Genomic DNA, 57671 nt, shown 5'->3' with positions numbered 1-57671 from the left:
CACTTTATAATTCTGGTATAAACGTTAGAAAGTGGCTTTATGGGTTTGATTCAGCTGAAGAATCAGTAGTAGATTGCGTCAATCTCATAAAAAATCATCCGTTAGTACCAAAAGATGTATCTGTGCATGGACTACTTATGTCTCCTGAAACTGGAAAATTAGATTTAATAGTAAATGGATACGAAAACTAAATTTATAGAAGACAGACTAAAAATATCTAAAAGAGATAGTTTTAGTCTGTTTTTATTTATTAGCCAACTAACTAAAAAACGTTTTCAAATGCTATATTTACTTTATAAAAATTATTTTTTTTAAAAAAAAATTAAATTAATATAGAAATATTGACTATTTGATTTAGATAAAGTATAATATCTGTTAGTCGTCTAACTAATATTTAAAAGGAGGGTAGTTATGGAGTACGAATCAAGTGATAGTGTTAATTTTATTTTCCACAAACTTATTAGAGCTCACTTTATTAGATCACATAATGAGCTTGAAAAGTTAGGTTTGTATCCAGGTCAACCTCAAATATTGTTTTCATTATCTAAAAATGATGGGCAAAGTCAAAGGGAATTGGCAGAAAAAAGAAGCGTAAAAGCCTCTACAAATACTGTGATGTTAAACCGAATGGAGAAGGCTGGATTAATAGAGAAAAGAAAGGACAGTGAAGATCAACGGATTACAAGGATATACTTAACGTCTAAAGGTTCTAAAGTTTGCAACAGGCTTAAGTCGTTATATTCTGAATTAGAGATAGAAGCATTCAAAGGCTTCAGTGAAGAAGAAAAAATTATTTTAAAGCGTCTTCTTTTACAGATCATTGATAATATAAAAGGTGATAATTTAAACGTGGATTGTGAAGATCTACATAAGTAATAAAAATAGTAAGTTAAAAAAATAAAATTGCAAATATGAAAAATAAAGATATAAAAAGTTAAAGTTTGAGAGGAAATCGAGTATGTTTAAATTAATCAAATATTTAAAGAAATCTTTTTTATCTATTATACTAATTGTAATATTGCTTGTAGTTCAAGCCATGTGCGATCTTTCGTTACCATCGTATACATCTGACATAGTAAATGTAGGTATACAACAGGGAGGAGTAAAAAATGCTGTTCCTGATGTAATAAGAAAGAATGAACTAGATAAAATATTACTTTTTGTAGATTCTAAAGACAAAGATAAGATATTGGACAGTTACAAAATTATAGATAAGAGAGATATGTCAGAATCAGAGTATAAAGATGTACAAGAAAAGTATCCTAAATTAAAAGCCGAGAAACTATATAAATTAAATACAGAGAATAAAGATACTATTGAAAATCTTAACGATATTTTTGGAAAATCAATGCTTGTTGTATCTACATTTGAAAGCAACAGCAAAGAGACTAAGAAAATAAAAGAAGAAATTCAAAAAAATATGGAAAAGCAAATGCAAGAGCAGATGAAGAAACAGCAAATGCAAGGGCAAGTTCCAAATGGTAAACAAAATATTCCAAGTGGGCAGGCAAGTGTTCCCACTACTCAAGCTAAAGATTCTAAAGATATAGATCTGTTTGAAGTTTTTTCACAGATGCCTGAAGAAAATCTAAAAGAAGTAAATGAAGAAATTTATAAAAAAATAGATGATATGCCTGATACTATAGTTACACAAAGCGCTGTTAAATTTGTAAAGGCAGAGTACGAAAAAATAGGTATTGATACAGAGAAAATTCAAAATAGCTATATCCTGATGACAGGTGCAAAGATGATAGGAATAGCACTTGTGAGTGTTATAGCCACAGTTTCTGTAGGATTTTTAGCTGCTAAAGTAGCTGCAGGAGTTGGAAGAAGACTTAGAGGAGAGGTATTCGATAAAGTAATGCACTTCTCAAATACTGAAATCAATAAATTCTCAACAGCTTCACTTATCACTCGTAGTACAAATGATATTCAGCAGATACAACTACTTATGGTAATGCTTCTTAGAATAGTGTTCTATGCTCCTATAATGGGAGTTGGGGGTGTAATTAAAGTACTAAATACAAATACTTCGATGGCATGGATAATTGCAGTTGCAGTTGTAGCTATGTTGTCTTTAGTTATAGTTTTATTTGCATTGGTTATGCCTAAATTTAAATTAGTTCAGAAGTTAGTTGATAGATTAAACTTAGTAACTCGTGAAATAGTCACAGGTATACCAGTTATTAGAGCGTTTAGCAACGAAAGATATGAAGAGAAAAGATTTGATAAAGCAAATAGAGATCTTACTAAGACAAATCTTTTTGTAAATAGAATGATGGTTTGCATGATGCCATCAATGATGCTAATTATGAATTTGATTACAATATTAATAGTATGGAAAGGTGCTTATGGAATAGATTCTGGTGCTATGCAAGTAGGGGATATGATGGCATTTATACAATATACAATGCAGATAATAATGTCATTTTTAATGATATCAATGGTATCAGTTATGTTGCCAAGGGCGTCAGTTTCAGCTAATCGTATAGATGAAGTACTTACGACTGAAGCAACAATACACAATCCGGAAGTTGCTAAAGATTTTGATAATAGTAAAAAAGGTTATGTTGAATTTAAAAACGTATCATTTAAATTTTCTGATTCTGAAGAATCTATACTTGAAAATATAACATTTACCGCAAAACCAGGTGAAACTACTGCATTTATTGGAAGTACTGGTAGTGGTAAGACGACTCTTGTAAACTTAATACCTCGTTTTTATGATGTAACAGAAGGGGAAATATTAGTAGATGGAGTTGATGTAAGAGATGTATCTCAACATGATTTAAGAGCGAAGCTTGGATATGTACCTCAAAAAGGAGTTTTATTCTCTGGTACGATAGAGTCTAATCTTAAATACGGTAAAGAAGATGCGACTGAAGAAGAGATAGATGAAGCGGCTTCTATAGCACAAGCAACTGAGTTTATTGAGAATAAACCTGACAAGTACGCTACCGAAATATCACAAGGCGGTACAAATGTATCAGGTGGTCAGAAGCAACGACTTTCAATTGCTAGAGCAATAGCAAAAAATCCAGAAATATATATATTTGACGATAGTTTTTCTGCTCTTGACTTAAAAACTGATGCTAAACTCAGAAGAGCTTTAAAGAGTAAGGTTAAGAATAGTACAATGCTTATAGTAGCTCAAAGAATTAGTACTATACTACAGGCAGAGCAAATAATTGTTTTAGATGAAGGAAAAATTGTTGGAAAAGGTACACATAAAGAGCTTCTAAATAATTGTGAGGTTTATAAGCAGATTGCTTTATCTCAACTTTCAAAGGAGGAGCTGGAACATGAGTAAAAACAATAGACCAAGAAGAGATTCTATGGGACGAGGAATGAGTGCTGCAGGAGAAAAAGCATCAGATTTTAAAGGTACAATGAAAAAATTACTTTCATATATGTCTAAGTACAAAGCATCCATAATATTTGTAATATTATTTGCTATAGGTAGTGCAGCCTTCTCAATAGTTGGTCCTAAAATTTTAGGTAAAGCTACTACAAAGATATTTGAGGGCTTGATGAATAAAATATCAGGGATTGATGGAGCTGGTATAGACTTTGCAGCTATAGAAAAAATACTACTTACTTTAGTCTGTCTTTACATTATTAGCTCAATATTCTCATTTGTTCAAGGGTTTATAATGAGTGGAATATCTCAGAAAATTACTTATAATTTGAGAAAAGAATTATCTGAAAAGATGAATAGACTTCCTATGAAGTATTTTGATTCAAAAACTCATGGTGAGGTTTTATCTAGAGTTACTAATGATATAGATACACTAAATCAAAGTTTGAATCAAAGTATGACACAACTTATAACATCGGTAACAACAATGGTAGGGGTATTAATTATGATGTTATCTATAAGTTGGATTATGACAGCTGCAGTTTTATTTATAGTACCAATTTCAATGCTATTAATATCTGTGATAGTTAAAAGGTCACAAAAATACTTCAGGTCTCAACAAGAGTATTTAGGCAATGTAAATGGTCATGTTGAAGAAGCTTACAGTGGTCAAAATATAGTAAAGGTATTTAATGGAGAAGAATCTAGCATAGATGAGTTTAACAAATTAAATGATGAACTATATAATTCAGCTTGGAAGTCACAGTTTTTATCTGGTATAATGCAGCCTCTTATGGCATTTATCGGAAACTTAGGTTATGTTGTAGTATCTATACTAGGTGGTTGGTTAGCTATTAAGAAGACAATAGAAGTTGGGGATATACAATCATTTATACAGTATGTAAGAAACTTTACACAACCTATGACTCAAATTGCACAAGTTGCGAATTTACTTCAATCAACAGCCGCAGCATCCGAAAGAGTGTTTGAATTCTTAGAGGAAGAGGAAGAACAACAAATAGTAAACAATCCAGTTTCTATAGAAAATATAGAAGGTGAAATTGAATTTAAACATGTGAATTTCGGTTACAATAAAGACAAAACTATTATAAATGACTTTAGTGCTAGTGTAAAACCTGGACAAAAAATTGCGATAGTTGGACCTACCGGAGCTGGTAAAACTACAATTGTAAAATTACTAATGAGATTTTATGATTTGAAAAGTGGCGAAATTTTGATAGATGGTAACAATATTAAAGATTTTAACAGAGGAGAACTTAGAGAATTATTCGGAATGGTGTTACAAGATACCTGGTTGTTTAATGGTTCTGTTATGGAAAATATAAGATATGGTAGACTTGATGCATCTGACGAAGAAGTAATAAGTGCAGCTAAATCAGCTTACGCTCATAGATTTATCAAGACCCAACCTGATGGTTACAATATGGAATTAACAGAAGATGCGGACAATGTTTCTCAAGGACAAAAGCAACTCCTGACTATAGCACGTGCAATATTAGCTGATCCTAAGATTTTAATACTTGATGAAGCTACAAGTTCTGTAGATACTAGAACAGAGATACTTATTCAGAAGGCTATGGATAATCTTATGGAGGGTAGAACAAGTTTTGTAATTGCACATAGGTTGTCTACAATTAGAGATGCTGATATGATACTCGTTATGAACAACGGAGATATTATTGAACAAGGAAGTCATGAAGAGCTTCTAGAGGCTGGTGGGTTCTATAAAGATCTTTATAATTCACAGTTTGAAAATAACGAAGAAGTTAGTTAAAATAAAATAAAACTACATTAAATAAGGTCTCAAGGAAGAGAATATTCTCTCCTTTGAGATCTTATTTTTTATTAGTATTTGTATATTAGTTCTGCTATATTAATTTATATAGGGCCATGTAAATAGTAGTGAGTTTCTTAACGTATCAGAAAAGTTGATGGAAACAAGATAGTTTTTTAATTGTAAGTATATTGATTTAATAGGATAAATACTCGCATTATTGTGCACAAAATGTGAGGAATGCTTTCATTAGCTATAGTAAAATTTATGTATAAGGAGATGTTACGATGGAATGGTTAAAAAATTTGAACGAAGCACTAGATTATATTGAGGATAATTTAAAAGGAGAGATAAAGTACAATAAAGCAGCTAAAATTGCATGTTGCTCGACTTATCATTTTCAAAGAATGTTCTCTTATATTTCTGGAACACCTCTTTCTGAATATATAAGACGTAGAAGACTTACAATGGCAGCTTTCGACCTTCAGAGTGGAGATAAAGTCATCAATGTTGCTATGAGATATGGATATGAGTCCCCAACTTCATTTAATAGAGCATTTCAAAATATACATGGTATCTCTCCATCGGCAGCTCAGAAGGAGGGTGTGTGTTTGAAAGCTTTTCCTCGTATTACCTTTAAAATATCTATAAAAGGAGTTGCAGAAATGGATTATAAGATAATAAAAAAAGATGCGTTTAGAATTATTGGGGTAAAGGAAAAGCTTAAGAATGATATTGAATCAAATTTTGAAACGGTACCTAAAATGTGGCGAGAAGTTGCTAAAAGTGGTACGCTTGCAGAGCTAGTTCCTCTAATGAATAAAGAACCATTGGGCGTTCTAGGTGTTAGTGCTTGTATTGGTGATGAGGTAGATTGGGAATATTACATAGCTGTATCAAGTGATAAGCAAACACCAGAGGGAATGTGTGAGTACGAAGTACCTGGATGTACTTGGGCTGTATTTACAGGTGAGGGGCCTATGCCAACTGCTATACAAGATATAGAAAAAAGAGCTATCACTGAATGGCTTCCAACATCAGGTTATGAGTATGGAGATGCTCCAGACATAGAAGTTTACTTAAATGAAGATCCGCAAAACTCTAAATTTGAGGTTTGGGTGCCTATTGTAAAAAAATAAATATATATGGAAATATTAAAAAAGTGGTCTTAAGCCACTTTTTTTGTTTTATATTACTGTAAATCAATATTTATATGTTATATTCGCCATTTTGTTATAAAAAAGTAAAATTTATGTTAAAATCTAAATAGACTATAATGAGGAGGAAAATATGAAAATAAATTGGAATAAAAAATACACTACAATAGCGATATACTTATTCTTAGTTGTTGTTGGAAGTACTGTATTTTATTTAATAGCGTCTCAAATGGATTTATTCAACAAAAAAATAGGCAATGCTCTATCTACATTACAACCATTTATAGTAGGATTTGCACTCGCTTATATTCTTAATTTTATTCTGAAATTTTATGAAGAAAAAGTACTTTGCGTTGATGGATTAAAAAGTATGAAGCCTAAGCTAAAAAGGGCAATAGGAATGATACTTACATATCTAACAGCGGCACTTTTAATGTACCTATTTATCCATTTCGTTTTGCCACAACTTATTGATAGTTTAATAGGTCTTGCGAATGATATACCTAAATATGTAACTCAGACTACTAAATGGATTGATGATATTATGACGAATCTAAATCTTACTGGTGAGTATCTTACGTTTGCGACTCAGAAGTGGAATGATTTTGTAGTGTACGTGATAAACTTTGCTACAGATTTGATACCTTTATTGGGCGTAATGTTAAGAGATATTCTTTCAAGTATATGGAATATAGTCTTAGGTTTAATAATATCTGTATACTTACTTATAGATAAGGAAAGATTCTATGCACTTAGTAAAAAAGTACTATTTGCACTATTCTCAAAAGAAGTTGCAAATAAGATTGTTGAGCTTACGCATAGAAGTAATGATACTTTTGGTAAATTCTTAAGTGGAAAAATATTAGATTCATTTATAATTGGTATACTAACATTTGTTATTCTAACGATAGTAAAAATGCCATATACTCTACTTATCTCAGTAATAATTGGTGTAACAAATATAATTCCATTCTTTGGACCTTTTTTTGGAGCAATACCTTCAATTATTATTGTAATGTTTGTATCTCCTATTAAGGCGCTTTGGCTTATGCTTATAATACTTGTCATACAGCAAATTGACGGTAATATTATAGGACCTAAGATACTAGGGGATTCTATAGGTATTTCGGCGTTTTGGATTCTTTTCTCTCTCTTAGTAACTGGAAAGCTTCTAGGTTTTGTTGGAATGGTTATAGGAGTTCCGCTATTTGCAGTGATTTACTCAATAATTAAAGAAGTAGTTGAATATAAATTAGATAAACGAGGGCTTCCTAAGGAAACTGAGGATTATATGTAACATATAATAATATAAAAGCAGCAACTAAATATAGTTGCTGCTTTATTTTTTTGAAATCATAGCATCGATTTTTGTAAGTATAGTTTTTTATATTAAAAAATAATATTAAATATATGACTATAATGTGAATTTTAATTGAAATTTACCCTAAATGTAAACTTCTTGTAACGTTTCTATTGTACAATTGAGAATATCGACAATAGGGAGGACATAATTATGAGAGTAAAAAGGTTCATTATTATAATTTTAGTTATATTAATGGCTGTTACACTAGTTAATAAACTAAATTTTAAAGAGATAAATAAAAGCGATATAGATATAAATCAATTTATAGAGAGTACTGATGTAGCTAGTGGAAATAATGCACAGATTAACTGGAAGGAAGTAGCAGCATTATTAGCAGTATCTAATAAGAACAATATGAAAAATATAAATGATAAGCAGATACAAGAAATATCAAATTTATTTCTAAAGAAAGAGGATAATAGCAGTGAAGGCAAAAAATTATATTCTATAACTGAAGCTATGGAGATTTTGGGATTTGAAGATAAAGAGAAAAAATTGACATATAAATACCTAGATGATTTAAATGGTTTTGGAATAAAACCAGATAGATTAGATCCAAATAGTAAATATATGAAATTTATTGAAGATATAAAGGAAGACTCAATTAAAAATTATAAAGAATACGATGTACTACCATCAATAACTATAGCCCAGGCAATATTAGAATCAAATTGGGGTGAATCAAGTTTATCTAAAAATTATAATAATTTATTTGGAATAAAAGCAGATGAAAACTGGAAAGGCCAATATGTAACTTTAGAAACAATGGAGCATAAAGATACGATGGTAAACAGTAAGTTTAGAATATACAATGATAAAAGTGAATCTATAAAGGATCATGCAGAGTTTTTATTTAAAAACAAGAGGTACAGAGAAAATGGAGTTTTTGATTCAAATACATACATCTATCAAGCTAAAGCTCTTGAAAAAGCTGGCTACAGTACTGCAATAGATGAAAATGGTAATAAAGTTTACGCTGAAAGACTAATAAATTTGATAAGGCAGTACGATTTACAGTTAATTGACAGTGAAGCTCAAAATACGAAGTAATAATTATAGGGCAGATTAGTAAGTAACTAAGTAACTAAGTAACTTAGTTACTAATCCTCCCTATTTCATTTCATACTAGTTGTAGCCAGAATCAAAGTTATCTTGATTTGAATTTATAACAAAGACATATTATCTCTCTGAGGTTGTAACATTCATGTAATAGATAGAGGCTATTATGTGTTTGGAGGTGTAAATATGAAAAAAATAGTATCTATTTTGACGGTTTATTGGTTATTATCAGCCTAGTTTCAGGGTGTAGTAAAAAAAATCCAATACTCAAAAATACAGTTTCTTATAAAAAGGTTGAAAATATGGACTTTGATTTTAATGTAAAGCCAGAGACATTTGAAGTGATTTTAGATGCGCAGTAGACAAGCAGAAGATAACAGAAACAGAATTTAAGGAAATAACTAGCGAGGACTATACGAAGTAGTCTTTTTAGTATAAAAACGAAAAATAATAGCATACTATTATTGTACTGATTTAATCAATACCTTCGTCATCAGTAAAATTGTTTTTTAAATTATACAAAACACCCTGGTTATATTGCTATCTGACTCTGAACCAGTGGTGTTTTTGTATTTAAGATTAGAATGCACAACATATGGTTACAGTTTATATATTATTAGTAGTACTAAAATCCATTACACTTCTTGTTTAGGGATAAAATAAATTATTATATTTACTGATTTTAACATCAACTTAAAAAAGACATTTAAAATAGGTATTTTTAGCATAATATTAATGGGAGTTTAATATATTGTAATAGCACTGACTGACTTTTATTCTTTCGGTGTTTTGACTTTTAATTTCCTATTTACCATGAACACCTTTAAATATCTGAAGGTGTTTTTGGTATTAAAATAAAATAACTTTAAGGAGACATTTTGTAGTTAAATGGTTGGAAGGTAGAAAATTAATGTAGATAGTAAAAGGGTAGCTTAATTGCTACCCTATTTTATTGTTTGCTCTATATTTGAAAATTTTGTAAGTAAAGAATTATATATACCAATATGATTTAGCTCATCAGATATGATACTTGATATCATATCTCTATCATAAGATGATGGTAAATCGTTCATTATGAGTCTATATTTTTTAGTGGATTCTAAGTTTTCCATTAAAGCGTTTTCTAATCCGGCTATAAGATTTTTTGGTGGATAAAAAACTTCTTCAAATAGTGGTGGATATAATCCTGTAAGTCTATAATATATATTTTGCAGCAAGTATAAATGTTTTAGTTCCTCATCTCTTACATATTCTAAAAGTGTTATTACTTGTTTAGCTTCTGCTAGAGAAAGAGATGGTATAGGAGACAGTTCCGATATCATAACATGATCAATCAACCACTGAAAAAATTGCAAGTGTCTTTCTTTAGATATTATGGTTTCGCCAATCATATTTATAGTATCCTGCTCTATAGGATCTCGGTAAATTTCTTCATACATAATAAACCTCCTAAGTGTTTACTATAGATATATGTTTTAAATAATATTTGGATACATTCATGGAAATGATGCTTAAAATAACCATCACTTAACCATACTATCCCTAAGAGGTGATAGTATGGATATATTCGATAAAAAAGGAATTAAACCCTGTAGAATTTTTAGTATGTAGGTTAGATAAATCTTTAAAGTATTTCAAATAGGAAAATAAGTTTTATGTTTAATCGAAACACTTTTATTTCTTAATTCAATAGTTATCCTTCTAAATTTCAAACTATATTTAGCCATAAAAATACACCTCCAAAAGTTAATCTGAATTGTCTAACTTTTGGGGTGCACTTAAAATTACTACCCTATTTTGCTTTATAAATTTACATTATCATATTTAGTCTCTGCAAGAAGTGAAACATCTTTTTTATTATAATAAATTAAATCGTTTTATATACTAGAATTATATTATGTTACTTTTTTTTAACTTGGTCCTCTAAAAAACATATTTGCTTTTTAAGTATTTCTAATTGAGCGTTTATTTCATCATCTTGGTTGTTATTATTAGCCAAAAGTGATTCTTGTGCTGCTGACGTTGTAATATTCTGGCCAATATTTACAATAAAGTTGCCGAGTGAATTCTGTTGGTCTGTATTAAGATTGTCTATTAGTAAGAGACCTATTATTGATGATAGGAGCGAAAATTGTTTAGCAGGTATATTAAAAAAACAAGATTTTTTAAAAATTTTATCATCACAGTTTCCCATAACATCACCTTCCTTATAGTTAAGGTATGGAGAATATCAGTTGAAAGTGAACGAATATAGTATGAAATTAAATTAATATAGATTGATCGTTTGGTTTCTAGATAATAGTAAATAGTAGTATTAAATAAACCCCCTTTTTTTCTTATGTTTGTGTGTTTGTATATATATAGTTATATAAATTCGCATGTCTTAATTCGTCGGTTAATATATTAAAAACTATATCTCTATGGTATAGAGAAGGTAGCCCAGACATTATAAGTCTATATTTTTTAACAGCTTCTAATTCTCCCATTAGAGCATCTGTTATCCCAGCTTCAAAACTCTCTGGTGGAATAAATTCTTCATCAACTGGTGTTACTGTGTTGCCAGTCAGTTGATGATACATATTTTGAAACATTTTATTATGATTTAGTTCATCATTTCTTATAGATTCTATTATAGATTTTATTTGTTGCACTTGATATGAACTAAGGCCTGAGGTTGGAATATTATCAATAAGCCATTGATAAAATTGGGCATCTTTTTTTTCAGACTCTATAGAGTCACCTATCATATTTATTGAATTTTGTAATTGAATAGGATTTGGGTAATTATTTTGATACATAATGAACCTCCTAAATGTTTTACTATAGATATATGTGTTGAATAATATTTTGGATACTTTTTAGAAATGAAGCTTAAAATCACCTTCCATTGACTATACTATCCTTAAGAGGTGAGAGTATGGATATATTCGATGAAAATGGAATCAAACCAATGTTAATCGAAGAGATGTACCAAGGTTACTAATTAATATATCAAATAATAGGGTGGCTTAGTTGCTATCCCATTTTTAATTTTAAAAATACTTTTCGACATATTTTTAAAGTTATAGTTCAAGATAAATATATGGTAAAAATTTAAGAGTTATTGCTAATTTCTCTGGAAAAGAATATAAAAAGGATGGTGAAGTAATTATCCCTAAATCTTTGATGATTTATGATGGAGTTGATAAAATGGAGTATAACTTCTCAAAAGAGTATTGAAATAATAAAATCTTAGTATGATTAGTGATAATACGTAATTTTTTTATCTTTGTTTTTTATATAAAAATCGATTTATTCAGCTTTTGTTAACTGAATAAATCGATTATTTCTTTGTCAGTTAGATTTTTTAGTATACTTTCGTTTGCTAAACTTCCATTTACAAATTGAGAAATGAGATCCTTTTTGTTTTCTTGAAGTTTTAGTATTTTTTCTTCAATAGTTCCTTTTGAAATAAGTTTTATAACTTGAACTGTGTTTTCTTGACCGAATCTATGTGCACGATCTGTAGCTTGATCTTCTACTGAAGGATTCCACCATGGGTCGAAGTGGATTACTGTGTCTGCACTAGTTAAGTTTAAGCCGATACCACCTGCCTTAAGAGAAATTAAAAAGATTTTTTTATCATCTTCCTGATTAAATTCATCTACTAAGTCTAATCTATCTTTAGCTTTGGTACTTCCGTCGATGTAAGAGAATTTAATTTTATTTTTTTCTAGTTCTGATGCAAGTTTCTTTAAGACCGTAGTGAACTGAGAGAATAATAGTATTTTATGATCGTTTTCAATACTTTCTTCAACTATTTTCATACAAGTATTTACTTTTGAACTAGGATGGTTGTATCCTTCAACAACTATACTAGGATCTAAGCACAATTGTCTCAATCTAGTTAGATATGAAAATATTACAATTTTATCGTTTTTCAGATCTTTTCCTACCAATTTTCTTTGAACTTCTTTAGCGTATGAGCTATATATGTTACGTTCATCTTTATTAAGTTCAACAAAGTAATTCTTCTCGATTTTATCAGGCAACTCAGTCATAACTTGTTTTTTAGTTCTTCGAAGCATAAAAGGTTTTATTAGTATTTTTAGGTTCTGTAAATTAGCTTCTTTTTTCAAATATATATTTTGGAACTTTTTTTTATTAAATAAATAACCAGGCATTATAAAGTCAAATATTGACCATAATTCTACTAAATTATTTTCTATTGGTGTTCCTGTTAATGCAAATCTACAGATAGCATTTACTGATTTAACAGCTTTAGTAACTTGAGCTGTAGGGTTTTTAATGTTCTGTGCCTCGTCAATTATACAATAGTCGAAGTCGATATCTTTATACATTTCAATATCATTTTTAAATGTACCGTAAGTTGTAATAATTACATCGCAGTTCTTTATATCTTTTATTAGATTCAATCTCTCAATTTTATCACCGTGTATTATCTGAGCATTCAATGTAGGCGCAAACTTTTCAAACTCACTTTTCCAATTGTATATAACTGAAGTTGGAGTAATAACTATGCTTTTTTTATCTTTTTGTGAAAGTAAAAAAGTTATAGTCTGTAATGTTTTACCAAGTCCCATTTCATCTGCTAATATTCCGCCGAAATTGTAGTTATCTAGCACCTTAAACCATGTGAATCCATTTTCTTGATAGCTTCTAAGATCAGCATTTAATTCATCTGGTATCATGAGGTCAAGATTGTCTATATTTTCAAAGCCTCTACAGATATTTTCTACTATTTCTTTACCTTCTATAAAATCCAACTGTTTGTCTCTAATAAACTGTTCCATGTAGAGTGCTTTATTGTTTGGAATTCTATAGCTAGTTTCTTTTCCTTCAAACCCTAAGTTCTCAATAAGTTCTAAGAAGTCCTTAGTTTTATCCTCTCTTAAATCCATAAAACTTCCATCTTTTAATTTGTAAAAAGTTCTGTTTTCTTTAAATGCAGCCATAATATTGTCGTATTCATCTACATTTATATCGGATATATTAAAACTAAAGTCTATATAGCTTCCAATATTTTCGTCTATAAAGGCTTTTATTGAGCCAGATTTGTATATTTTTTTATTCTTAAACTTGTCAGAATAATATATATCTCCTAATTCTTTTAACTCTTCGAGATTAACATCTAAAAATTCAAATAAATTCTCATCATTACCAGAAAATAAAAAACTGTTACTTTTTTCTATGAAATTATAACCAAGAAGCTGAAGCTTTATTTGATTTTCCTTTTCTATATCAGGAACTACAAATTTATCATCGGCATCATCATAGACAAATTTTAAATCACATGTGACTTGCGAACCTTTTATGTCAAAGTAAAACTCAGTCTTAAAAGATGTAATTATATTGTCCTCAATTTGCTTATCTAGGTAGACATTATCGGTAATAGTTTTAATCTTTGGTAACATAAAGTTTAGTACATCTTTTACGTCTTCTTTTTCAAATTCTATAATGCTGTGCTCATTTAGTGTTTCATATAGCTGTCCATAATAATTTGCATCATCATTATCTAGTAAATAAATATCACCTTTATAGAGTATAATATCATTTTTTTGAGTCATTGGAATCGGAAGAGCATCATGAGTAGTAAGTGATATTCCGCCATTTGTTTTATTAAACTTAAATTCTATAGGTAAGGGTCCATTTATTATTTGTGGTCTATATTTATTTTTTGCAAATATTAAAGAAAAGTCTTTATCTGTTAATATTTCCATAAATGGTTTTAATGCACTGATATTAAACTCCATATATTTTTTTGAATTAGTAGATAAGGAATATGAGGGAAGATTATTACCATATCCTTCGATCATCTCTACAATCTTTTCATCTCTGTCAGTGAAATACTGTGAAGTAGGGTCATATGTAAAATTAACACCATAATCCAGTTTTTGATTGTTTAGCCTAGCATTTGCAAATTCTTTAATATTTTTTATTATATACATCCTATCAAGCCCTATTTTGAATTCTGCATATACTCTTCCTGGAGAAACATTTACTTCAACATCTAGATTAATCTGCTCTTTATTTGCATTTTTGAAAAAGTGGAGTAATTTTTTATCTGGAGTTGAGGTTACTGTTTTAGCGATATGGTTTGCCAATAATGCTTCAGATAAACTTTTGTTTAGGTAATCTTCACTTTCTATTTTATCGATCCCTTTTAATACAGTTGCTACTAAATGTTTGCATAAAAAAGTGTTGTCAGTCTTAAAATTTGATTTAAAATCCTGACAAGAACAGTATGATTTAGTCAATTCGTAATCTTCAAAATTTATATAAAGAGTATTTGGATACACCTCATTATTGTACTCCGATTCTACAACACTCTGAAATTCTAAGTAATTATCATGGATTCTTACATCTACAGAATCGATTAATTGTTTATCAAAATATTTTAAACCTCTTAACCATCTTGAAGGAAGTGAAATTTTTTTAATTAAGCTATATATTTTACCAGTTACCATTTAATCACCTCTTCTTTTAAACTATAACTTATATTATAAACCAAGTAGATTTAATTTACACGACTTATAGCCTTATTTTTAGAAACTGATTAGCTTAGATATTTTAGATTAGCTGTATCAGTAAATTCTATAGCTGATTTACATTAATTAAAAAATTAGTAAAAAATAAAATCACTAGTTATAAAATACATAAACTAATGATTTCTCACGGTTTTATTAGTTACAATTAAACCAAATGTTTACTATATTGATTATGATTTCACTTAGTTTAGATGAGTTACTTAGAAGATTAACAGTTCTATAAAAATCCTTATCAAGTATTTCAACAGCTTTAACACTATTTGGTAAGTTATTTATAAGCAGTTTAGGCAAAATAGTCACACCCATACCAGCTTCAATAAAAGATATAATTGGTGGATCATTTTGTGAAACTTCTATAAATGAATCTGGACGATAGTTATGATTATTTAAAAATTTTTCAAATGATATTCTAATGTCACTTTTCCTATCAGGTAAAATAAGTGGAACATTTAGCAGCTCATTAATAGTAATCATATTTTTTTCAGCCAATGGATAGTTTATTGGTACTACAGCACAATAAGGTTCTTTCAAAATACATATTGATCCCTGTTTTATATCTTGAGCAAACCCAATGTCATACTCATCCAGATAAAACTGCTGCTCTATAATTTGGCTTTCACTAATTATGAAAACTTCATAATGGTAACCAAGTAAGGTCAATTCTTTTAATATAGGTGGTAACATAGTATTAGCAATACTAGGTAATGCTGCTATTCGTACAGTATTTTGCATATCTTGATCTAAGAAGTGGTGGTCTTTAAACATTGATTCTTGATCTATAATTATTTCTACTTTTTCTAAAAAGCACTGTCCATAGTTTGTAAGTGTATAGTCAGACTTATCTATAATAAAAAGAGTACAGTTTAATTCTTTTTCCAGTAATGATACTTGCATAGTGAGTTCAGATTGAGAGATATTTAATTCTTCTGCAGCTTTATTCATGTTGCCATATTTTGAAAGAGCTTTTACGTATTTTAATTGATATAAATTCATTACAATTACTCCTCAATGTTAGATTATATTTATAATTATTAGTTACATAGCAACTTTAACCTATAATAAATATTTTACACTATTAAGTTATTGGTTAGAAGTCTTTATTGTTATATTGATAAAATATGATGAGTTGTTATGTCACTTAAATTCAGATCTAGAAATTATTGAAAGGGTTTTAATATCTTAAGCAAGGAGCAAAAAAATGTTTCCTTTAATTAAAATTTTAATTTCAGCTTTGATTATAGGTACTGTAATGTAACAGAGGTTGTAAGGAGATTTCCGACATACGGAGGCGTTATTGCAACACTTCCATTAGTAAGTAAAAAGATCAAAAGTATTGAGTTACTTAATAACTCAATACTTTTGTATTGATAACGATTTGATAATTATAAATAGATAGTACTAAATAACAATTAGCTCTTTAGGGAATTTAGTAAGTATTTCAATTCCATCATCTTTTATTAAAACAGTATCCTCAATTCTAACACCGCCCCAACCAGGGATGTAAAGTCCTGGTTCCATAGTTATGACACAGCCGGGTTCTAGAATTCTTGAACCGTAGTTTCCTATAAATGGTTCTTCATGTAAATTTCTACCAACACCATGCCCTATACCATTGTAGTAGAACTCTTCATATTTTTTTATTACTTTTCTTATAGCAGTGTCAGGTTCTGTAGCATGAGCTCCGTTCTTCATATGGCCAAGTCCAACTTGCTGAGCCTCTTTAACTAGATTGTATATTTCTATTTGTTTGTCATTTGGTTTGCCAACTACAAAAGTTCTAGTCATATCAGAAATATATCCATTGTACATTGCGCCAAAGTCTATAGTTACAAAATCGCCTGCTTCAACTATTTTGTCATCTGGTTTACCATGCGGAAGAGATGTTTTTACTCCTGATATAAGTATAGTTTCAAAACCAATTTCATGAGCACCATTTATCTTTAAATAAAATTCTAGGTGTGCACAAAGTTCTCTTTCAGAAACTCCTGCTTTAATGTGTGGAACTAATTGTTCTAGAGATTTATCCGCGATCTCACAAGCTATTTTCAAGTTCTCTATTTCTAATTTATCCTTTTTATATCTTAAAGATTCAACTATACCTTGGGTAGGAACTAATTCTATTCCGTCTTTTTCTAGTAATGTATGTAGAGTATTATATTTATTGAATGAAAGATTGACTTCCTCAAAACCTAAACTCTTAACACCATTTTCAGAGCAGATATATCTAACTGCTTTTGTGACATCTCTGTCGAATAAATGCCAATTTACTATTTCAAATCCAGGACAAGTTTTTTCAGCTAATTCAGTAAATCTACCGTCTGTTATTAAAAATTTTCCATTTTTACATATAAGCACATTAGCAGCCTCATCGGTAAATCCACTAATGTAGTTCACATTTGGCTCATTTGTAAGGTATACTGCGTCTAAGTTTTTAGATTCTAGTATTTCTAATACTTTTGTAACTCTGCTCATTTTAGTTACCTCCAATTAATTATTGTGATATTTCTTCTAGTTTTTTATTTAGTGCAAATAGTAAAAGTCCAACTGCGAGTAGGCATGTTGGTATAATAATAAATACCTGTAACATACCTAGCTTATCTATAATAAGTTGAACATATCCAGAGAATTTATTGGCGACAAACATACTAGCAAACCATACTCCCATTAATAATGAGGAGTATTTTTCTGATGCAAGTTTATTTACCATACCATAACTAACAGGTGAAAAACACATCTCACCAATACTTTGAAATGTAATAAATAATATTATCCGGAAAACGGTTGCTTTTGTAGCAGAATCAGTATATGTTACAACTTTGAATAACGGCTCCTATTATAAATATAAATGCAGCAGCTAAGAAAATAAATCCTAAACTCATCTTTTGGAAATATTCAAAACACCTCTTTTTTGTTTGCCATCTGTAGCCATATAGATGTTATTATGGTCCTAGTATTACACATAACAGACCATGGTAAGAATCTATTATGATGTAGGTATTTGGAAATTTCCTATACTTAAGTTTACACTATTTTGAGTATTAAGTGCAATAGACATAGATGCATGATTATAAGCCATCCAGAAGAATATTGTAACCCACATCATAAAAGATGCGAGGACAGATGAGGCCTCTGCAGAACTTAAACCTAATTCTCCTTTTGTAATTTGCTCGGCTAGAAATAGTACAAGAACAAGTTTCATTCCGTAATAAGAAAGATTCACTACACTGAAAATAGAAACACAAAAATACAACTCGCTAGGATGTTTCAATTTTTCTGAAACGCAGTCTAAGACATCCTACTGTTATAACATGTATACATGTATACAAGGGCAATTATAGCTTAAATTGCATAGACTGTAAATATTTTATACAAAATTAGTTATTATAAAATTTAATAGATAATTTAGCATATGGTCATTGTTAAATATTCGACCTAAAAAACTTTTTATTTTAATATGAAATATTTTTGAAATAAATATAAATGGTTATTATAATAGAATTAGATCATTTTCACTACACTTTATAAATGGAAAATATCAAATAATCTAAAATAAAAACAACTTTGAAGTGATTATTTGATAACTTCAAAGTTGTTTTTATAAAATCTTATAATTCCTTCATCTCTCAATTTTCCGAGCTCTCTAGATAATGCACTTCTATCAACACACAGAAAATCAGCCATTTCATTTCTCGTAAATGGGATTTTAAATTTGTTACTGTCACTAATTTCTATTTGTTTAGCAAAGTATTCTAGAAGTTTCTCACGAGTACTTCTTTTGGATAGAATTTCTATTTTATCATGTAATTGAATATTCTTAGAGGCTATTAACCTTAGCATATTTTCGATCAGTTTTGAATTAAATTTACACGACGAAGAACAAGTATTAATAACTTTTTCAAATTCTACGAATAAAATTTCGCAATCTGTTTGAGTAACAACAGATATTGAACTTAAAGCTCCAGAGCATGCGAATACTTCTGCAAAAATATCACTGGTTTGAAGTTCAGAAACTATATTTAGATTTCCATCAATATCTTCTTTTACAATCCTTGCACTTCCAGATAATATTATTCCAACAGAAGATATACTATCACCTACCGATATTACGAGACTATCTTTTTTATAAAGCTTTTTATTAGCACCAAGACAATTTAACATTTCTTCTAAATCATCTTCATGCATGCCTATAAAAAGAGGAACATTTTTTAACGTTTTTAAATGTTTATTTATAAAATCACATCCTTGTTGCATATGCAACCGAAAATTTTATTTAATTGTACTATAATAGAGACATAAATACAAGCAGTATAAGTAAAATTATAAGATGAATATAAGGAGTGATAGATATGATTAGAACTATTATAAAAATAGATAAAGAAAAATGTAATGGGTGTGGATTATGTATTGATGCTTGTCATGAAAATGCTATGGCAATAGTAGATGGTAAAGCAACTCTATTGAGAGATGATTACTGCGATGGGTTAGGTCATTGTATGCCAGCTTGTCCTATGGATGCACTTTCGTTTGAAGAGAGAGAGGCTCTTCCATATGATGAAGAAGCCGTTTTAGCTAATATTAAAGCTAAAGGAGAAGATAATAAACAAGAGAAAAATTTAGGATGTGGATGTCCTGGATCAATGGCTAAGAGCATTGATAGATCTGAAAAGGATTTACAGAATAGTGAGCATAAAGTTGAACAGATTGAAAAAAGCATAGATATTAAGTCAAATTTAAATCAATGGCCAGTGCAAATAAAGTTAGTTCCAGCCAATGCACCTTATTTTAAAGGGGCTAATTTATTAGTTGCTGCCGATTGCACAGCTTATGCATATGGGGATTTCCATAACAAATTTATGAAAAATAAAGTGACGTTAATAGGGTGTCCTAAATTAGATGAAGTTGACTATGCAGAAAAATTAACTGATATATTAATATCTAATGATATAAATAGTGTAGTAGTAACTCGTATGGAAGTACCTTGTTGTAGCGGTATCACTAATGCTGTAAGGAAGGCATTAGAAAATAGTGGAAAAGTAATCCCTTGGAAAGTTGTTACTATAACAACTGATGGCAAAATAATCGATGAATTATAAAATATAGTAAAATAAATCTTTAAAGGCTATGCATAAATCTAATTAATTATATAGATTTATACATAGCCTTTCTGTATATTGTTAAGAGTTTTAATGGTTAATTGCGCATAGATACATATTGCTCCAAGTTGTGTATGCGACGAAAAGATCAGCCAAGGATTTGAAAGATATGAATAAATAATTGTTAATCTTAGATGCGTTTACTTTTATACAGTTGTATATTTTAGGATGCTAAAAAATATATATATTATGAGTTTAACTATAACGCTGTATAGGAGGAGTTTATGGAGACTTCAGATTTTAATATATTGACTTTTGATGGTGGCGGAATTAGAGGTGCTCTAAGTATTGATATTTTCTCAAGAATAGCGGAGATAAGAGATGATATACTTACTAATACTGACTTGATTGGTGGGACATCTACGGGTAGCTTAATTGCACTTGGTCTTGCATATGGGGTTAGCCCTATCGAAATTAAAGAGTTGTATTCTATTGAGAACTCAAAATTTATTTTTGGAGATAAACACTCTGAGATGCTGAGACCAAAGTATAATAATAATAACTTAAAAGAAGTTTTACTTAGAATATTCCCAGAGGACTTAAAACTTAGAGATTTAGAAAAGATGGTGCTAATACCTTCGCTGTATATAGGTGACAGAAATGAACCTTGGAGACCTATTTTTTATAATAATTTACCAAATTCTTTAACCGCTGAATATAACGTAGTAGATGTCGCTCTTGCAAGTAGTGCTGCACCAGTTTTCTTTCCAGCGTACAATCTTCATATTGATGGAGGAATAATTGCGGCTGACCCTAGCTTAGCGTGTATTGTTTATGCTTTAGACTCTGGAATAGGTGTAGAGTTAGATAACATAAGATTATTGTCTATCGGAACTGGGTTTGAACACAATAGTATATTAGATGATACGACCACTTGGGGGGCTATTGATTGGATGGTAAACAAGGAACCTAGTCTTCCTATTCTATCTATAACTTTGGCTGGAAACTCATTGGTAAGCCAGTATTTTTCTCAGAAGTTATTAAAGGATAACTACTATAGAATAGATCCTAAACTTGGCAAAAATATTCCAATGGACGATTATGGTTCACTTCCGTATTTAAACTCTTTAGGAGAAAATTATAATATTGAACATGCACTAAACTGGCTCGGTATGAAATGGCAGTAAATTTAAGAAGTGTAGGTATTTTAAGTACAATTTATACAATTTTAATATCCAAGTGATGTTTATTATATGTGTAACTTCCTGTATTTAAAAAGACTATACTTCTTTTTTTTGTATAAAGATAATCTATTATATATATGTAAAATTGTATGTTATTATATGGTTGAATGTAGAAAAAAAAGGAATTATAATAATTTTTTCGCATAAAAATTACTTACTTTGAATCTAAAATTTCTATGTTCTAAATAACTTATTTAATAGGAGGGTATTATGAAATTCTCAAAAAGAATCTTGGTACTTGGTTTAGTAGGTGCTATGCTCGTTACATCGGGGTGTTCAAAAAATACTGATAAAAAAGCTACATCAAACGAAAAAACACCAACTTCAATAACTTTTGTAGCTGGTGGTGAACCTATGAACTTCAATCCACTTTATGCTAATGATAGGGTATCGATGACAGTAATGAATGCAATTTTCAATCCACTTTATGTAATCAATGAAGATGGTGAAAAGGAATTTTATTTAGCTGAAAGTATAAAAGCTTCAGATGATTTTCTTACATATACAGTTAAACTAAAAGATAATCTTAAGTGGCATGATGGCAAACCTTTAACTGCAGATGATGTTGTATTTACAATAGACACTATATTAGATAAAAATCAGAATTCTCTTTACACTGATTCGTATACAATCGATGGCAAACAAGTAAAAGCCAATAAGATTGATGATACTACTATTGAATTTGTATTACCAGATGTATCTTCTTCTATCGAAAGTGTAATTGGAGATATTAGGCCTATACCTAAACATATCTACGATGGCGAAAAAGTTATTTCTAAAAGTGATAAGAATATGAATCCAATCGGAAATGGAGCCTATAAGTTTAAGGAGTATAAATCTGGAGAACTAATAACTTTAGAAAAATTTAATGATTTTTATGGTAAAAAAGCTAATATAGACACAGTAAATTATAGAATTATTGCTGATTCAAATTCTGCCAACGTAGCTTTACAAAACGGAGAAGTAAATGCTAAATACGTTGATCCAGATCAAGTTAAAGATGTTGAATCAAAAGGTAATGTTAACATAATTACATATGATGAAGGAATGGTAGACAATTTAATTTTTATGCAACAATCAAATGACGATCTTAAGAAAAAGGAGGTTAGACAAGCAATTGCATATGCCTTAAATAAAGATGAGTTAATTAAGGCTACATACAAATCCAAAGAATATGCTGATGAAGCGTATTCGCTATTTGCGCCTGATACAATGGGATACAGCGATGATGTCGAAAAATACAATCAAGACAAAGAAAAAGCTAAAAAGTTACTAAAAGATGCTGGAATGGAGAATCTAAAACTAAGACTAGCATTTAGTACTCATAAGAGCTCTCAAGAAGCTACTGCTTTAGTAATCCAAAGTAATCTAAAAGATATTGGAATAGATGTTGAGTTAAAACCGATGGAAAAGAGTTCATATTATTCTAAAATATACGAGCCATCTACTGCAGATTTTGATCTAGCGATAAATGGATATGTTATGGGTAAAGAACCAGCAGATTATGCATCATTGTTTATTAAGGGTGGTGAGAATAACCCAGCAGGTTATGACAATTCAGAGATTGATGCAAAATTTGCATCTGCTCTAAAAGAAACTGATGAAACTAAAAGGAATGATATATACAAAGAAATTCAAAAAATTGTAATTGATGACATGGTTTTATATCCTATAGCTTACTCAAAATCAATAGTAGCATTGGATAAAAAATACGATGGAGCTAAAGAAGCAAATCCAGCACCAATATATATGTTTAGAGATTTGAACGAACTAAAACTAAAATAAAAATTTGTCTAGTTTATGCAAAACAAGATATAGCGTTTATTATACTAAGCAAATAAAAAGAGGGGATGGTATAAGATTATACAGATATAAAATTGAATGTATAAATTCTACCACTCCTTTTTTATTTTGTAAGTATAATAAAAAATAGTTTGTATGTTATTTTTAATTAATTATTAAACAATTTTAAATCAGTAAAATAAAAAATAAAGCTACATACTAGTATTTTCATAATTCCTCACACATATAATTAACTTTTGCAAAAATAAATATTGACTTTTACTATCAAAATGATAATATAAATAAGGAACATCAATTATCATTTTGATAGTTGGAACGATATTATATAAAAATAAATAATTTTATTAAACAGAGGATGTTTAATAAGTGAGGGGGATATTATGAAATTTACAAAACGTATTTTGGCAGTTGGTCTTGTTGGAGCTATGTTAGTTACAGCAGGATGTTCTGCTAATGGAGGAAGTGAATCAAAAAATAGCACTTCATCTCAGACACAATCAATAACATTTGCAGCTGGAGGAGACGCAATGAACTTTAATCCTCTTTATGCTAATGATAGAGTATCCATAACTGTTATGAACTCATTATTTAATCCATTATATGTAATAGATGATAATGGAGAGAAAGTTTTTTATCTTGCTGATAGTATAAAAGCATCCGATGACTTTTTAACATATACAGTTAAACTTAAAAAAGATTTAAAGTGGCATGATGGCAAACCCCTAACTGCTGATGATATTGTATTTACAATGGATAGTATATTAGATAAAAATCAGAATTCATTAAACACAGATTCTTTCATAATAGATGGTAAATCAGTTGAAGTTAAAAAAATAGACGATACCACAATAGAGTTCGTATTACCAGAAGTTTCTTCAGCGATTGAAAGTTCAATAGGAAAAATTAGACCAATCGCAAAGCATATTTACGAAGGTGAAAAGGATCTTGCAAAGAGCGATAAAAATTCTTCTCCAATAGGCAATGGCGCTTATAAATTTAAAGAGTACAAGTCAGGAGAACTTATAACCTTAGAGAAGTTTGATGGTTATTATGGGAAAAAAGCAAACTTAGATACAGTAAACTATAGAATAATAGCTGACTCAAACTCAGCAAATGTAGCACTTCAAAATGGAGAAGTAAATGCAAAATATGTAACACCTGATGAAGTAGAAAGTGTTAAGTCTAAAGATAATGTAGATATTATAACTTACGATGAAGGAATGGTCGATAACATCATATTTTTTCAACAAAAAAATGACAATTTAAAGAAAAAGGAAGTTAGACAGGCTATTGCATATGCTTTAAACAAGGAGGAGCTTATAAAAGCGTCTTATAAGTCTGAAGAATACGCAGATAAAGCATATTCACTATTTGCCCCAAACGTAATGGGTTACAGTGATGATGTTGAAAAATATGATAATAACATAGAAAAAGCTAAAGAATTAATAAAAAATTCAGGAGTTAAAGATTTAAAGCTTACAATAGCTTTTGGAACGCATAAGAGTCAATTAGAAACAACTGCGTTAGTAGTCCAAAGCAATCTAAAAGAGATAGGAATTGATGTAGAATTAAAACCTATGGAAAAAAGTGCATATTTTGCGAAATTAAACAATCCATCTTCTATTGATTTTGACCTTGGTCTAAATGGATATGTAATGGGAAATGAACCAAATGATTATGCTCCTCTATTTTTATCTGGTAATATGAGCAATTATGGTGGATATGAAAATAAAGATTTAGATGCTAAGTTTACTGCTGTATTAAAAGAAACAGACAAAGCCAAGAGAGATGAAATATATAAAGAAATCCAACAAACTCTAGCAGATGATATGGTTCTTTATCCAATTGCTTACTCTAAATCAATAGTTGCAATAGACAATAAATACGACGGAACAAAAGAAGCGACACCAGCTCCTATATACATGTTTAGAGATATAAATGAGCTTAAATTAAAATAGCAAAATAAACAAGATAATAGAATTCTTAAGTAGTAAGTATTTAAGAATAAGTAAATAATTACTAAGCAAATTTATTTAGGCGGTTGATGGTTTGTAGTTATGTATACAAAGAGTTTAATTTGTTGTATTCAATTATAGCTATTTTAATATCGATCGCCAAATAAATTTTTTAGATTATAAAGATTTAATTTTTACATTAGATATTACCGGATGTAAAAACAAATATAAAGGGAGGATAGTATGAAGGATAAAATTATTAAAAGAGCTATTAGCATTATACCGATGCTCTTATTTATATCAATACTTACTTTTACATTGATGCATTTAGCTCCTGGAGATCCACTTCAAGCATATATAACTCCTCAGATGAGTGCGGTTGATATAGAAAAGGTAAGACATAACATGGGACTTGATCAACCGATATTAGTACAATATTTTAAGTGGCTTATAAATACTCTAAAAGGGGATTTTGGTTATTCCATGGTTACACATAGACCAGTAGTAACTATGATAGCAGAGAGAATTCCAAATACGCTACTTATAACCGTTGGGGCTTTAGTTATTTCTATAGTTATTGCCATTCCTTTAGGGTTAATTTCAGGTTACAAAAAGAATTCAATAGTAGATAATGTGTTAAACGTAATTTCATATATAGGAATTTCCATACCAAGCTTCTGGTTTGCAATGATACTTATTTATACATTTTCGGTGAAATTGAATTTACTTCCGAGCATCGGAATGAGAACGGCGGGTGTTAATACTACAGCAGATTTAATCAAGCATATGATAATGCCAACCATTGTTTTATCATATTACAATTTATGTGTTTTTACTAGATATATTAGGTCGAGTACTATAAGCCAGCTTAAAGAGGATTATGTACTTACTCAAAGAGCGTACGGTTCGTCAACAGCAGAGATTCTGTTTAATCACGTACTTAAAAATACACTGCTCCCAGTAATTACTATTATGGCTATGACTCTACCCCAACTTGTAACAGGTGCTTTTATAACAGAGACGATTTTCGGTTGGCCAGGCATGGGGCAGTTAGGTGTAAGCTCAATATTTGGATATGATTATCCTGTAGTAATGGGTATTACAATGATATCGTCGTTGATGCTTATAGTAGGAAATTTGGCTGCAGATATACTTTATCAACTTGTTGATCCAAGAATCAAGCAGTAGGGGGTTGGATAATGTTAGAGAGATTAAAAGATAATTTAAAAGGAAATAAATTGGCAATGATAGCCTTTATAGTAATTATCGTCTTTTGTTTGGCGTCTATACTTGCTTTTTTAAGCCCGTTTGATCCAAATAAAATAAATATTGCTGAGAGACTATTGTCTCCAAATAAAACAAATATTTTTGGTACGGATAATATGGGGAGAGATTACTTTACTAGAACATTGTATGGAGGTAGGGTATCACTTACAGTTGGCTTTTTATCTATGCTAATTTCTACATCAGTAGGAACTTTTGTAGGTGCAATTAGCGGATACTTTGGTGGCGTAATAGATGCCTTTATAACAAGAGTTTTAGATATACTTATGAGTATACCAACATTTTTTTTGATACTTGTTATAAACTCCTTTTTTGGATCTAGTATAAAAAATATAATAATAGTAATAGGACTTCTTGGATGGATGAGTGTAGCAAGAGTAGTTAGATCTGAAACACTATCAATTAAGGAGAGAGAATATGTGTTGTATGCTAAAAGCTTAGGGCAAAGGCCATTAAAGATTATTACTAAACACATCATTCCAAGTATTCTACCTACAGTTATAGTAACAGCAAGTATAAATATTGCTAATTCTGTACTGATGGAATCATCTCTTAGTTTTTTAGGGTTAGGTGTGCAGCAACCAAATTCATCTTGGGGAAGTATGCTAAAAGATGCTCAGGGGTTTTTAACTGATGCTCCACATATGGCTATGTTTCCAGGTCTATTCATACTATTAACAGTTCTTAGCTTTAACCTAATGGGTGATACATTAAGATCAGTATTTGAAGCTAAGTCAAATGAGAGATAGGTGGTAAAATGAATAATAAAGAGCAAATATTAGATGTGAAAAATTTAAAAACTTCATTTAATACAAAAATGGGTGAAGTAGAAGCGGTTAGAGATATAAGTTTTGACATATATAAAAATGAGATTGTTGGTCTAGTCGGAGAAAGTGGAAGTGGTAAAAGTATAACTTCGAAATCTATAATGAAACTCATAGAAAAGCCTGGGTTTATTAAAGATGGAAGAATAGTTTTTAACGGTGTAGACCTTATAAAGCTAAGTGAGAAACAGATGAGAAATATTAGGGGAAATGAGATTTCAATGGTATTTCAAGATTCTATGACAGCTTTAAACCCTCTTATTAAAGTGGGAAAACAGATGACAGAAATAATAGTTAGACATCAAAAAGTAGGAAAAGCACAAGCTAAAAATAAAGCTATAGAAATTTTAGCAATGGTTGGAATTCCTGATCCTCATATAAGATTTGATAATTATCCTCATGAATTTAGTGGAGGTATGAGGCAAAGAGTATGCATTGCAATGGCTATAAGTTCATCACCAAAACTGTTAATTGCAGATGAGCCAACAACAGCTTTAGATGTTACTATACAGGCTCAAATACTTAAGCTTATTAAGGAGCTAAATGATAAAAATGAAAACTCTACACTTTTAATTACTCATGATCTAGGTGTTGTTTATAATACATGTGATAGAGTGATTGTTATGTACGGTGGAATGATAATGGAAAAGGGAACAGTAACAGAGATATTCAAGTACAGTAAGCATCCATACACAATAGGACTTCTAAAATCAATTCCTAAAGGAAGGGATTCAAAAAAACAAAGATTATCTTCAATTGAAGGAACACCACCAAGTTTATTAAATCCTAGTAATGGTTGTCCTTTCTATGAAAGATGTGATAGGAAAAAAGAAGTTTGTAAGAATAAACTGCCAAATACAATTAAAATCAATGACACTCATAGTGCAATGTGTTGGCAAGTAGATGGAGTTGAGCAATATGGAAACTAATAATAAGATCGAAAATTTATTTGAGGTAAAAAACCTTAAAAAATATTTTACTCAAACTGCTGGCTTGATAAAAAAAGAAACTAAAAGTGTAAAAGCAGTAGATGGTGTGAGTTTTAATATAAAAAGGGGAGAAACTCTAGGTTTAGTAGGAGAAAGTGGCTGTGGTAAATCTACATTGGGAAGAACTTTAATAAGATTATACGATGCGACTGAAGGTGAAATTATTTTTGATGGAGAAAACATAGCTGGTAAAAATGAGAAAGAATTGAGAGAAACAAGAAAAAAAATCCAAACAATCTTTCAAGATCCATATGCATCATTAAACCCTAATATGACTGTCAAAGAAATTATAGAAGAGCCATTAGATCTTTATTTAAATATGAGAAAGGGTGAAAAAGATAAAGTAGTTGCAGAGATGCTTCAAAAAGTTGGATTAACTAAAGAACATGAAAATAGATATCCACATGAGTTTAGTGGAGGCCAAAGACAGCGCATAGGAATAGCTAGAGCATTAGCTGTAAAGCCAGAGTTTATATTTTGTGATGAGCCTATTTCTGCTTTAGATGTATCAATACAAGCTCAAATAATAAACTTGCTTGAGGACTTACAACAAGAATTAGGGATAACTTATTTATTTATAGCACATGATTTATCTATGGTTAGACATATAAGTGATAGAGTTTGTGTTATGTACTTAGGAAAGATTGTAGAGATAGGAAGTAGCGATGATATTTACCAAAATCCAAAACATCCATATACGCAAGCACTACTAAGCAGTATCCAAACTATTGATAAAACTTCAGAAGAAGAAATTTTGGAAGGCGATTTACCAAGCCCATTAAATCCTCCAAGTGGATGTAGATTTCGAACTAGATGTAAGTATGCTACAGAAAAGTGTAAAATTGAGGAGCCTAAGGAACGTTCATTTGGAAAAGAACATTTAGCTTATTGCCATAAATATTAAGGATTAGATCGGTATTTCTTGGGGATAAATATAATAAATGAATGGATTGGAGTGGTGAACTATGAAAAAACTTGCAACTTTTGCGGGAGGATGTTTTTGGTGCATGGTAAAGCCGTTTGATAAATACGATGGAGTAGATAGAGTAGTCTCAGGATATACAGGAGGTTTAGTTGATAATCCAACATACGAAGATGTTTGTAGCGGGAATACTGGACACTTTGAGGCAGTTCAAATAACATATGATGATGAAATAATGGATTATAAAGACATTTTAAATATATACTGGAAGCAAATTGATCCTACGGACGATGGAGGTCAATTTTTTGATAGAGGTCCTCAGTATAAGACGGCTATATTCTATCAGGATGAAGAGCAAAAAGAGATGGCCTTAAAATCTAGAGAGGAAATACAAAATAGCGGTATATTTGATAAAGAGATTGTTACTCAGATACTTCCATTAGGCGTATTTTATGAGGCAGAAGAAAGACATCAAGATTATTACAAGAAGAAGCCAGATCACTATACAATGCAATTTAAAAACTCTGGAAGATACAATTTTGTTAAAAGTTACTGGGATGGAAATAATGTAAATAGGGAAAATCTTAAAAAAGTACTTACACCAGTACAATTTGAGGTAACCCAAAATGATATGACAGAGGTCCCTTTTGAAAATGAGTTCTATGATAATGAAGAAGAAGGTATATATGTTGATATAGTAAGTGGAGAAGTATTGTTTTCATCAAAAGATAAATTTGACTCTGGGTGTGGCTGGCCTAGTTTTTCTAAACCAGTGGAAGATAGTAGCATAATGGAAAGATCTGATTTTTCTCAAGGAATGTATAGAACTGAGGTAAGAAGTAATAAGGCTAACTCTCATCTTGGGCATGTATTTGATGATGGACCACAAGAGCTTGGAGGTTTAAGATACTGCATCAATTCAGCAGCGCTTAGATTTATACCTAAAGAAAACTTGAAAAATGAAGGTTATGTAGATTTCCTAAAGTTATTTGAATAAGTCTATCGAGATTAATTTTTATACATTTAAAAACATATTGAGAAAATATATATAGTGTACAATTTTTTTGGTATTTGGTAGAATATATTAAAACTGTATTATAGTATATTTTCTCAATGTTATAATTGATTTTAGAATTAAATAAATCAGTATATAAAAGAGAAGCATATGCTTCTCTTTTTAGTTATATATTGGATATAGAACGGAGTGGTGTTTTGGTTACACAAAAATTGTATTATGAGGATCAATATTTAAGAAACTTTACTGCTGAAATTTTAGAAATAAAAGAAATGGATGAAAAATACCATGTACTTTTGGACAAAACAGCATTTTTTCCAGGTGGAGGAGGCCAGTTTAGAGATACAGGGACAATCGAAGATCATAAAGTAATAGAGGTATATGAAGTTGGCGGAAAAATATTTCATGTAGTGGAAAAAAGACCTATAAAATTACATAAAGTCAAATGTAGTATAGACTGGGATAGAAGAGAAGATGGCATGCATCAACATTTTGGACAGCATGTATTGTCGGGATCTTTTTATAAGCTTTTAAATTTAAATACTGTTAGCTTTCATCTTGGTAGTGACATAAGTACAGTAGATATAGAGGGTTATATAAATGAAGAAGATATTAGAAGAGTCGAAGTATTCGCAAATGAAAAGATAAGAGAAAATCTAAAAGTAAATTATTTAACTCCATCTAGAAAAGAACTCAAAAAAATGTGGTTAAGAAGAGATCTGCCAAAAACCGATGATGATATACGAGTAGTTGAGATCGAAAGTTTAGATATAAATGCGTGTTGCGGAGTACATCCAAGTAGTACAGCAGACCTTAGAGTTATCAAAATTAAAAAATTTGAAAAGCATAAGAAGTCAACAAGAATTGAATTTATTGCAGGTAAAAGGGCAGTCGACTATTTGTTAAATAGAGACTTATATCTTACTAAAATATGTAATTATTTAAGCTGTAGTGAAGAAGATGCTTTAAATGGAATATCTAATCTAAATAAAAAATTGGATGATGTGGTATCAAAAAATAAGAAACTTGAAGATAAAGTGGCTGATTTCGAAATAAGAGATATGATTAATTCTTCAAAAAAAGTTGGTTGTATTTCTGTAGTCACAAAATTGTATGAAGGTGAAGATATAAAGTACATAAGCAAAATTGCAAATATGGTAGCTGAAAATAATAACAGTGTAGCAATTTTTGCAGTTGAACTCAAAGATAAAGTGAATTTGATATTCTCGTGTTCTGATGATATTAAGGATAAGATTCATATGGGAAACTTACTCAAAGATACTATTAAACTTATAGATGGAAATGGTGGAGGCAGCCAAACATTTGCACAAGGCGGTGGCAAAAATAATGGTAATGTAGAGTCTGCTCTTGATTACGCCTATATGAAGATAGAGAAATTGGTTTAGGTTAGATAAAGGCTCTTACTAAATATAAAATAAAAATATAAAAGCTATAGTTCAAATAATAAATAGTTTATATATAATTTAGGAGAGATTAATATGGAATTAATGAGTAGGTATATTTTATACTTTTTCCTATACTCTTTTTTAGGATGGTTGTGCGAAAGTATATATTGTTCGGTTGGTATCAAGAAAGTTATAAACAGGGGATTTTTAAATGGTCCAATATGTCCTATATATGGATTTGGAGCTATGCTTGTAATATTTCTAATAGAAGGATTTAAGGATAATATATTCTTTCTGTTTTTATTTGGAATGCTTATTACATCAATACTAGAGTATATATCTGGATATATACTAGAAACTTTGTTTCATACAATGTGGTGGGATTATTCCAAAAGAAAGTTCAACATTAAAGGTAGAGTATGTTTAAAAAATGCTATTTACTTTGGAATAATGTCAGTTGTTTTAATGAAAATAATACATCCATTTATAATAGATATAGTAGATGATTTTTCACCAAAAGCGACGATTATTATATCAGTAATTGCAATACTTACGACTTCTCTAGATATGTTAATTACTTTAAGGACTATGAACAAGTTAAGCATAAAGTTACAATGGTTAGATGAAATTATTGAAGATTTAAGTAAGATTAATATTAAATTAGAGAAATTTGATGAAGAAGAAATCAAAAAGGCAATAGCTGAAATAAGAAATAGAGAAGGTCATATTCAGATTAAATTTAGAGAAATATATAGAAAAATAGAAGACGTTAGAAATCAATCTGTTTTACAAAGAAGATTAATGAGAGCATTTCCAAATATGCAAAGCAATAGAAGAAGAGATCAGCTGAATTATTATAGACAGTTAGCTATACAAAAAAAGAAAAAAATAGATAAAAGTATAAAAAATAGATTAAATAAATTTGAATAAGAATAATTAAAGTTAAATTAAATAATGAGATATTCTTAATATCAAGTGATTTTTATTTGGAATTTATCTCATAAATAAAAAAATTAGGCTATCGACCTTTAGAAGTCGATAGCCTAAATAACTATATAATGTTTAAAAAATTATTAAATCAGACTGAGATATCTAATGAATTAGATATAAATTTATTTAAAGTTATTTTGTTTAAAGCACTTGTGAAATCTGGGATATCAGAAAATGAATTTGTGTTTTGAGAAACTTTTAAAATAAATAGGGATACTAACAGAACTAGTATTACCATATAAAATATTTTCACATAGATATTGGTGTTAGATTTTTTAAATCTATTTTTTTTATAATTATTTTTATATTCATTTATTGAAAAAAAGTTTACATAGCTGTCCTTATAATTTATCTTGCACTTTTTAGCATTATTCTTCTTTTTTATACCATCTCTTTTTCCGTTTTTAGGAAAAGGGATAACTTTAGGAGAATCACTTGATATAAGTTTTTTATCAGAAATGATATTATTTGTTAAATCATCTTCTTTTTTTCTGAAAGCAATCGTATTATTGGTATTATTATTTTTCAATATAATTTTACCTCCCCAGAATACTCCTTTTTAATAATATTACTACGAAGAAAGAAAATATACAATAAGATAAGAGTAAATTTATAAAGTCTTATAAATTTGCTATGAAAACGATACCATTGAAATGTACTATGATAATATTAATATATTTTTATGGGAATTTTATCGAATATTTAGAAAATTTAAAAACATTATTGACAATCTATATAATAAATAATAACATTAGAATAATAAAAATTTGAGGTATTTAAAAAAAATTTAACAAAATTAACTTAATAAAATGTTATATTTATGGAGTGGTAATTTTTTGAATAAAATTAATAGGGGGGGAATAGACTTGAGCATAGCAACTAGTAATACTATTGTTGAGAAAGAAAAAAAGTATATAGCAAAAACACAAAAAATACCTTACTACCCTGTTGCATTTAAATCGGGTAAAGGGGCAATGTTATATGATCATGAGGGAAACGAATATGTAGATTTTTTAGCAAGTGCAGGATCAGCAAATATAGGTCATGGTAATAAAGAGTTAGCAGAAGCAGTAAAAGAACAGATGGATGATTTAACTCAGTACACCTTAGCATATTTTAACAGTGAACCTCCTATTAAACTTGCAGAAAAATTAGTTGAGATATCTCCTGGTGACAATAATAAAAAGGTATTGTACAGTGCAACAGGTTCTGCATGTATAGATGCTGCTATAAAACTTGCAAGAGGATATACAAGAAGAACAAAAATTATCTCATTCTTTGAGTCATATCATGGAAGTACTTTTGGAGCGATGTCTATTTCAGCCTTAAGTACTAATATGAGAAGAAAAATGGGACCGCTATTATCAGATATATATCATTTTAACTACCCTACATGTGGAAAATGTCCCTATTCAAAAGAAGAAGAGAATTGTTCTTTAGAGTGTGTTAAGGAAATTGAGTTTGCATTTGACCATTATCTTCCATCAGAAGAAGTGGCAGCAATATTTATAGAGCCCATAGCTGGAGATGCAGGTATAATTGTGCCACCACAAAAATGGGTTAAAGCTATAAGAGATATCTGTGATTGTAATGGTATTGTACTTGTGAGTGACGAGATACAACAGGGAATGGGTAGAACAGGTAAATGGTTTGGTATTGAAAACTTTGACATAGAAGCAGATTTATTAGTACTCGGTAAATCTGTAGGAGGTGGGCTACCACTTGGAGCTGTAGTGGGTAAATCTGATATATTGGATAGTCTAGATGCTCCAGCACATGTATTTACATTATCGGGAAATACCACTGTGTGTGTTGCAGCTTTAAAGGCCATTGAAATACTTGAGAGAGAAAATGCACTTAAAAATAGTATAGAAATGGGCGATTATATAAAGGATGGATTTGAGAGACTAAGAGAAAAATATGATATAATTGGCGAAATAAGAGGAATAGGACTTTCAATAGGTGTAGACGTAGTTAAGGGTAAGGGATCTAAAGAAAAGAATCCTGATGCCACAACTAAAATATGCTATAGATGTATTCAAACTGGTCTTGTAATGATTTTCTTAGGTCAATCAACGCTTAGGGTTCAACCACCTCTTGTAATAACAAAAGAACAGATTGATATAGCTATGAAAATTATAGATTCAGCTATAGATGATTATTTAAACGGTAGAATCGGTGATGAAGTATATGAAGTAACACAAGGATGGTAAAAATTTCAAATGCGTCTTAAATCTATTTAAATGGATCTAAGACGCATTTTTATATAATTAAATAATAAATTGTTTATAAGTATAAATCTCTTTTACCCTCTTTGAGAGCAACCAAATTATTTGTTACAATGTTTTTTATATCATCTCTTTCAATGTTTTGTATCTGTTCATTAATAAATTTTTCTCCGATTTCTTTTAGTTCTTCATCACCGTAATCTATAAGAAATTCCATTAGTGTAGTTAAGGCATTTGGGGTACAGACATTATGTATTTGACCAGTCTTCGCTAAACTCATAAATCTATCACCAGTTCTACCTTTTCTGTAACAAGCAGTACAATAGCTAGGGATATATCCACTAGAAATTAGATTTTTTAACATTTCGTTGGCATCTCTGTGATCTCCTACTTCAAATTGATCAATGACATCTCCGTCTTCATAAGCTTTGTATCCACCAACGCCAGTAAGTGAACCCACACTTACTTGCGATACTCCGTATTTTAGTAGTTCATCTCTCATAGATGCTTCTTCACGTGTGGACATGATTATTCCTGTGTAGGGAACTGCAAGACGTGTAATAGCCACTATTTTTTTGAACATTTCATCATCTACAATATTTGGAAAATCTTTTAAACTCATACCTTCAGCTTTTTTTAGCCTAGGGAAAGATATTGTATGGAAACCTACACCATATTTTTCTTCTAAATGTTCATTATGCATCATAAGTCCAAGAACTTCAAATTTCGGATCGGCTAGTCCGAATAAAACTCCAGCACCAACGTCATCAACACCAGCTTCCATAGCTCTGTCAAAAGCTGTAAGATGGTATTCATAATCATTCTTAATAGATTTTCCATGCATTTTTTTAAATGTTGGCTCGTGATATGTCTCTTGGAATAGAATATAAGTGCCAATTCCTTTATCTTTTAATAGTCTGTAATTTTCAACTGTAGTAGCCGCTATATTTACATTCACTCTTCTGATATTTCCGTTTTCATTATAAGTTGAGTATATAGCATCAAGAGCATCTAAAATATAATTTATATCACAATTGATAGGATCTTCTCCAGCTTCTAGTGCAAGTCTTTTATGCCCCATTTTCTCAAGAATCTTTACTTCTTCCTTGATCTCATCCATATTTAATTTTTTTCTACAGAATTTATTAGATCTACTAAAACCACAATAAGCACAATCATTTACACAGTAATTTGAGATATACAGAGGTGCAAATAAAACAACTCTGTTACCATAGATTTCATTTTTTATTTCCCCGGCTATTTTATAAAGCTTGTCTATTTGGTCTTTGTTTTCTATCTCTAATAAAGTTGCTATATCACTGTGACTCAATTTTTCTCTGTTTTGAGCTTTATCTAGTACTGTATCAATATCTTCTGCAGTTGAGTTTTTTGCTTCTTTTAATAATGATTCAATTAATTCATGGTTTATAAACATTATAAACGCCTCCATTCTATATTATCTCCACGAGAATAATCTACTTTCAAACCTATATTTTCAAGACTTTCTTCTAATTCTTTGTGGTACTCAAAAGCTTCTTTTCCTGTTGCAAGCTTGTTGTTGTAAAGAGAGTACTGTTTTCTATGCTCTTTAGGCGAAAGATTAGGCATTATTACATTACATCCAGCCAGCAGACCAGCTTTTCTACCATTAGGATCTATTGAAGCTAAAGCAGTTGTAGCAGGTAATAAGCATTTTGGAAGAAGAAGTCTAGTAATAGCCAACATCAGTACAGTCTTTCTTAAGTCACCATGATTACAATCTTTAAACTTAGTATCTATATGAGGTATAAATGGACCTATACCAACCATATGAGGATTGAATTTTTTTATAAATATTAAATCAGATACTAATTCTTTATCAGTTTGATGCGGGGATCCAACCATAAAGCCAGCTCCAACTTGAAAACCAATTTTCTTTAACTCATTTAGGCACTTCACTCTACTTTCAAGTTTCATTTCATCTGGGTGCAATTTGTTATAGTGATCTGTCGTAGCTGTTTCATGTCTTAGTAAAAATCTATCCGCACCAGAGTCGTAGTACTTTTTATACGAATCGAAACTTTTTTCACCTATGGACAGTGTAATTGCACAATCAGAATATTTGTATTTTATACTACTTATAATATCTGCCATCATCTCATCAGTAAAATAAGGATCTTCACCCCCCTGAAGTACAAAGGTTCTATAACCAATCTTATATCCTATATCGCAACAATCTAATATACTCTCTTTATCTAGTCGATATCTTTCTACATTTTTATTTGATGCTCTAATACCACAGTAGTAACAATCATTTTTGCAGATATTTGATATTTCAATTAAACCTCTTAAATAAACACTATGTCCATAATTTCTATGTCTTAAGTCATCAGCTTTTTTACATATATAGTTGAATAGATTTTCTTCTAAATTATACTCAGGATTATCGATATTTTCTACAAGATAAAGTAGCTGATTATAGTCTAAATTGTTATCGCTATTCAGTTTGTCTATCAGTAGCTTAACTTTATTTATCGTCATTTGTATTAGCTCCTTCAAATATTTCAATTGATCTTTCTAGGATACCCTTTACAAAGGCTATAAGTATACCATAATTTACAATGGGAACATTGTGAGATTTAGCTTTTTCAATTCTTGATAACATTTCTTTTCTATTCATCATGCATGCTCCACAGTGTACTACTAAGCTGTATTTGTTTATATCTTCAGTGAACGATACTCCTGAGCTAAATTCAAAATTAAGATCTTTTTCAGTCTTTTTCTTTAGCATATTTGGTATTTTTATTCTACCTATGTCATCGTCTTGTGCATGATGTGTACATCCTTCTGCCATAAGTATTGTATCTCCATCTTTCAGATTATTTATGGCATTAGCTCCATCTATTAATTCATTAAGATCGCCTTTCTGTCTAGCAAATAGAATAGAAAAAGATGTAAGCGGTATATCCTTTGGAGTTTCCTTATCTACTTCAGAAAATGCCTGTGAATCGGTTATAACTAACTTAGGTTTTTTAGATATACTGTTTAGAGTTTCTCTTAGTGTATTTTCTTTTGTAACAATTGGTATGGCATTGTTGTCTAAACAATCTCTTATGACTTGTTGCTGAGGAAGTATAAGTCTTCCTTTAGGGGCAGATTTATCGATAGGGGTTACAAGTATAACTATATCATTTTCCTCTACTAAATCTGAAACAAGCAGTGATTCATTTTTATTTCTTGGAATTATTTTGATGATTTCTTCTTTTATTTTATCTATCCCAACATTAGTAGATGCTGAAGATAAAACTACATTAGAAGAAGTTTTTTCTTTTATTTCTTCGAGTTGTCTGGTTGATATTTTTTTCGTATCTGACTTATTTAATACAATTAGGTAAGGGATGTTTTTAACTTTGAATTTTTTTATTAAATCCAGATCTTCTTTTAGAATGCCAGAATTCACATCGGAAACTAATAGAGCAATATCTGTTTTATCTAAAACATCTAAAGATTTTTTTATTCGAAGTTCACCTAACTCACCACAATCATCGATTCCAGCTGTATCTATAAGCACACAAGGTCCAATAGGAAGTATTTCTATTGGTCTAAATACAGGATCAGTAGTTGTTCCTTTCACATCTGATACAATGGATATATCTTGATTTGATAGTGCGTTGATCAAGCTTGATTTACCAGAATTTCTTTTTCCGAATATACCGATGTGAGTTCTCACTGATTTTGGTGTTGAGTTTAATGACATTGATCTACCTCCTACAGTTCTTTTTTTGATATGCTAGTTTTTACTAAAACACTAGGTATATTTCCGAGTTTACCAGTTAAATTGTTAATGTCATCTAGATCTGAAGCAACGACAATACAAATTACGGATACACCTTCAGATTCACAAGGAATCCCCATACGGCCCTTTATAATACCTTTAAAAGATGATACTATCTCATTAAATTTATGTTGTGTTTTTTCTGGTTCTTCTAATATTGCACTTATAACCGCGATTTTTCTCATAAAACTCTCCTTAAAATAAAAAACTTTTCTTTGATAATGCAAAAATCTACAACAAAGAAAAGTTAGTATTTCATGTTTAATCAACATATGTACTAAATTTCCCAGCAGATTAGAAAAAACTTTTCTGATAGGGTTATCAGTTTTTATAATGAGACAATTGACTGAAGAAAAAAGACAAAACTTTTGACTAAAGAAAATTGATACTATATATATGATAATTCTATTTTATTAATTCGTCTATATAAAATTAATTTTAAAAAATAAAAATTAGTATTGAATCGAACAAATGTATGGTGTATAATTAAGGAACAGATGTTTGGTAATGGAGTTTTTCTTATATTTAACTGATTATTTGAGAATAATATGAATATAAGTGCAGAATAATAAATATAATTAACTATAAATATTTTAAAAGGAGAGCATATACATATTATGATTAAACCTAGAAAAATAAAAGATATAACACTTATGAATTTGAAAAATGGTGATGTTACATTAAGCGAATTGGATGAAATATATAAAAAAATGGGATTTTTATTTGTAGTAAGTGAGGGAAGATTTACTAGAATAAAAAAAGAACTACAACATTAAAATAAAACTATTTACGATTTGGATAACCTAACTTAGTATAAAGACAGATACTTTAGTTAGGTTTTTTATTTAACTATTTATCTGTGTGAAAGGAGATATGTATGAGGGTTATTACTTATAATATCCATAAAGGGATGGATGCAAAAAATAAGCCTACACTTTTAAAAATAGGAAAATACTTAAAAAAGCAACACTGTGATGTGATTTGTCTACAGGAGGTCTTATATCCTCAGTTTTTAATACTTAAAAAACAGATAAATATGAAAGGAATTTTTGCTGCAAATGTAAAAAAACCTGGTATGCTTTATGGAATATGTATATTTACAAAAATCAAGGAGTTTAGCAGTCATCATTTTTTACTGACCAGTAAAAAAGAGCAAAGAGGAGCACTTTGTCTAAGCTATGTAACGGATAAAGGATACATGAATATAATAAATACACATTTAGGGTTAGATAAAGAAGAAAGAAATATTCAACTAAACGAAATTATGGACTATACAAAGTGTTTAGTTGGAAATAAGATTGTTTGTGGGGATTTTAATGAGAAAAATATAAATATTGGACCATTTATTGATACAGCAATTTTGGCCGATTACAAAGATCAATCTACATTCTGGCCATCAAATTCACGCATTGATTACGTTTTCGTAGATAAACAGCTAAGCATAATTAACTATAAAGTTGATAAAATCAAACTGTCTGACCATTTTCCACTTTTTTGTGAAATTAACAAATAAATGTAACAATATAGTTACATTTAGCTAAAGGTGTTGTTTATGAATTTCTATTAAAATATAATCTAATTAGTCCTAAAAATATAGAATAGTTTTTTTGCATGATAAAGAGGTGATAATATGAGTGATAGTTCGGCAGAAGTAGAAAAACTCAGCAAGTTTAAAAATAAGAAATTAAACATGGTGATATTAGGTATAGCGGTCTTATTATTAGTAATAATTTTGTCTTTTAATAAATTTTTCCTATACAACGGCAAAATAGCTAAGAATGTATTTGTTCAGGGTGTTGAGGTATCAAATATGACACAAGATCAAGCTTTTGATAAAGTAAGTGATAAGTATAACCCAAGAGACTTAAGCTTAGAGTACGATAAAAAAAATTATAAAATACATGCAAAAGATATAGACTTAAAGTACGACATAGATGGAGCTGTTAAAGATGCTTACGATCTTACTAAAAAAGATTCATATTTTAGGAACGTAAAAAAATATTTTGGTGTACTGTTTAATAAAGGAAATATAAACATCAAAACAAATTTTGATGAAGCGAAACTTAGCACTAAAGTTTCAGAAATAGCTAATGACATAAATATAAAAATGGAAAATGCTGCAGTGGTGATAGACGGTGGAATAAACTATAAAGATGCAGTTACAGGACGAGAATTTGATGTAGCAACCAATAAAGAAGCTATTTATGAAAAAATAGATAAAAAAGATACAACACCATTACATATCAAAGTAAACTTAAAAAAACCAGAGATAACATTAGATCAAGTAAAGAAAGTTGATGCAGTTTTAGCACAGTATTCTACTAATTATGGAACGAGCTCTTATGGAAGAGCATATAACGTTGGATTGTCTGCTAGAAAGACAAGTGACGTGCTACTTATGCCTGGGGAAGAGTTCTCTTATAATGCGATGACAGGACCAAGTAATAGAGCTAATGGATATAAAAATGCTCCTGTTATAGTGTATGGTAAACTTCAGCAAGCACCAGGAGGAGGTGTTTGTCAAACATCATCTACTGTATATAATGCAGCACTTTTTTCAGGAATGCAGATAACAGAAGTTACTAACCATTCAGCAGCTTCTTCATATGTACCAAGGGGTAGAGATGCTACAGTTAGTGATGGAGGTTTAAATCTAAGATTTAAAAATCCATACAAACACCCAGTTTTTGTTAAGAACACTGCGAATGGAAGTGTTGTTACATCTACAATTTATGGCAACTCAGCTGACAAACAAAACATAAGTATAGATGTTAGATACAGTTCTGGAAAGTATTCTACATATAGATACTTTAAAGATGATTCAGGTAACATTGTTAAGAGTGAACATATTTCTGACAGCAAGTACAAACAACTAAAGAAAAATTAAAAAATATAAAAAATAAAATTAACTCATATCGTATTATGGTGCTACTCTTCCTTACGATATGAGTTTTCTAGTTGGATAAAAAATGAAATAATTAATTACATTCTTTTAAAACATAAGAACAGAGATTATAATTAAAATTATAAAAACAGTGATTTAAGTAAGATAGAAGCTAATTATATATACCTATATGGTAAATAACTTTATATATTGCTATAATCATATATATATTTAGAAGAAAAAATTTGTGGGGGGCGGAGCTTTTGAATTTGATAGATAAAAAGTATAAACTATTAGATTCTAATGATTTTATAGAAGATAATAAATTGTACAGAGGAAAAGACATTAGGAACGATAGAGATGTTCTTATAAAACTTATAAAGATAAACGAAAGTATCTGTGACGAGTTTTTGACGAATTTAATAGACGAAATAACTGTCTTATCAGATCTAAACTCTCCATATATGCTAAAAACATTGGATGTGGGTGTAGAAAAATTTGAAGGCTCATTATATGTTTATATAATTAGTGAGTACTATAAAGGCGTTACATTAGATGTTATAATCGCTGAGCAAGATCTTCAATTAGACTATGTGATTAAGATAGTTATCCAGGCTCTGAAATCACTTGAATCCGCTCATTCAGTTCAAACCTATCATGGTTCATTAAATCCGAGTAGTATAATAGTAGATGAGAATTATAATGTTAAAGTTTGTAATTTCGGTATTACTAAAGCAAATAACGGAGTTCATACTAGATGTGCAGGGAGTTTAGATTATATGTGTCCTCATCAACTATGTGTTGATTATACAGATAAAGACAGTGATTTTTTTAGCTTAGGTGAAATATTTTATGAAGCTTATTTTGGAGAAAAAATATTTGGTAACGTTACTTCAGAAAAAGAACTTCTTAAGGTTATAGATAAAGGTATAAATTGGAAGATATCAAAATACAAAGATGAAAGTAAGGAGTTAATAAGAGTTTTAAGTAAACTTTTAGACAGGGATAAGAGTTATAGTAACTCACAAGAAGTTATAATAGATTTAAGTGGGATAATGTACGAAAAAGCTACTGAAGAAGATGAGTTGAGAGAAGAATTTTATGAAGTTATAAAAGAACAGGAAAAAAGAGAAAAAAGTAGACTTTTCAAAAATATAATCCTAGCAATTCTTATTATACTAATGATAGTTACAATGGTAATTGTGTATTTCTAAGATTGACTGTATATGATAGAATTATATATAGTAAGTTCAAATATTAAGTAAGGAGAAATGTTTTATGAAAAAAATTACTAACTATTTTGAGTCGGTAGTTAGACTTCTTAATAAATAAGGAGTCAAATATCGATGCCCCTTATTTATTAAGTCGTCAATCCGTTATTAGACTTATAAATAAAGGAGAAAAAAATGAATAGTTCAACAATAGAAAAGCTACAACTAAATGAAGTAAAAGAACAGGTAAAAACGCATTGTGTCAGTTACCTTGGTAGAAACCTTATTGATAATCTGTCTCCAAGTGGAGATATAAAAGTAGTGTCTAGAAGATTAAATGAAAATCAAGAGGCTAGACGAGTGGTTGAAAATAGTACGCACATACCATTAGAAGGTCTCTTTAATATTATTCCAGTAATAGATAAAGTTGAAAAAGGAATGATTTTAGAAGCAAGTGAACTTATAGATGTCCAAGATTTTTTAAGAGGTTGTAGAAAGATTAAAAAATTTATGGAAGAAAAGGAGTTTTACTCTCCTAAATTAAGTTCTTATTCATCTAATATAACTGAATTCAAAAATATTGAAGATGAAATAAATTACTGTATAAAAGGTAACAAAGTAGATTCAAATGCAAGTAATGAACTTAAAAAAATTAGAAGAAATATTGATACTGCTGAAGGAAAGATAAAAGATAGACTAAATAAATTTATAACTTCTAGTGTTAATAAAAAATATATACAGGAATTTATAATAACCAAGAGAAATGATCGATATGTAGTACCAATAAAGTCCTCATATAAAAATGAAGTTAAAGGAACTGTGTTAGATACTTCATCAAAGGGAAATACGGTTTTTATAGAACCAGAAAGTATATCTAAGGTTAGTACAGATTTGATAATGTTACTTGCAGAAGAGTCTGTAGAAGAATACAAAATATTGTCTCATCTGACAGAATTAATATATGAAGATATAAGAAAAATTAATCTGAATATTGAAGTGATTTCAGAGTACGATATGGTTTTTGCTAAGGCAAAGTACAGTCAAAATATAAAAGCAGTCACACCAAATATAAATAATCGTGGTTATATAAAAATAATAAATGGTAAGCATCCTTTACTAGCAGATGGAGCAGTTCCGTTAAATTTTGAAGTTGGTAAACAATATAGAAGTTTGATAATTACTGGACCAAATGCAGGTGGTAAGACTGTAACACTAAAGACAGTTGGTCTTCTAACAGCAATGGCTGAGTGTGGTTTTGATTTACCAGTAGAAGAGGGAACAGAAATCAGTGTTTTTGAAAATATTTTTGTCGATATAGGTGATAATCAAAGTATTGCAAATTCACTAAGTACTTTTTCATCCCATATAAAAAATATCGCGCACATAGTAAGAAAGTCAAATAATTCGACACTTGTACTATTAGATGAGATTGGAAGTGGAACTGATCCCAATGAAGGAGCAGGTCTAGCAATATCTATTTTAGAAGAACTGTATATGAAAGGCTGTATAACAGTAGCATCAACTCACTATGGTGAAATAAAGAAATTTGCTACACAACATCCTGATTTTGAAAATGCAGGGATGTTATTTGACCTAAATACATTAGAGCCAATGTATAAACTTACTATAGGTAAGTCTGAGGATAGTAATGCGCTATATATTTCTAGGAAGATGGGAATTTCTGAAAAGATTATACAAAGAGCTAAAGGATATATAGAAAATCGAGAATATAACTCTGAATTAATAGAAAATAATAAAATACTCAAAGAAAGTCATTCTTTAAAAGATGATAATTCTATGTCAAGTACTTATGTAGATTATGAAAGAGGAGATAGAGTTTGGCTTTTAGATAAAGGTGACTATGGAATAGTTTATAAATCTGTAGACCATTTCAACAATGTTGATGTATTTTATGATAAAAATATTATACCTGTAAATATAAAGAGACTTGAGCTAAAATCTAAAGCAGAAGATTTATATCCTCTTGGATATGATATAGATAGTCTATTTACGGAGTTTAAAGTTCGAAAGTTAGATAAAGACATAAAAAGAGGATCTAAGAAAGCCTTAAAACAGATTCGAAAACAAATCAAAAGAGATGAGGATATTTTGAGATAATATAAAAATAAATATAGGATTAAAATAACAACAACGACTACCATTGCTTAGACAAAAGGCTATAACTGTAGTCGTTGTTGTTGTTTTTATAAAAAGACTGTGTCCTAACTATAGGATATAGTCTTTTATAGTTTTAATAGGAGTTAATTTACAATAAGGATGACAATAAAAATTCTATATTAAAATTTTTATTTTTAGACATAATAATTATATAGAAATATCGAGGAGGCAATTATGAAGTGTGCGTGGGAATCAAAAATCTATAAAAATAAAAAGTGCAGTCACCATGCAACTGATGGTGATTATTGTATATTTCATAAAGGCCAAAAGTCAAATGAAGAAAAAAGAATTATGATATCAAAAATAATAAATGAAGAAATATCTGATTTTAGTGGTTTTATTTTTGAAGATGATTTCTATACTAATACTGTTATTGATTACGATTACAATATGTTGGACTTTAGTGAGTGCATTTTTAATAAAAAGGCTGATTTCAGTGATTTTAAATTCAGAAAAAGTGTTAAGTTCAATCATTCTATATTTAAAGATCAAGTATATTTTAAAAGAGCTGTTTTTATTAGTAATTGTATACTAAACAAAACTACTTTTAATAAAAAATATATAGACAATAAGATATTTAAAGGAGTTAGATTTAAAGGTCAGGATTTAATCATTAAAAACGCTAAGTACTTTCCTCGAATGGACGGAATTCTTTTTAATGATTATTCAAAAATAATTTTCGACAATATTGAATATGAAAAAGAAGATTATAGGCATGGAAAATTAAATTATAGAATTGCTAGAAATCAAGCTCTTAAAATAGGTGATTATGAGAGGATTGGACATTATTATTATAATGAAAGGTATTATAGCAGCAAATTGATGAAATCGTCTGACTATGCAAAGTACAGTGAGTATTTAGGTGAGAAATTTTTTGACACAATAGCAAAACATACTATTGGATATGGTGAAAAACCATGGAATATACTTATTGTTATAGTAATAATAATAAGTTTATTCGCATTTTTTTATTTATTTTTAGGGGTTGAGAATCTTGAACATAATCTAATTAGTTTAGACATAACTAAGTTAGATAGCTATTCTTTAAAAGAAATTGTAAATAAGTATATAGATCTTTGGTATTTTAGTATGGTCACTTTTACAACCTTGGGATACGGAGATCTAATAGTTATTTCAGGTATTGGAAAATTTGTTGCTAGTTTAGAAGTTTTACTTGGAATAAGTTGCGGAGCAATATGGACTTCATTGATTATAAAAAGAATGCTTAGATAAATTTTTAAGCTACAATAAAACGTGATTATAAAAAAATGTATATTGCAGTGAGTTATAACATAAAATACTAAAGATTATATTGAGGGGCCAAGTTAGTATTTAAATTGTACAAGCATAGTACACCTCAGTTAGTATTAAATTTTAAGAAGGTGAAATAATGAAAAACAGCATTAAGAAAATACTTTCAGTCTTAATAATTATGGCAGTAATAACTCCAAATGCAGTGTACGCAGATCAAAATGATATAGATAAGTTTTCAAAAGCCTCTATTATAATAGATCAAGACTCAGGGAGAGTGCTATACGAAAAAAATGCAGATGAAAAGTTGCCACTTGCAAGTCTGACTAAAATGATGACGTTTTTACTGGCTATAGAAGCTATAGAAAATGGAGAAGTTAAAGAGAATGACGTTGTTACTATAGACAAAGCCACAGCTTCAATAAAGGGATCGACATATAAATTAAAAGCAGGGGAGAAGATTCCACTCATTGAGCTAATGCGTGGTTTAATGATAGTTTCAGGAAATGATGCTGCATCAGCAATTGCAAAGCACATATCCAAGACACAAGAAAAGTTCGTAAATAATATGAACGAAAAAGCGAAAGAGTTAGGAATGAAAAATACTCATTTTTTAAATGTAAACGGTCTTCCAATATACGATTTACAAAATCCAAAAACTCCCGCTAAAGAAAATAAATCTTCCGCACGAGACATAGCTATATTAGGTAAGTACATGTATGATAAATATGAAAAACAAGTAACTGCTATTACAGATATGGAAACGTACACATATAAGGAAAGAAATTTTGAAAAAAGCAACACTAATGCGCTTTTACAAATGATTCCAGAAGTAGATGGCATTAAGACGGGGTACACTGGAAATGCTGGTTACTGTTTATCTTTTTCGATGATTGTAAATAAAGATCAAAACAACGATAAAAAACGTAGAGTTATCGGTGTTACTCTAGGTGCAAATCATAAAAATAAAAGAATATCAGCAGCGACAGCCATGTTAAATTACGGAAAAGATCATGTAAAAGTAAAAAAAGTTATAGATAAAGACAATATAGTAGGTAAAAAATATATTAAAGGCATAAATGATTTAGAAGTAGTTATGAAAACTAGAGATGAGTTTTTTGCTGTAATTAAAGACGATGAAAAATTAAAATCGAGTGTAGAAGTTAAAGATATAGAGTATCCTGTAAAAAAGGGTGATAAATTGGGTGTTATTAAATATACAAATAGTTCAGGAGATTTAATAGGAAGTGTAGATGTAATTAGCGCAAACAATGTAAATAATATATCCTTTTTTGATAAAATTAAATTAATAATGGCAGATTGAAAGTAAACGTTTAGAACAAAGAAATATTGAATATAAAAAGAGTAAATATTATTGTATTTTAGTCACCTTTATGATATACTACGAGAGGTGAAAAAATAAATTATCACACACAGCATTGGGATCCTTAAAAGGTGCCTATATGGTTTTTTAGGGAGAAGATCAAGCTGGAGGTATAAAACCAGGAGGTAAAGTATGAGTGTTATATCAATGAAACAATTATTAGAAGCAGGAGTTCACTTCGGACATCAAACAAGAAGATGGAATCCTAAAATGGCAAAGTATATATTCACAGAGAGAAATGGAATATATATAATAGACCTACAAAAAACAGTTAAGAAAGTTGAAGAAGCTTACAAATTCGTTAAAGAAGTTGCTGAAACTGGAAAACCAATCTTATTTGTTGGAACTAAAAAACAAGCTCAAGAAGCTATAAAAGAAGAAGCTGAAAGATGTGGAATGTTCTTCGTAAACGAAAGATGGTTAGGTGGTATGCTTACAAACCACAAAACTATAAAAACTAGAATCAACAAATTAAGAGAATTAGAAAAAATGGAAGAAAACGGAACTTTTGACGTGCTTCCTAAAAAAGAAGTAATAAAATTAAGAGCTGAAAAAGAAAAATTAGAAAAATTCTTAGGCGGAATTAAAGATATGCCAGAATTACCAGGTGCTATATTTGTTGTAGACCCAAGAAAAGAAAGCATAGCTATACAAGAAGCACATAGACTAGGTATACCAGTTGTTGGTATAGTTGATACAAACTGTGATCCTGAGCAATTAGACTATCCAGTTCCAGGAAATGACGATGCAATAAGAGCTGTTAAGTTAATAACTGGTGCTATGGCTACAGCTGTTATCGAAGGTAGACAAGGTGCTGAAGATGAAGTTGCAGAAGAAATAGCTCAAGAGCAAGAATAATTACTAAAACTAAATGGTAAGGGCAACCCTTACCATTTCTAATGTAAATATACACTAAATAGATAATTATAAAATGATAGTAAGAAAAAGTAGGAGGGAATTATTAATGGCAAATATCACTGCTCAAATGGTTAAAGAGTTGAGAGAAACTACAGGCGCTGGGATGATGGACTGTAAGAAGGCTTTACAAGAAGCTGACGGAAACATAGAAAAAGCGATAGATATATTAAGAGAAAAAGGATTATCAAAAGCTGCTAAGAAAGCTGACAGAGTAGCTGCTGAGGGTCTAGTTACAATAGAGATTAACGGAGATAACACAATAGCTTCTATAGTAGAAGTAAACTCAGAAACTGACTTCGTTGCTAAAAATGAAGATTTCAGAACTTTCGTTAAAGAAACTGCTGAAATGGCATTAGCTACAGCTAATACTGAAATAGAAGCATTTTTAAATGAAACTCACAGAGAAGGTATAACTTTAAAAGAAGTTTTAAATAATAGAATAGCCACAATTGGAGAAAAACTAGACATAAGAAGATTCGCAAAAGTATCTACAGATGGACAAGTTGCTGGATACATCCACGGTGGTGGTAAAATAGGAGTAATAGTTGAATTAGCTACTGATTCTAAAGATCCTAAAGTATTAGCACTTGGAAAAGATGTTGCAATGCAAGTTGCTGCTATGAATCCTAAATATGTATCTAGAGACGAAGTTGATGCTGAGTACATAGCTCATGAGACTGAAATATTAACTCAACAAGCATTAAACGAAGGAAAACCAGCTAACATAGTTGAAAAAATGGTTAAGGGTAGACTAGAAAAAGAATTAAAAGAAGTATGTTTATTAGAGCAAGCTTTCGTTAAAAATCCAGATTCAACAGTTAAACAATTAGTTGCAGATGTAGCTAAAGAAGTTGGATCTGACATAAAAGTAATTAAAGTTGTGAGATTCGAAGTTGGTGAAGGTATAGAAAAGAGAGAAGAAAACTTTGCAGAAGAGGTTGCTAAGCAACTTAAGTAATTGACCAAAAAGAGAACACATACGTGTTCTCTTTTTTAAAAAGTGATATAATTTAAGTAAAAGTAAGTAGTAAAATGGGAGGCTTTCGATGGACAAACCAGAGTATAAAAGAGTACTTTTAAAGTTGAGTGGTGAAGCACTAGCAGGAGATAAAGGTTTTGGAATTAACAATGATGTAGTAAATGATATAGCAGTTGCTATAAAAAATATCCAAGAAATTGGAGTTGAGGTAGCAGTTGTTGTAGGTGGAGGAAACTTCTGGAGAGGTAGAACAAGCGAAGGAATGGATAGAACTACTGCAGACTATATCGGAATGATGGCTACAGTTATGAATGCTATGGCTTTACAGGATGCTTTAGAAAACATAGATGTTGCTACTAGAGTACAGACAGCAATAGATATGAGACAAATTGCAGAGCCTTATATAAGAAGAAGAGCTGTAAGACACTTAGAAAAAGAAAGAGTTGTAATATTTGGAGCTGGAACTGGTAATCCTTATTTTACAACAGATACTACTGCGGCACTTCGTGCAGCAGAGATGGAAGCAGAAGTAATTTTACTTGCAAAAAATGTTGATGCAGTTTACGACAAGGATCCTAAAATACATGATGATGCAATTAAATTTACTGAACTAACTTATATGGAAGTTATACAAAAAGAGTTAAAAGTTATGGATTCAACTGCAACATCTCTATGTATGGACAACAAAATACCTATAAAGGTATTTAAACTTACAACAGAGAATATTATAAGAGCAGTTAGTGGAGAAAATATAGGAACTATTGTAAAATAATTTATATAGGGAGGATGAATTTTTATGAAACTAGAACTACATAAGCAATTAGAGTCTAGAATGGAAAATACTATGGATGCTTTAAAAGTTGAGTTTACAACTATAAGAGCGGGAAGAGCGAATGCTCAAATGTTAGATAAAGTGAGAGTAGACTACTACGGGACTCCTACTCCAGTCAATCAAATAGGGGCAATTTCAGTTCCTGAACCAAGAACTTTACTTATAAGTCCTTGGGATAAAACTGCTTTACCAGAAATAGAAAAAGCAATTAGAAATGCAGATTTAGGACTTAACCCTACAAATGATGGTGAAGTAATAAGAATATCTGTTCCTATGCTGACAGAGGATAGAAGAAAAGAGCTTGCAAAGAGAGCTTCAAAAGTGTCTGAAGAATTCAAAGTAAGAGTTAGAAATGATAGAAGAGACTCAAACGACAAACTTAAAAAAATGGAAAAAGATGGAGAAATAACTGAAGACGAACTTAAAAAGGCTCAAGATGAAGTACAAAAAATAACTGATAAATATATAAAAAATATAGATACATTATTAACTGCAAAAGAAAAGGATATAATGGAGGTATAATATTGAATAAATATTATAAACTTCTTGGACTTCATTTGGATGAGGTTAAGAAATACCTCGAAGATAGAAATATCAATTACAGAGTAATAACTATAGAAGGTAAGAAGGATAAGGATAAGCTTATTGTTCCTAGGGTAGTAAAGATATCTGAAGTTGATGATAGTGTAGAGTTAATAATCACATATTTTTCTGACTCCTTAGTTTAGGCTAAGGTGCCAGAAAATTATTGTTGGAGGTAGTGATATGAACGAGGATTTTAGCAAAAAATTAGATAAAAACAACATACCAACTCATATAGCTATTATTATGGACGGAAATGGGAGATGGGCTAAATCTAGATTCCTACCAAGGACCGTAGGACACAAGGCGGGAGTAGAAGTAATCAGAGATGTAGTAAAAGAGTGTTCAAACCTAGGAGTGAAGTATTTGACTTTGTATGCATTTTCAACAGAAAATTGGAAAAGACCAAAGTTAGAGGTCGATACCCTTATGGGGCTACTAGTTAAATATTTAAGAAATGAGGCCGAGGAGCTTCATCAAAATAATGTTAAAGTAACTGCAATTGGATTTACTAATGCCTTACCAGAACAATGTAGGGTTGAGCTTGAAAATATAAAAGAGTTAACAGCAAATAATACAGGTGTAAATTTAAATATAGCATTAAATTATGGAAGTAGATCTGACATAAAAAATGCAATTAAAGATATTGTAAATGATTCTAAGAGTGGTAAACTAGATATTAGTGACATCGATGATAACACTTTGAAAAATTATTTGAGCACAAAGTCTATTCCAGATCCTGATTTATTGATAAGAACTAGTGGGGAACAAAGATTAAGTAACTTCTTGCTATGGGAAGTGGCTTATTCAGAGTTCTACTTTACAGATATTCATTGGCCTGATTTCAATAAGTTTCAGCTTCAAAAGGCAATTTATGTTTATCAAAATAGAGATAGGAGATTTGGAGGGCTTAAGTAAGGAGAAGATTTATGCTTAAAAGAACTATTGCTTCATTAATTCTATTACCGTTATTTGTGTTTGTTATATATGGAGGGTTACCTCTTTATATATTAGAAATGGTACTAGTGGCAATTGCATTACATGAATTTTATAAAGCTTTTAAAGCGAAAAATATGAATCCTATGTTTACACTAGGTTATATATTTTCTGTTTATATAGCTTTAAAGAATATTTTTAGCTTGCCAATTTGGTATACTTATGCAATTATTTTTATACTTTTCTTAATAGGAATAGTGCATATTTTAAGTGGAAAATACAATGTTATGGATTTCTCTGTGACGTTTTTAGGGATATTTTATATTGGACTATTATTTGATTTTATAATTCTTACAATGGATAATTTCGTAAATGGTAATATATACGTATGGATAATTTTTGTAATAGCTTTTGCTACAGACACCTTTGCTTATTTTATAGGAAGTATGATTGGAAAACACAAATTGATTCCATCAATTAGTCCTAAAAAGACGGTTGAAGGCTGTGTTGGAGGTATAGCAGGAAGTTCTATTACTTGTGTTGCATTTGGATATATATTTGGTTTAGATTTAACGCTGATGTTCTTTTTAGGATGCGTTGGAAGTGTTATAGCTCAGCTTGGAGATTTATTCGCATCATCAATAAAAAGATATGCGGGAATAAAAGATTACGGAAAAATAATACCAGGACATGGTGGTATATTAGATAGATTCGATAGTGTGCTATTAGTTGCACCTTTCGTTTACAATGCAATTAAATTTTTTATAAGTTAGCTCCAGTTTACGCTGGAGCGCTTATTTTTTTATATAATACTTTAAAATATTAATTAAATTTAAAACTTAGTTTGTATAAATGAAGTTTATATGAATAATGTTAAAAATAGTGGTATAAATGGTATAATAAGTGTTAATGGAATTTTTTTAGAAAGGATTGCTTATATGAGAAAAATATCAATCTTGGGTTCAACTGGTTCTATTGGAAAGCAAACCTTAGATGTGGTTAGAGAGAATAGAGATAAGTTCGAAGTAGTAGCTATATCTGCGAATAGCAGTATTGACTTATTATTAGAGCAAATAGTTGAATTTAAACCCAAATATGTTGCGGTTTATCAAAAAGAATGTTATAAAAAAATAAAAGAAAGTATTCCAGCTGAAATCAATGTTGAGGTTTTATGTGGAATGGATGGGCTAAAAGCTATATCAACTTTGGATGAAATAGATATTCTATTAACTGCTGTAGTTGGTATGATTGGGCTTGAACCGACAGTAGCGGCAATAAAAAAAGGAATTGACATAGCTCTTGCTAATAAAGAAACATTAGTAACGGCTGGGAAGTTAATAATGGACTTGGCAAAAAAAAATGGTGTGAAAATATTACCTGTAGACAGCGAGCACAGCGCTATTTTCCAATCTCTTCAAGGTGAGAATTCAAAAAACATTGACAAGATAATCTTAACAGCGTCAGGAGGCCCTTTTAGAGGAAAAACTAGAAATGATTTATTGAATGTCACTAAAAATGAGGCATTAAAACATCCAAATTGGAGTATGGGTAGAAAGATAAGTATAGATTCATCTACTCTAATGAATAAAGGATTAGAAGTTATAGAAGCTAAGTGGCTGTTTGGTGTAAATCATAATGATATTGACGTGGTTGTTCATCCCCAGAGCATTATTCATTCTATGGTACAGTTTGATGACAGCTCTGTTATTGCGCAACTTGGTTGCCCAGATATGAAATTGCCTATACAGTATGCTCTTGGATACCCTGATAGAATTTCAAACAAGTATGAGAGGGTTGATTTTGCGAAGATAGCTACATTGACATTTGAAAATTCAGATCCTGAAACATTCCCTTGTTTAAAACTAGCATATGAATGCCTTGAACTAGGCGGAACATATTCTGCAGTTTTGAATTCTGCTAATGAAATATTAGTAAATGAATTTTTAGAGGATAAAATAGGTTTCTATGACATACCATATTTTATAGAGAAAGTTTTGGAATCTCATAAAAGCATAGAGAATGCAACCTTAGAAGAAATTCTTGAGATTGACAAATGGAGCAGAGATTCAGTAAAAAAATGGATTAATAGATAGGAGAGAAATTTATGACTATAATAGTTGCGCTTATACTGTTTAGTATAATTATTTTTATTCATGAACTAGGTCACTTTTTGTTTGCAAAGTTGAGTGGAGTTAAGGTTCATGAATTTGCTATCGGTATGGGACCTAAAGTTTTTAGCATAAAAAGAGATACTGAGTATTCGTTAAGGCTATTACCACTAGGTGGTTTTGTAAGTATGGAAGGAGAAGATGAGAGTTCAAATGATCCTGACTCATTTGGAAATAAAAGTCTTCCTGCCAGACTAAGTACTATATTAGCTGGTCCAATATTCAACTTAATACTAGCGGTAATTGTTCTAATACCAGTGTTTATGTCATTAGGAGTTCCGTCAAAAGAAGCCATAGTTGGTGAACTTATAAAGTCTGGACCTGCACAGACGGTTGGAATAGAGACCGGAGACAAAATACTTAAAATCAATGGAAAGAAAGTTGGTTCATGGGAACAAACAGTAAATACAGTACACGGCTCTGAAGGCAAAGATTTAAATATAGAATTGGAAAGAGATGGGGTCACAAAAGAAGTAAAAGTAACTCCCGAAAAGAAACAAGGTACTTATTTAATCGGTATGTCACCTAAAATGGAAAAAAACATATTCAGATCAATAACATATTCGTTTGAAACAACTGTAAATATGACAAAGCAGATGTTTACATTTTTAGGTCAACTTGTAACAGGGACAGTTCCAGGAGGTGTTGCTAACTCAGTAGCTGGTCCAGTTGGAGTAATCGGTATGGTATCTGATGCAGCTAAGACAGGTATTGTAAACTTGCTTTACTTAGCTTCTGTAATAAGCTTAAATCTTGGTATTTTAAATTTACTTCCAATACCTGCACTTGATGGTTGGAGAGTGCTAATGTTAATTATTGAAGGCATAAGAGGCGGTAAGAAGTTTGATCCAAATAAAGAAGGTTTTGTTAACCTCGTTGGTTTTGGAGCCCTTATGTTGTTTATGATATTTATAACTTATAAGGATATATTAAGATTATTTCAATAGAAATTATTGTTATTAAAAACTTATCGATTATTGTTTCGCATAGCACCAAATTGTAAAATGTGATAACATATAATCAATAAGTTTTATTTTTTTTCGTAAATAAATGAAATATAAAATAAATAGATAAATATAAAAGGTGATTAATATGAGCTATAAAAGAAAGAAAACTAGAGAAGTAAGTGTAGGAAATATAAAGATTGGCGGAGAAAACACTATATCTGTACAATCAATGACAAATACAGATACAAGAGATGCAAAAGCTACAATTGAACAAATAAATAAGCTTGAGAAGGCCGGTTGTGATTTAGTAAGGGTTGCAGTTCCTGATATGGTAGCTGCAAAAGCAATTGGGCAAATAAAAAAAAATGTTTCTATTCCGATAATAGCAGACATCCATTTTGATTATAAATTGGCACTTGAAGCAATAGAACAAGGTGTAGACGGTGTTAGGATTAATCCAGGAAATATCGGAGATGTTTCTAGAGTGAAAATGGTAGTTGATAAATGCAAAGAAAAGAGTCTAAAAATAAGAATAGGAGTAAACGGAGGTTCTTTAGAAAAAGAACTTCTAGAAAAGTATGGATCGGCTACGCCAGAGGCTTTAGTAGAAAGTGCTATGGGGCATATTAAAATATTAGAGGATTTAGATTTTTACAACACAGTTATATCTTTGAAGTCATCTGATATATTTAAAACTATAGATGCATATAGATTGATCTCTGAGAGAGTAGATTATCCTCTTCATGTAGGTATAACAGAATCTGGGAGTATTAAAAAAGGCACTATAAAATCATCTATAGGAGTTGGAGCATTACTAGTTGAAGGAATAGGTGATACTATAAGAATATCGCTTACAGGCGATCCTGTTGAGGAAATTGCTGTAGGAAAGGAAATTCTTAGAAGCCTAGGGCTTTTAAATGACAAGATAAAAGTTATATCATGCCCAACTTGTGGTAGATGTAATATTGACTTAATTAGTGTAGTTGACAAGGTAGAGAGCAAGATTTCCGAATTAGACAAGGATATCACCGTTGCTATTATGGGATGTGCTGTAAATGGACCTGGTGAAGCTAGAGAAGCAGATATAGGTATAGCCGGAGGTAAAGGAGAAGGACTTTTATTTAAAAAAGGTGAAATTGTTAGAAAAATAAAAGATAGCGATCTGGTTGAAGAGTTGTTAGATGAAATAGGTAAGTTATAATAATAACGTGAAAATAAAGAATAGAACAGAATTAATTAAATATCGAAGATGGCCACAGCTTAGACTTAAGGATTAATTCCATCAACGATTTTAATTATTTCTGTTTTTTATTTTTTTACTGTATATAAGGCAGAGTTACTAAGGCGAAGCATATAAGTATTATTATAATTAACCTAATAACTCTTTGATTATTAAATTGATTTAAGACTAAGTCTATAAAAATTCAATATAAGTTATAACTTAAAATTTAAAATTATCTATCAAAATTTATGGAATTAAAATAAATCAACAAAAGATCAACCATTTGACCATAATTTTGAACACCACTTTTAATTCCGTTTGATTTTAAATATGTATTATTAAATTCATTAGAAATCTGATCAATTTTTCCCTCATAATTTTCCCAGAATTCACTATTTTTAACTATGTCATTTTTTACATCGGTAGAAAGGTCTGAAGAAATTTTTACATATTCATCGTAATCTATCTTTCTAAGAGCAGAACCAGTGTACATTAGAGCAAGTGTATAACCTGAATATTTAAAATCAGCATCAGGATGATTTACAGATGTTATGTACGCTATGAAATTGGCTTCGTCTTCACTTGCATATCCACGTTGGTGAGCCATCTCATGACATACAGTGGCAGGTAATGTAAAGTCAGGAACTGCAATATTTACATTTGCTTCACCGGTAAATGGAAAGTAAATTCCCGTGATACCTGTATAACACATAATATTAGAAGAAATTACTGGTTTTGCATTTGAGTAATCACCTACTAAACCTGGAAGCATATGATTTACATTTACGTTATTGTATCCTAAATCAGCTCTATTGATAACACCTTTATATTCTGTGTTATTTTTCATAATTCCTTTACTGTCTTTAGATGTAAATTTTCTAGTTTCATTTGACTTTTTAACTAAGTAACTATATAAATTTACTAAATCTTCATTATTTTCATTAGCTTTTTGCTTTTTACTATACTCTCCATTCTTAAATTGTAAATTATCTAACAATGTTGTCTCAAGAGGCAATCTATTGTAGTTTACACCCCATAGAACAATAAATAAAAAATATACAGTTGATATAATGCAAAGTATATTTATAAAAGAGCACTTGATAAATTCAAGTAGTTCTTGTTTACCTCTGTTTATTTTATAAATAAACACAAATATAAATGCTGCAATAAAAATTACAATTGCATACATAATAATCTCATATATGGAAAATGGGAAAAAGCTTGTAATAGAACTTAAAAATATTACAATGTATTTGTTTAACCACAATGAATAATATTCTTCAATAAATTCGGGTGTTTTAGACGAAATAATGTTTATCATGATTGCTAATG

At 30.0% G+C, this 57671-nt stretch carries 51 protein-coding genes and 1 pseudogene (2 of these 52 running past the window's edge); 37 read left to right on the top strand and 15 right to left on the bottom strand.

The features are described from left to right. The 8 genes and pseudogenes from KQI18_RS10675 to KQI18_RS14580 all read left to right on the top strand — a co-directional run. Positions 1-191 carry the 3' end of a beta-class carbonic anhydrase gene (locus tag KQI18_RS10675; RefSeq protein WP_216467853.1) on the top strand. The gene continues 373 nt to the left of window position 1, outside the view, so only the last 191 of its 564 coding nucleotides appear in the window; the start codon falls outside the window, past its left edge; the stop codon is at positions 189-191. 220 nt (positions 192-411) lie between these two features. Further along, positions 412-876, top strand: coding sequence for a MarR family winged helix-turn-helix transcriptional regulator (locus KQI18_RS10670; protein ID WP_216467852.1), 465 nt, complete (start codon positions 412-414; stop codon positions 874-876). An 82-nt stretch (positions 877-958) separates the two neighbouring features. Then, positions 959-3310, top strand: coding sequence for an ABC transporter ATP-binding protein (locus KQI18_RS10665; protein ID WP_216467851.1), 2352 nt, complete (start codon positions 959-961; stop codon positions 3308-3310). Continuing rightward, on the top strand, positions 3303-5153 hold the full coding sequence (locus tag KQI18_RS10660) for an ABC transporter ATP-binding protein (protein WP_216467850.1): 1851 nt from the start codon (positions 3303-3305) through the stop codon (positions 5151-5153). The genes KQI18_RS10665 and KQI18_RS10660 overlap by 8 nt, the downstream gene beginning before the upstream one ends. Before the next feature lie 287 nt (positions 5154-5440). After that, entirely contained in the window at positions 5441-6292 is an 852-nt protein-coding gene (locus tag KQI18_RS10655; protein ID WP_216467848.1) for an AraC family transcriptional regulator, read from the top strand. Between the two features lie 151 nt (positions 6293-6443). After that, a complete protein-coding gene (locus tag KQI18_RS10650; protein WP_216467847.1) occupies positions 6444-7607 on the top strand; it encodes an AI-2E family transporter in 1164 nt (387 codons plus the stop codon). A 216-nt stretch (positions 7608-7823) separates the two neighbouring features. Next, a complete protein-coding gene (locus KQI18_RS10645) occupies positions 7824-8723 on the top strand; it encodes a glycoside hydrolase family 73 protein (RefSeq protein WP_216467845.1) in 900 nt (299 codons plus the stop codon). A 364-nt stretch (positions 8724-9087) separates the two neighbouring features. Next, positions 9088-9156: pseudogene (locus KQI18_RS14580) on the top strand (XkdX family protein); the annotation flags it as partial. Positions 9157-9676: 520 nt separating this feature from the next. On the opposite strand, the gene KQI18_RS10635 reads toward KQI18_RS14580, so the two are convergent. The 9 genes from KQI18_RS10635 to KQI18_RS10600 all read right to left on the bottom strand — a co-directional run bounded on the left by KQI18_RS10635 (position 9677) and on the right by KQI18_RS10600 (position 19531). Beyond that, positions 9677-10171 carry a ferritin-like domain-containing protein gene (locus KQI18_RS10635; protein ID WP_216467843.1) on the bottom strand — a complete coding sequence of 165 codons (495 nt, stop codon included), beginning with the start codon at positions 10169-10171 and terminating at the stop codon, positions 9677-9679. Positions 10172-10632: 461 nt separating this feature from the next. Beyond that, entirely contained in the window at positions 10633-10926 is a 294-nt protein-coding gene (locus KQI18_RS10630) for a hypothetical protein (protein ID WP_216467841.1), read from the bottom strand. A 142-nt stretch (positions 10927-11068) separates the two neighbouring features. After that, positions 11069-11530 carry a ferritin family protein gene (locus tag KQI18_RS10625; RefSeq protein WP_216467840.1) on the bottom strand — a complete coding sequence of 154 codons (462 nt, stop codon included), beginning with the start codon at positions 11528-11530 and terminating at the stop codon, positions 11069-11071. Positions 11531-12037: 507 nt separating this feature from the next. Beyond that, positions 12038-15199: a DEAD/DEAH box helicase gene (locus tag KQI18_RS10620; protein ID WP_216467839.1), complete on the bottom strand. Its 3162-nt coding sequence runs from the start codon at positions 15197-15199 to the stop codon at positions 12038-12040. Positions 15200-15415: 216 nt separating this feature from the next. After that, positions 15416-16273 carry a LysR family transcriptional regulator gene (locus tag KQI18_RS10615; protein WP_216467838.1) on the bottom strand — a complete coding sequence of 286 codons (858 nt, stop codon included), beginning with the start codon at positions 16271-16273 and terminating at the stop codon, positions 15416-15418. A gap of 405 nt (positions 16274-16678) precedes the next feature. Next, the gene (locus KQI18_RS10610) at positions 16679-17752 is read right to left on the bottom strand and encodes a M24 family metallopeptidase (protein ID WP_216467836.1); all 1074 of its coding nucleotides are present in this window, start codon (positions 17750-17752) and stop codon (positions 16679-16681) included. A 19-nt stretch (positions 17753-17771) separates the two neighbouring features. After that, a complete protein-coding gene (locus KQI18_RS14215; RefSeq protein ID WP_330654398.1) occupies positions 17772-18014 on the bottom strand; it encodes a hypothetical protein in 243 nt (80 codons plus the stop codon). A gap of 249 nt (positions 18015-18263) precedes the next feature. Beyond that, positions 18264-18500 carry a hypothetical protein gene (locus KQI18_RS14210; protein WP_236887737.1) on the bottom strand — a complete coding sequence of 79 codons (237 nt, stop codon included), beginning with the start codon at positions 18498-18500 and terminating at the stop codon, positions 18264-18266. Between the two features lie 350 nt (positions 18501-18850). Continuing rightward, entirely contained in the window at positions 18851-19531 is a 681-nt protein-coding gene (locus KQI18_RS10600; protein ID WP_216467835.1) for a Crp/Fnr family transcriptional regulator, read from the bottom strand. A 95-nt stretch (positions 19532-19626) separates the two neighbouring features. Here KQI18_RS10600 and KQI18_RS10595 point away from each other — a divergent pair, with 95 nt between their 5' ends. The 11 genes from KQI18_RS10595 (at position 19627) to KQI18_RS10545 (ending at position 32745) form a co-directional block, all read left to right on the top strand. Then, positions 19627-20373: an ATP-binding protein gene (locus tag KQI18_RS10595; RefSeq protein ID WP_216467834.1), complete on the top strand. Its 747-nt coding sequence runs from the start codon at positions 19627-19629 to the stop codon at positions 20371-20373. 284 nt (positions 20374-20657) lie between these two features. After that, the gene (locus KQI18_RS10590; protein ID WP_216467833.1) at positions 20658-21560 is read left to right on the top strand and encodes a patatin-like phospholipase family protein; all 903 of its coding nucleotides are present in this window, start codon (positions 20658-20660) and stop codon (positions 21558-21560) included. Between the two features lie 267 nt (positions 21561-21827). Further along, positions 21828-23402: an ABC transporter substrate-binding protein gene (locus KQI18_RS10585; RefSeq protein ID WP_216467832.1), complete on the top strand. Its 1575-nt coding sequence runs from the start codon at positions 21828-21830 to the stop codon at positions 23400-23402. 398 nt (positions 23403-23800) lie between these two features. Then, positions 23801-25378: an ABC transporter substrate-binding protein gene (locus KQI18_RS10580; protein WP_216467831.1), complete on the top strand. Its 1578-nt coding sequence runs from the start codon at positions 23801-23803 to the stop codon at positions 25376-25378. Between the two features lie 240 nt (positions 25379-25618). Beyond that, the gene (locus KQI18_RS10575; protein WP_216467830.1) at positions 25619-26563 is read left to right on the top strand and encodes an ABC transporter permease; all 945 of its coding nucleotides are present in this window, start codon (positions 25619-25621) and stop codon (positions 26561-26563) included. Positions 26564-26574: 11 nt separating this feature from the next. Continuing rightward, on the top strand, positions 26575-27408 hold the full coding sequence (locus tag KQI18_RS10570) for an ABC transporter permease (RefSeq protein ID WP_216467828.1): 834 nt from the start codon (positions 26575-26577) through the stop codon (positions 27406-27408). A gap of 8 nt (positions 27409-27416) precedes the next feature. Further along, a complete protein-coding gene (locus tag KQI18_RS10565) occupies positions 27417-28412 on the top strand; it encodes an ABC transporter ATP-binding protein (protein ID WP_216467826.1) in 996 nt (331 codons plus the stop codon). Next, a complete protein-coding gene (locus tag KQI18_RS10560; protein WP_216467824.1) occupies positions 28402-29376 on the top strand; it encodes an ABC transporter ATP-binding protein in 975 nt (324 codons plus the stop codon). The genes KQI18_RS10565 and KQI18_RS10560 overlap by 11 nt, the downstream gene beginning before the upstream one ends. A gap of 61 nt (positions 29377-29437) precedes the next feature. Continuing rightward, positions 29438-30391 (top strand): peptide-methionine (R)-S-oxide reductase MsrB, encoded by a 954-nt coding sequence (gene msrB / locus KQI18_RS10555; RefSeq protein ID WP_216467823.1) that lies wholly within the window; start codon positions 29438-29440, stop codon positions 30389-30391. A 215-nt stretch (positions 30392-30606) separates the two neighbouring features. Further along, positions 30607-31815 carry a DHHA1 domain-containing protein gene (locus KQI18_RS10550; protein ID WP_236887736.1) on the top strand — a complete coding sequence of 403 codons (1209 nt, stop codon included), beginning with the start codon at positions 30607-30609 and terminating at the stop codon, positions 31813-31815. Between the two features lie 93 nt (positions 31816-31908). Beyond that, positions 31909-32745, top strand: a complete 837-nt coding sequence (locus KQI18_RS10545; RefSeq protein WP_216467822.1) for a putative ABC transporter permease — start codon at positions 31909-31911, stop codon at positions 32743-32745. A 148-nt stretch (positions 32746-32893) separates the two neighbouring features. On the opposite strand, the gene KQI18_RS10540 is transcribed toward KQI18_RS10545, so the two are convergent. Next, positions 32894-33334 carry a hypothetical protein gene (locus tag KQI18_RS10540; RefSeq protein WP_216467821.1) on the bottom strand — a complete coding sequence of 147 codons (441 nt, stop codon included), beginning with the start codon at positions 33332-33334 and terminating at the stop codon, positions 32894-32896. 337 nt (positions 33335-33671) lie between these two features. Here KQI18_RS10540 and KQI18_RS10535 point away from each other — a divergent pair, with 337 nt between their 5' ends. Continuing rightward, a complete protein-coding gene (locus tag KQI18_RS10535; RefSeq protein WP_236887735.1) occupies positions 33672-35018 on the top strand; it encodes an aminotransferase class III-fold pyridoxal phosphate-dependent enzyme in 1347 nt (448 codons plus the stop codon). A 73-nt stretch (positions 35019-35091) separates the two neighbouring features. On the opposite strand, the gene hydG is transcribed toward KQI18_RS10535, so the two are convergent. Genes hydG through KQI18_RS10515 form a run of 4 tightly spaced genes read right to left on the bottom strand, consistent with a single transcriptional unit; the run spans position 35092 to position 39032 of the window. Next, on the bottom strand, positions 35092-36468 hold the full coding sequence (gene hydG, locus KQI18_RS10530) for a [FeFe] hydrogenase H-cluster radical SAM maturase HydG (protein ID WP_216467819.1): 1377 nt from the start codon (positions 36466-36468) through the stop codon (positions 35092-35094). Then, on the bottom strand, positions 36468-37553 hold the full coding sequence (gene hydE / locus KQI18_RS10525; protein ID WP_216467818.1) for a [FeFe] hydrogenase H-cluster radical SAM maturase HydE: 1086 nt from the start codon (positions 37551-37553) through the stop codon (positions 36468-36470). The genes hydG and hydE overlap by 1 nt, the downstream gene beginning before the upstream one ends. Next, a complete protein-coding gene (gene hydF / locus KQI18_RS10520; RefSeq protein ID WP_216467816.1) occupies positions 37540-38769 on the bottom strand; it encodes a [FeFe] hydrogenase H-cluster maturation GTPase HydF in 1230 nt (409 codons plus the stop codon). Before hydF ends, hydE begins: the two co-directional genes overlap by 14 nt. A gap of 11 nt (positions 38770-38780) precedes the next feature. Next, positions 38781-39032, bottom strand: coding sequence for a TM1266 family iron-only hydrogenase system putative regulator (locus KQI18_RS10515; protein WP_216467814.1), 252 nt, complete (start codon positions 39030-39032; stop codon positions 38781-38783). A 432-nt stretch (positions 39033-39464) separates the two neighbouring features. Between KQI18_RS10515 and KQI18_RS10510 the strand changes: the two genes are divergently transcribed. The 17 genes from KQI18_RS10510 to ispG all read left to right on the top strand — a co-directional run bounded on the left by KQI18_RS10510 (position 39465) and on the right by ispG (position 56318). Beyond that, the gene (locus KQI18_RS10510; protein ID WP_216467813.1) at positions 39465-39623 is read left to right on the top strand and encodes a hypothetical protein; all 159 of its coding nucleotides are present in this window, start codon (positions 39465-39467) and stop codon (positions 39621-39623) included. Positions 39624-39724: 101 nt separating this feature from the next. After that, entirely contained in the window at positions 39725-40360 is a 636-nt protein-coding gene (locus tag KQI18_RS10505; protein ID WP_216467811.1) for an endonuclease/exonuclease/phosphatase family protein, read from the top strand. A gap of 117 nt (positions 40361-40477) precedes the next feature. Further along, complete coding sequence (locus tag KQI18_RS10500; protein ID WP_216467809.1) at positions 40478-41734, top strand: VanW family protein; 1257 nt, start codon at positions 40478-40480, stop codon at positions 41732-41734. A gap of 260 nt (positions 41735-41994) precedes the next feature. Continuing rightward, positions 41995-42945 (top strand): protein kinase domain-containing protein, encoded by a 951-nt coding sequence (locus tag KQI18_RS10495; protein ID WP_216467806.1) that lies wholly within the window; start codon positions 41995-41997, stop codon positions 42943-42945. 192 nt (positions 42946-43137) lie between these two features. Then, on the top strand, positions 43138-45060 hold the full coding sequence (locus KQI18_RS10490) for an endonuclease MutS2 (protein ID WP_216467804.1): 1923 nt from the start codon (positions 43138-43140) through the stop codon (positions 45058-45060). A 234-nt stretch (positions 45061-45294) separates the two neighbouring features. Further along, complete coding sequence (locus tag KQI18_RS10485; RefSeq protein WP_216467803.1) at positions 45295-46353, top strand: potassium channel family protein; 1059 nt, start codon at positions 45295-45297, stop codon at positions 46351-46353. Positions 46354-46510: 157 nt separating this feature from the next. Beyond that, positions 46511-47695 carry a D-alanyl-D-alanine carboxypeptidase family protein gene (locus KQI18_RS10480; protein WP_216467802.1) on the top strand — a complete coding sequence of 395 codons (1185 nt, stop codon included), beginning with the start codon at positions 46511-46513 and terminating at the stop codon, positions 47693-47695. A 192-nt stretch (positions 47696-47887) separates the two neighbouring features. Further along, positions 47888-48613: a 30S ribosomal protein S2 gene (rpsB, locus tag KQI18_RS10475; protein ID WP_216467801.1), complete on the top strand. Its 726-nt coding sequence runs from the start codon at positions 47888-47890 to the stop codon at positions 48611-48613. Between the two features lie 106 nt (positions 48614-48719). Then, complete coding sequence (tsf, locus tag KQI18_RS10470; protein WP_216467800.1) at positions 48720-49631, top strand: translation elongation factor Ts; 912 nt, start codon at positions 48720-48722, stop codon at positions 49629-49631. 88 nt (positions 49632-49719) lie between these two features. After that, entirely contained in the window at positions 49720-50424 is a 705-nt protein-coding gene (gene pyrH, locus KQI18_RS10465) for a UMP kinase (protein WP_216467799.1), read from the top strand. Positions 50425-50448: 24 nt separating this feature from the next. Beyond that, complete coding sequence (gene frr / locus KQI18_RS10460) at positions 50449-51006, top strand: ribosome recycling factor (protein WP_216467798.1); 558 nt, start codon at positions 50449-50451, stop codon at positions 51004-51006. A 2-nt stretch (positions 51007-51008) separates the two neighbouring features. After that, the gene (locus tag KQI18_RS10455) at positions 51009-51212 is read left to right on the top strand and encodes a hypothetical protein (protein WP_216467797.1); all 204 of its coding nucleotides are present in this window, start codon (positions 51009-51011) and stop codon (positions 51210-51212) included. A gap of 37 nt (positions 51213-51249) precedes the next feature. After that, positions 51250-51984, top strand: coding sequence for an isoprenyl transferase (locus KQI18_RS10450; protein WP_216467796.1), 735 nt, complete (start codon positions 51250-51252; stop codon positions 51982-51984). Positions 51985-51995: 11 nt separating this feature from the next. Further along, on the top strand, positions 51996-52775 hold the full coding sequence (locus KQI18_RS10445; RefSeq protein ID WP_216467795.1) for a phosphatidate cytidylyltransferase: 780 nt from the start codon (positions 51996-51998) through the stop codon (positions 52773-52775). 165 nt (positions 52776-52940) lie between these two features. Continuing rightward, the gene (locus tag KQI18_RS10440; protein WP_216467867.1) at positions 52941-54095 is read left to right on the top strand and encodes a 1-deoxy-D-xylulose-5-phosphate reductoisomerase; all 1155 of its coding nucleotides are present in this window, start codon (positions 52941-52943) and stop codon (positions 54093-54095) included. An 11-nt stretch (positions 54096-54106) separates the two neighbouring features. Continuing rightward, positions 54107-55117, top strand: coding sequence for an RIP metalloprotease RseP (rseP, locus tag KQI18_RS10435; RefSeq protein WP_216467794.1), 1011 nt, complete (start codon positions 54107-54109; stop codon positions 55115-55117). 145 nt (positions 55118-55262) lie between these two features. Continuing rightward, positions 55263-56318 (top strand): flavodoxin-dependent (E)-4-hydroxy-3-methylbut-2-enyl-diphosphate synthase, encoded by a 1056-nt coding sequence (ispG, locus tag KQI18_RS10430; protein WP_216467793.1) that lies wholly within the window; start codon positions 55263-55265, stop codon positions 56316-56318. Positions 56319-56571: 253 nt separating this feature from the next. Here ispG and KQI18_RS10425 read toward each other — a convergent pair whose 3' ends face one another. Next, on the bottom strand, positions 56572-57671 hold the 3' portion of the coding sequence (locus tag KQI18_RS10425) for a DUF3810 domain-containing protein (RefSeq protein ID WP_216467791.1). The gene runs 46 nt beyond the window's last position; the window shows 1100 of its 1146 coding nt (coding positions 47-1146); its start codon lies off the right edge, out of view — the gene reads right to left on this strand; it ends in the stop codon at positions 56572-56574.

This window comes from Metaclostridioides mangenotii, from assembly GCF_018917235.1.
Lineage (GTDB): Bacteria > Bacillota > Clostridia > Peptostreptococcales > Peptostreptococcaceae > Metaclostridioides.
The sequence above is the reverse complement of the archived record's forward strand: the minus strand, read 5'-3'. Positions and strand labels throughout refer to the sequence as shown.

Coding starts and splice junctions, on each gene's coding strand:
- KQI18_RS10620 (WP_216467839.1), bottom strand. CDS start 15,199: ATGGTAACTGGTAAAATATATAGCTTAATTAAAAAAATTTCACTTCCT.
- msrB (WP_216467823.1), top strand. CDS start 29,438: ATGAAAAAACTTGCAACTTTTGCGGGAGGATGTTTTTGGTGCATGGTA.
- KQI18_RS10615 (WP_216467838.1), bottom strand. CDS start 16,273: ATGAATTTATATCAATTAAAATACGTAAAAGCTCTTTCAAAATATGGC.
- KQI18_RS10515 (WP_216467814.1), bottom strand. CDS start 39,032: ATGAGAAAAATCGCGGTTATAAGTGCAATATTAGAAGAACCAGAAAAA.
- KQI18_RS10585 (WP_216467832.1), top strand. CDS start 21,828: ATGAAATTCTCAAAAAGAATCTTGGTACTTGGTTTAGTAGGTGCTATG.
- KQI18_RS10645 (WP_216467845.1), top strand. CDS start 7,824: ATGAGAGTAAAAAGGTTCATTATTATAATTTTAGTTATATTAATGGCT.
- rpsB (WP_216467801.1), top strand. CDS start 47,888: ATGAGTGTTATATCAATGAAACAATTATTAGAAGCAGGAGTTCACTTC.
- hydF (WP_216467816.1), bottom strand. CDS start 38,769: ATGTCATTAAACTCAACACCAAAATCAGTGAGAACTCACATCGGTATA.
- KQI18_RS14215 (WP_330654398.1), bottom strand. CDS start 18,014: ATGTGTTTTTCACCTGTTAGTTATGGTATGGTAAATAAACTTGCATCA.
- KQI18_RS10595 (WP_216467834.1), top strand. CDS start 19,627: ATGATTAGAACTATTATAAAAATAGATAAAGAAAAATGTAATGGGTGT.
- KQI18_RS10660 (WP_216467850.1), top strand. CDS start 3,303: ATGAGTAAAAACAATAGACCAAGAAGAGATTCTATGGGACGAGGAATG.
- KQI18_RS10490 (WP_216467804.1), top strand. CDS start 43,138: ATGAATAGTTCAACAATAGAAAAGCTACAACTAAATGAAGTAAAAGAA.
- KQI18_RS10560 (WP_216467824.1), top strand. CDS start 28,402: ATGGAAACTAATAATAAGATCGAAAATTTATTTGAGGTAAAAAACCTT.
- KQI18_RS10600 (WP_216467835.1), bottom strand. CDS start 19,531: ATGCAACAAGGATGTGATTTTATAAATAAACATTTAAAAACGTTAAAA.
- KQI18_RS10445 (WP_216467795.1), top strand. CDS start 51,996: ATGCTTAAAAGAACTATTGCTTCATTAATTCTATTACCGTTATTTGTG.
- KQI18_RS10590 (WP_216467833.1), top strand. CDS start 20,658: ATGGAGACTTCAGATTTTAATATATTGACTTTTGATGGTGGCGGAATT.
- KQI18_RS10665 (WP_216467851.1), top strand. CDS start 959: ATGTTTAAATTAATCAAATATTTAAAGAAATCTTTTTTATCTATTATA.
- pyrH (WP_216467799.1), top strand. CDS start 49,720: ATGGACAAACCAGAGTATAAAAGAGTACTTTTAAAGTTGAGTGGTGAA.
- KQI18_RS10635 (WP_216467843.1), bottom strand. CDS start 10,171: ATGTATGAAGAAATTTACCGAGATCCTATAGAGCAGGATACTATAAAT.
- tsf (WP_216467800.1), top strand. CDS start 48,720: ATGGCAAATATCACTGCTCAAATGGTTAAAGAGTTGAGAGAAACTACA.
- hydG (WP_216467819.1), bottom strand. CDS start 36,468: ATGTTTATAAACCATGAATTAATTGAATCATTATTAAAAGAAGCAAAA.
- frr (WP_216467798.1), top strand. CDS start 50,449: ATGAAACTAGAACTACATAAGCAATTAGAGTCTAGAATGGAAAATACT.
- KQI18_RS10440 (WP_216467867.1), top strand. CDS start 52,941: ATGAGAAAAATATCAATCTTGGGTTCAACTGGTTCTATTGGAAAGCAA.
- rseP (WP_216467794.1), top strand. CDS start 54,107: ATGACTATAATAGTTGCGCTTATACTGTTTAGTATAATTATTTTTATT.
- KQI18_RS10630 (WP_216467841.1), bottom strand. CDS start 10,926: ATGGGAAACTGTGATGATAAAATTTTTAAAAAATCTTGTTTTTTTAAT.
- KQI18_RS10500 (WP_216467809.1), top strand. CDS start 40,478: ATGAGTGATAGTTCGGCAGAAGTAGAAAAACTCAGCAAGTTTAAAAAT.
- KQI18_RS10625 (WP_216467840.1), bottom strand. CDS start 11,530: ATGTATCAAAATAATTACCCAAATCCTATTCAATTACAAAATTCAATA.
- KQI18_RS10505 (WP_216467811.1), top strand. CDS start 39,725: ATGAGGGTTATTACTTATAATATCCATAAAGGGATGGATGCAAAAAAT.
- KQI18_RS10655 (WP_216467848.1), top strand. CDS start 5,441: ATGGAATGGTTAAAAAATTTGAACGAAGCACTAGATTATATTGAGGAT.
- KQI18_RS10565 (WP_216467826.1), top strand. CDS start 27,417: ATGAATAATAAAGAGCAAATATTAGATGTGAAAAATTTAAAAACTTCA.
- ispG (WP_216467793.1), top strand. CDS start 55,263: ATGAGCTATAAAAGAAAGAAAACTAGAGAAGTAAGTGTAGGAAATATA.
- KQI18_RS10480 (WP_216467802.1), top strand. CDS start 46,511: ATGAAAAACAGCATTAAGAAAATACTTTCAGTCTTAATAATTATGGCA.
- KQI18_RS10570 (WP_216467828.1), top strand. CDS start 26,575: ATGTTAGAGAGATTAAAAGATAATTTAAAAGGAAATAAATTGGCAATG.
- KQI18_RS10575 (WP_216467830.1), top strand. CDS start 25,619: ATGAAGGATAAAATTATTAAAAGAGCTATTAGCATTATACCGATGCTC.
- KQI18_RS10450 (WP_216467796.1), top strand. CDS start 51,250: ATGAACGAGGATTTTAGCAAAAAATTAGATAAAAACAACATACCAACT.
- hydE (WP_216467818.1), bottom strand. CDS start 37,553: ATGACGATAAATAAAGTTAAGCTACTGATAGACAAACTGAATAGCGAT.
- KQI18_RS10545 (WP_216467822.1), top strand. CDS start 31,909: ATGGAATTAATGAGTAGGTATATTTTATACTTTTTCCTATACTCTTTT.
- KQI18_RS10510 (WP_216467813.1), top strand. CDS start 39,465: ATGATTAAACCTAGAAAAATAAAAGATATAACACTTATGAATTTGAAA.
- KQI18_RS10610 (WP_216467836.1), bottom strand. CDS start 17,752: ATGAGCAGAGTTACAAAAGTATTAGAAATACTAGAATCTAAAAACTTA.
- KQI18_RS10670 (WP_216467852.1), top strand. CDS start 412: ATGGAGTACGAATCAAGTGATAGTGTTAATTTTATTTTCCACAAACTT.
- KQI18_RS10650 (WP_216467847.1), top strand. CDS start 6,444: ATGAAAATAAATTGGAATAAAAAATACACTACAATAGCGATATACTTA.
- KQI18_RS10485 (WP_216467803.1), top strand. CDS start 45,295: ATGAAGTGTGCGTGGGAATCAAAAATCTATAAAAATAAAAAGTGCAGT.
- KQI18_RS10580 (WP_216467831.1), top strand. CDS start 23,801: ATGAAATTTACAAAACGTATTTTGGCAGTTGGTCTTGTTGGAGCTATG.